We start from the raw sequence: 57671 nt of genomic DNA, 5'->3' as shown, positions 1-57671 counted from the left end.
AAGAAGAACAGCACCATCCATTTGCTCTCCGGGGGCGAAAAAGCCCTGACCGCATTGGCCCTGGTTTTTGCGATCTTCAAGTTGAACCCGGCGCCGTTCTGCATGCTCGATGAAGTGGACGCGCCATTGGATGACGCCAACGTTGGACGCTATGCACGACTGGTCAAGGAGATGTCGCAGACCGTGCAGTTCATCTATATCACCCACAACAAGATCGCCATGGAAATGGCCGAACAACTGATGGGGGTGACGATGCACGAACCGGGATGCTCGCGTCTGGTGGCGGTGGATGTCGAGGAGGCCATGGCGATGGTGGACGCCTGAAACAGGAGTTTCAGGGGGGATTTTTTAGCGATGGGGTGCAAAATGCCATGCCGACTTGCTGGCCAATCGACATATTCGAGGGACCAGCGTGCCAGACGGTGTAAAGTTGCCTTTGGTCGTGCTAGTTTAATGTCAATTTTTCGTATACGTGGGTAAAACGCCTGTCAGAACATAGAGTTGGCGCCACGTTTTAAAGCGGTTTACAGAATGTAAGCCCCTTATTTTTCAGCATTTTTTATAGAGGCACGGGATTACATGGAAATCGGTCTGCGCGAGTGGCTGATCGTCATCGGCATTATTGTCATTGCCGGTATTCTTTTCGATGGCTGGCGCCGTATGCGCGGCGGCAAGGGAAAACTGAAATTCCGTCTCGACCGGAGCCTGTCCAACCTGCCTGACGAGGATACAAGCCCCGAGCTGTTGGGCCCGTCTCGCGTCCTGGATGCGCACAAGGAACCGCAACTGGACGAGCAAGACCTGCCGTCGGTGAGCATGCCCGCCCGCGAATCGGGCTCCAAGCGCGGCAAGCGTGGCCATGGCGAGCCTTCCCAGGGCGACATGAACCTAAGCCTCGACCTGGACGGCGGCCCGAGCTTCAGCAGCCGTGACGACGATTTCCCGGATGACACCAAGGCAGCGCCTGCGGTCAGCGACAAGGAACAGCCGCAAGCCGAAGAAGTGCTGGTGATCAGCGTGATCTGCCGCGACCCTGCCGGCTTCAAAGGCCCGGCGCTGCTGCAGAACATTCTCGAAAGCGGCCTGCGTTTCGGCGAAATGGACATCTTCCACCGCCACGAAAGCATGGCGGGCAATGGCGAAGTACTGTTCTCCATGGCCAACGCGGTCAAGCCTGGCGTCTTCGACCTGGACGACATCGACCACTTCAGCACCCCGGCCGTGAGCTTCTTCCTCGGTTTGCCAGGCCCGCGTCATCCCAAGCAGGCCTTCGACGTGATGGTGGCTGCGGCGCGTAAATTGTCGCAAGAGTTGAACGGCGAGTTGAAGGACGACCAGCGTAGCGTACTGACCGCCCAGACGATCGAGCACTACCGTCAGCGCATCGTTGAATTCGAACGTCGCGCACTGACCCAAAAACGTTGAAATTAGCGGGGTATGGCCACTCCCATACCCCGTAGGAGCCAGGCTTGCCGGCGAAGGCGATTTCAAATACGCCTTCGCCGGCAAGCCTGGCTCCTACAATAGTTCTGCATCGCATCGAAAATTGAGCAGCCTCGGCTGCTCTTTTGCTTTATGAGAGACCACCCATGACTGCCGCCCAAGACCGCATTCTAGAGCTACGTGCCGAGCTGGATCTGCACAACTATCGCTATCACGTACTGGACGAGCCGAGCATCCCGGACGCCGAGTACGACCGGTTGTTCAACGAGCTCAAGGCCCTCGAAGCGGCCCATCCCGACCTGGTTACCAGCGATTCGCCCACCCAGCGGGTCGGCAGCGCGGCACTGTCGGCGTTCACCCAGGTGCGCCACGAAGTGCCGATGCTCAGCCTGGGCAACGCCTTCGAAGAAACCGACATGCGCGAGTTCGACCGTCGGGTGACCGAAGGCCTGGACCTGCCGGCCGGTGATCTGTTCGGCGCGGGCGCGGGGGTGGAATACAGCTGCGAACCCAAGCTCGATGGCCTGGCGGTCAGCCTGCTCTATCAGGACGGCATGCTGGTGCGCGGGGCCACCCGTGGCGACGGCACCACCGGCGAAGACATCAGTGTCAACGTGCGCACCGTGCGCAACATCCCGCTCAAGCTGCACGGCACCGGCTGGCCGGCGACCCTGGAAGTGCGCGGCGAAGTGTTCATGTCCAAGGCCGGTTTCGAACGGCTCAACGCCACGCAACTGGAAGTTGGCGGCAAGACCTTCGCCAACCCGCGCAACGCCGCGGCAGGCAGCCTGCGCCAGCTGGATTCGAAGATCACCGCCAACCGTCCACTGGAATTCTGCTGCTACGGCATCGGCCAGGTGTCTGCGGACATCGCCGACACGCACATCGGCAATCTGCAGCAGCTCAAGGCCTGGGGCATGCCGATCAGCCACGAGCTGAAGCTGGCGAACGGCATTGATGAATGCCTGGATTACTACCGCGACATCGGCGAGCGCCGCAATGCCTTGCCCTATGAAATCGACGGCGTGGTGTTCAAGGTCAACAGCATCGCGTCCCAGCGTGAACTGGGCTTCCGCGCCCGCGAACCGCGCTGGGCCATCGCCCACAAATTCCCGGCCATGGAAGAACTCACCGAGTTGCTCGACGTGGAATTCCAGGTCGGTCGCACCGGCGCGGTGACGCCGGTGGCGCGCCTCAGGCCGGTCAAGGTGGCCGGGGTTACCGTGGCCAACGCGACGCTGCACAACATGGACGAAGTCGCGCGCCTGGGCCTGATGATCGGCGACACCGTGATCATCCGCCGCGCTGGCGACGTGATTCCGCAAGTGGTGCAAGTGGTTACCGAGCGTCGCCCGGAAGACGCCCGGCCGGTGCAGATCCCGCAGCAGTGTCCGGTGTGCGGCTCCCACGTCGAGCGCACGCAACTGGTCAAGCGCAGCAAGGGCCGCGAGACCGTCAGCGAGGGCGCGGTGTATCGCTGTGTCGGTCGCCTGGCCTGCGGCGCACAGCTCAAGCAGGCGATCATTCACTTCGTCTCCCGTCGAGCCATGGACATCGAAGGCCTGGGCGACAAGAGCGTAGAACAACTGGTCGATGAAGGGCTGGTGAGTTCGCCGGCCGATCTTTACGCCCTGAAGTTCGAAGACATCGTCGACCTCGAAGGCTTCGCTGAACTGTCGAGCAACAAGCTGCTCAGCGCCATCGCCGACAGCAAGAAGCCGGGCCTGGCACGCTTCATCTACGCCCTGGGGATTCCCGATGTCGGCGAAGAAACGGCCAAGGTGCTGGCGCGTTCCCTGGGTTCGCTGGAACGGGTCCAGCAGGCCCTGCCGCAAGTGCTGACCTACCTGCCGGACGTCGGCCTGGAAGTGGCCCACGAAATCCACAGCTTCTTCGAAGACGCGCACAACCAGCAGGTGATTACCGAGCTGCTCAACCACGGTTTGCAGATTCAGGACCAGGGCGAACTGGGCGCCGAGTTTGCCGCCAGCACCACCCTGGGCGGTTTCCTCGACAAGCTGCACATCCCTTCGGTAGGACCGGGCGGGGCACAGAAACTGGCCGACAAGTTCGGCTCGCTGCAAGCGGTGATCAGCGCCGACTGGCTGGACATGCGCCAGGCGCTGCCGGAGAAGCAGGCCACCTCGGTGCGCGAGTTTTTCGCCGTCGAGGCCAATCGCCAACTGGCTGAAGCCGCCGAAAAGCAACTGGCCGATTTCGGCATGCACTGGCTTAGCGAGAAGAAAGTCGTCGAAGGCCTCCCTTTGGCCGGCCAGACCTGGGTGCTCACCGGTTCGCTGGAACTGATGAGCCGCGATGTGGCCAAGGACAAACTCGAAAGCCTGGGCGCCAAGGTCGCCGGTTCCGTATCGGCCAAGACCCACTGCGTGGTCGCAGGACCGGGGGCGGGGTCGAAGTTGACCAAGGCCAATGAGCTGGGGTTGAAGGTGCTGGATGAAGAAGCGTTCGTCGAGTTTCTGAAAACCCACGGTATTGCGGTCTAATTGATCGTTCCCACGCTCTGCTTGGGAATGCAGCCCGGGACGCTCCGCGTCCCTTCCACAGCCGAACGCAGAGCGTGGGAACGATCTTCGCCGGAGAATGATCTAGTCTTGGCAAGCCCCAGGGAGAGATCGCTCATGTACCGCTTCTTCGAACAGCTCACCTCGCGCATCGCTGCCCCCTTCATCGGCGAAAGCTCGCGCAACAGCAAGATCTGGCCCTGTCGTTGCGGGCAGTCGCTGTTCTTTCGCAACAGCCAGTGCCTGGCCTGTTCGGCAGCCTTGGGTTACCAACCGCAGCAAAGTCGCTTGTCCTCCTTGCAACCGGGCGAACAACCCGACACCTGGCTGCTCGATGCAGATCTCGGCGCGGGCGTGTTCCGTCGCTGCGCCAACCTCGATTCCCCAGCCGCATGCAACTGGTTGCTGCCGGCCAATGACCACGATTCACTGTGCATCGCCTGTAGCCTGAACCGCACCATCCCCGACTTATCCATCGCCGAAAACCACGAGCGCTGGCGCAAGGTGGAAACCGCCAAGCGCCGGTTGATCGCGCAATTGGTCAGCCTCGGGTTGCAGGTGGTTCCGAAAACCCAGGACGAAGAAACCGGCCTGGCCTTCGATTTCATCGGCGTCGATCTCGAAGGCAAGGCACCCACCACCGGCCACGCCAACGGCCTGATCACCCTCGACATCAAGGAAGCCGACGACGCCCACCGCGAACAGGTGCGGGTGCAAATGCACGAACCCTATCGCACCTTGCTCGGGCATTTCCGTCACGAAGTCGGGCATTACTACTGGGATCGCCTGATTGCCAACAGCGATTGGCTGGAACCCTTTCGCGGCCTGTTCGGCGATGAACGCGCCAGCTACGCCGAGGCCCTGGAACGGCATTATCAACAAGGCGCACCGCTCGACTGGCAGCAGCACTACGTCAGCGCCTACGCCACCATGCACCCCTGGGAAGACTGGGCCGAAACCTGGGCTCACTACCTGCACATGATGGACGCCGTCGACACCGCGCTCGGGTTTGGCATGAGCGCACGGGAAATGGACCTCGACTATCAGCCCTTTCCCCCTAGCACCCTCTACGATCCGCAGCATCCCGGCGGCACCGCGTTCCTGTCATTCGTCAATGCGTGGATCGAACTGGCCGGCATGCTCAATGAACTGTCGCGCAGCATGGGCCAGCCGGATTTCTACCCCTTCGTGCTACCGCCAGCGGTGATCGCCAAGCTGCATTTCATCCACCTGGTGATCCAGCGCGAGGGCGGCAGGGCGGATGAGGTACTGGCGCAATAGTTGTACATGATGGCAATTCAGTTTCAGTTAAGTTGGTTCCGCTAAGGTGACCCCGTAGGCAACACATAAAAGAATACGGAGACACCCCATGAAATCCTTCACTGCCCTGTCCATCGCATCCCTCATCGGCCTGACCGCCAGCCTCGCCCATGCGCGCGACCTCGGCCCCGACGAAGCCCTGAGGCTGCGCGACGCTGGTACCATTGTGTCTTTCGAGAAGCTCAATGCCACCGCGTTAGCCAAGCACCCCGGTTCCACCGTCACCGAAACCGAACTGGAAGAAGAGTACGGCAAATACATCTACCAGGTTGAACTGCGCGATCCGCAGGGCACCGAGTGGGACCTGGAGTTGGACGCGGTCAACGGGAAGATTCTCAAGGATCATCAGGACACGTAATGACGCTGCAATCCTTTTCCCATCGACGCGTCAGCGGCCGCCTGGCGCTGGCGCTGCTGGTTTTTTGCTCGTTGGCGGTGGCCCGCGACCTTGACCAGGACGAGGCCCTGCGCCTGCGCCAACAGGGTGTGATCCTGCCGCTCGAGCAACTGTTGCAGCAGGCCCTTGATCGTTATCCGGGGGCCAAGCTGCTGGAAGCCGAGCTCGAAGAGAAGCACGACGTCTACATTTATGAAGTCGAATTGCTGACCCGCGAAGGCGTGGTTCGCGAACTGGACATCGACGCCACCACCGGCCGTTTACTCAAAGACAAGGAAGATTGACCGATGCGCTTGCTCCTGGTGGAAGACCACGTGCCCCTGGCCGACGAACTGGTGGCCGGCCTCAATCGCCAAGGGTATGCCGTGGACTGGCTGGCCGACGGTCGCGACGCGGTGTACCAGGGCAGCACCGAGCCCTACGACTTGATCATCCTCGACCTCGGCCTGCCGGGGGTTCCCGGGCTTGAGGTATTGACCCAGTGGCGCGCTGGAGGTCTCACGACGCCGGTGCTGATCCTCACCGCCCGCGGTTCCTGGGCCGAGCGCATCGAAGGCCTCAAGGCCGGCGCCGACGACTACCTGACCAAGCCGTTCCACCCCGAAGAACTGCACCTGCGCATCCAGGCGCTGTTGCGCCGCTCCCACGGCCAGGTCAATCAACCGACCCTGAAGGCGGGCGGACTGCAACTGGACGAAGGGCGCCAGTGCGTGACCCGCGACGGCGCCGACATCCAGCTCACGGCCGCCGAGTTTCGCCTGTTGCGTTACTTCATGCTGCACCCGGAACAGATCCTGTCCAAAAGCCACTTGGCCGAACACCTCTACGACGGCGAAACCGAGCGCGACTCGAATGTGCTGGAGGTCCACGTCAATCACCTGCGGCGCAAACTCGGGCGCAACGTGATCGAAACCCGTCGCGGTCAGGGTTACCTGCTCGGTGGACAAGCCCGGTGAAGTCGATCCAGCGCCGTTTGAGCCTGGGCCTGATCAGCGTGATGGTGATCGTCGGCCTGGTCCTGGCGCAAACCAGCCTGTGGCTGTTCGAAGTGGGATTGCAGCGCTACCTCGAAGCCGGGTTGCGCAATGACAGCGAAAACCTGTTGATAGCGCTGGTGCGCGGCCCCCAGGGCTTGCAGCTGGATGAGCGGCTGTTGTCGCCGGCGTATCAGCGGCCGTTTTCCGGCCACTATTTCCGCATCGATTTTGCCGACAGCCACTGGCGTTCCCGCTCGCTCTGGGACCAGGAACTGCCACGTCTCGAGCGCCCGGGCCTGGAGAGCAACCTGCAACTGGGTCCGGAAGGCCAGCAATTGCTGGTGCTACGTTCCGACTATCGGCGCCTGGGCCAGTCGATTTCCATCAGCGTGGCGCAGGACTATACCCCGGTGCGCGAGAGCTTCCAGCGCATGCAGCAGATCGGCCTCGGGCTGGGGCTGGCGGGCCTGCTGCTGATCCTGCTGCTGCAACGTCTCACCGTGCGACGCGCCTTGCGCCCGCTGGAAAAAGCCCGTGAGCAGATCGCGCAATTGCAACAGGGCCAGCGCTCACAACTCGACGATCAGGTGCCGATCGAACTGGAACCGCTGGTGACCCAGATCAACCACCTGCTGGCCCACACCGAAGACAGCCTCAAGCGTTCGCGCAATGCCTTGGGCAACCTCGGCCATGCCCTGAAAACCCCGTTGGCAGTGTTATTGAGCCTGGCCTCCAGCGAACAACTCGATGCGCACCCGCAACTGCGCCAGGTGCTCAAGGAGCAACTGGAACAGGTCCGCCTGCGACTCAATCGCGAACTCAACCGCGCCCGCCTGGCTGGCGACGCCTTGCCGGGGGCCTTGTTCGATTGTGATGCCGAACTGCCGGGATTGCTCGCCACCCTGAACATGATCCACGGCGAACACCTGCACCTCAGCTATGTCGCGCCCACCGGCCTGCAACTGCCCTGGGACCGCGAAGACCTGCTGGAACTGCTCGGCAACCTGTTGGACAACGCCTGCAAATGGGCGGACGCCGAAGTGCGCCTGAGCGTGGTCGAAACCGCCCAAGCCTTTGAGCTAAACGTGGAAGACGACGGCCCGGGGATTCCCCAGGACCAGCGCGACCAGGTGTTCAGCCGCGGCACGCGCCTCGATGAACAGACCGACGGACATGGCCTGGGCCTGGGCATCGTGCGCGATATCGTCGACACCTGGGGCGGGGTGCTGCAGCTGCGCGAAAGCGAGTGGGGCGGCCTGAAAGTCTCCATCGAACTGCCCAAACGCTGAAACAGCGGGGCGCTCAACGCCCCTCGAGCAACCCGGCCGCCTGATCCAGCAAGGCCAAAGGCTCCTTCGCCTTGTGGATATCCACCGACAGCAACTGGCGAAACTTGCGCGCCCCCGGAAACCCGGTGCCCAGCCCCAGCACATGCCGGGTGATATGGTGCATCGCCCCACCGGCGTCCAGGTGCGCGGCGATATATGGCCGCAACTGCGCCAACGCCTCGGCGCGCGTGATCACCGGCGCCGTGCTGCCAAACAACTGCTGATCCACCTCCGCCATCACGTAGGGGTTGTGATAAGCCTCACGCCCGAGCATCACCCCGTCGAACGTCTGCAAATGCTCATGACAGGCTTCCAGGCTCTTGATCCCGCCGTTGAGAATAATCTCCAACTCCGGAAAATCCGCCTTCAACCGCGCGGCCACGTCATACCGCAGCGGCGGAATATCGCGATTCTCCTTCGGCGACAACCCCTCCAGAATCGCAATCCGCGCATGCACGGTAAAACTGGTGCAACCGGCATCACGCACCGTACCGACGAAATCGCACAGCTCTTCATAACTGTCACGCCCGTTGATCCCGATCCGATGCTTCACCGTCACCGGAATCGACACCGCATCGCGCATCGCCTTCACACAATCGGCCACCAACTGCGGATGCCCCATCAGGCACGCCCCGATCATATTGTTCTGCACCCGGTCACTGGGGCAGCCCACATTCAGATTCACCTCATCGTACCCATGCTCCTGCGCCATCCGCGCACACGCCGCCAAGTCCAGCGGCACACTGCCGCCCAACTGCAACGCCAACGGATGCTCGGCTTCGTTATGCCGCAGAAACCGCTCGTGATCGCCGTTGAGCAGGGCGCCGGTGGTGACCATTTCGGTGTAGAGGAGGGCGTTCTTCGATAGCAGGCGCAGGAAGAAACGGCAGTGACGGTCGGTCCAATCCATCATTGGGGCGACGGAGAAACGGCGGGAGAGCGGGGCGGGTGTGGCGTTGGATACGGACATTGGGGATCTGGAATCGGTGAGGCTGGGAGGTGGGGGAGTTTATCAGGATTGGGGGTTGGGTGAGTCTTGTGCCTTCTACAGCTATCGGAAACGCCGCAATAAGTGATGTTTTCAACGGTTGTAGAGCGCGTGTTTAAAAACACTGGGTGTTACTTCGCACCGGCTACAACACCTTGCGTCGTTGCCTACAGCTGAGACAGAATCCGCCGGCTTGTGCGTCCAGGGCATGGGTTCTATCGTTTGCCGGTCACTGAAAAAACCAGTGATCGGGTTTGGTAGGCCCGTAGCATCGACGCCTGGCGTCACCTTTAACTGTCCAATCTTTGGGCGGTGTTTTTATGGTGGCCATGCGCAGGGCTCCTTCGGGAGCGCCGGTTACGATGCCCGGTCTACCAACCTTCGTATGGTCGCCACCCTTCGTTTGGTAGCGAGGCGGTGATGGCTCCTTTCTAAATAGCATCGGAGTTCCATCCATGTTCAAGGTCACACCCAACCCGCCGGACACCGATCCGGCATCCCCGTACGAAACCCTCGATTCAAAAAAACTCCACGAAGCCGCCGAACGCGCCCTCGACTATCACCTGAAGCCGGACGTCCCCATCATGGACACCCCCTGCACACCCAGCACCATGTTTATCGTCAACCCAGAGCTCGATACCGAAACCCTGCTGGCCCATGCTTGTGAGTCGCTGGCGTCGGCCAATGTCATGACCATGGATCTGGCGGATCATATGGAGGGGCCCAGGCGCAATTCCCTGTTAGGTATTGCGCAAGTCATTATGTTAGGTGAACTGGCGGTGAACCGGGCACTGGATCGACTCGAACCATCTGAGTAGCCACGATCCTTGGGGCGAGGGGGCTTGCCCCTTAGTTATAAAAGCACCATCGGTGTAGACGCTCATTCTTACGCCAATGGTGTTCTATCAAAAAATAAATCTTTCCCGTTATCCCGATATTTAAGTTCGCCAGGAGTTGGCAATATTGTAATCGTGTGTTGTGTCTCTGATGCGTTCTTGAAGTTCGTTAATATTATTTTCTAATGAGATGTGCAGTCCTGAATTTACCGGCGCAACTTCGTATAGACGTTCGGATAGCCGCAATCTAAGCGTTAACCCCTCCATATAAGTTCTGTGCGCAGTATCTAAAGAAGGGCGTCTTTCGCGGGCGGTAGAAAAAACTGATGTGGAATCAATGTTTGTTGAAGCTCGAGACGATGTTGGCGATAGAGAGTGCCTTGGAGTAGCTAAGCTAGAAATAGAGTCTGAATGAAGAGTATGTATGTTGAACTGCTCAACTGGTTGGCTAATCGGATGAACGCTGTATCTGCGGCCAATAATTGGCGGCGCAAGGGTGATTGCGATATCGGTAGTTCCCTCCCTGGTGACGGGGTTCAGTATTCTCAATTTATGGGTATATCGTGCGGTTGTGATTGGTTGAAATGATTTTGGGGTTTTGGTCGAGCGCTTGAGCAAACTTCCCATAAAGCTTGATGCATTGGTGATAAGGGGAAAGTGACCATTTTGGTCGTATAAATTAATCGGGTCTCCGAAGCAATATGCGTACGAATTCACTCCACCTTTTCCAAACGGACTTAAACTGTCTGGACTATTAAATCGCATCAATACCGAATTAAACGCCCGATACCCATTCCCCAATAAATAACACCCTGTCACCGGATCCGGCCGTTCGCCGGTAAAACCGAGCAAGCTGAGTAACCCACTTTCAACAGATCGGTGGCCATAGGGCGAATAAGTGATGGACTGCGGTGGATGATTGGCCTTGACCGTCTGCAACACCGAACGCTGCTGATCGGTGACCAGCAGCGTGATTTCACGCGCATCACCCTCACTTCGATGTTGCGCCAACAACTGGTCAGCCTGCTGGACAATCGAATAGCGCATCGCACCCTGTATCTCGGTGGCCAGCCTGCTTTTGCAGTAGAAGCGCTGGCGCTCGGGGGTATCTGGCAGAGCATGATTGATCAGGCGATCGAGGGGGTCGTAGTGGTAATGGCAGAGTACGGTTTCGCGCGGTGATGATGTCATGGGTGGTTACCCCCAAGTCCGAGATGCGGGAGGTCAGTATTGGCGCCATTGCAAAAGATGGGAACTAGCAGAACTGATAGGTGTGCTGCAAGAAAAGGGGACTAAGAAAAGAGAAAAGAGAAAAGAGAAAAGAGAGAAAAGGGGACAGAAAAGGGGGCAGGTTCTGAGAAATCCCCGATCTTTCTTACGACAAATCAAGAAGTTAAGAAGAGAAAAGAAGAGAAAAGGGGACAGATTTATTTTGAGAGAAGTGTAAAAAAGGGGACGGATTTATTATTTAAATGCAGGTGCGCAAAACATCTGTTCGTTTTTCGGTATCCTTTTTCGCTTGGGCATTGAGCGTCACTACGGGCTGCGACAGCGTCGCCTCGAGGCGCTGAGCGGCACCCCTCATGAAGTCATCACGTCAGCGGGCCGCCAGAGTGCCGTCATGGGGGGCGAAGGGCCTAGTCTAGAACAGGCTAGGCAGCAACGGCAGGACGGTCACGGCGTCACTGCCACCAAGCGGGAGTCACGGGTGCGCCGGTAGATCTTCTCAAGGTCGGCTGCCTCGACGGCATACAGCGCACTCACCGTTGTGATTCCATACAGGAAGCCTTCGGCGCGATGCAACGCCTGATCCAGGGCACTGCGGGTCTCGGCGCTCTCGATGATTTCCAGCAGCATCAGTGCCGCACTGTGTAGCGTCTCAGGCAGGCGCAACGCATCGAGCACGGTAGGCGCGGCCGGCGCTAGGGTCGCGGTCAGCGTGACCGGCGCCGGCGGGATGCCGCTGGTAAAGAAGTTGTCCATGGTAAAAATCTCCGTTTTCGCGAAATAGACGGGCTTCGCATCTAGCCGGTTAAGCCGATACTGGCTGACCACTTTAGCCTGTTCTGGCAATCAGGGGAAAAGGGGACTAGAGGAAAAGGGGACAGGTTTCTTTTGATTGTCCCCTTTTTCCCTTTCTGTGTTTAGGCGAACTGCTGGTGAGCGCGCTGCCACAGTTTGTGCACTTCATCGATCCAATTCAACGGTGGGCTGGCGCCAGCTCGGGCCGAGGAAAAACTTAACGTCCTGTCCTGGATTAGTTGACCACTACAACGCCTGCGAAACTCTAGCGTCGCTGAACGTCCTTACCACCGATTTGGCTTGTAAACTCGAAGGTTCACCGCGCAGTTCGGCGTTGTCGATTCAGCAGTTGGCGGTAGTTGGCGAGTTGTTGGTGAATCGGGCACTGGATAACGTAGATCCGCCCGGTAGTGTATGAGTGTACGGTCGGTAACCGGAAGTGAGTGGTGATAAACAGAAGGACGTCCCTGAGTGACGTCCTTTTTTGCTTGAGATACCACCGATCCTGAACCAACGCTGTCACTCATCAAGGTTTCATCATGAACGGCAGGTCGACGGCCTAGGATGAAGGCATCAGCTCAAACCGCTGCGCCTCCCCACAGGAATCAGAAAAATGATCTCAAGCACAGTCAAAATCGCGCTAATCGCCAGCGCTTTGCTGTTGAGCGCCTGTTCGGGGGGGAGCAGCCACAGCGGTTGTTCCGAAGACTGCCAGCCGTCTGCTGGCTTTACCCCAAGCCACAGCAACAACCCCACCAAACTGAATTTCCAGGGCAGCGCACTTGGCAGCAGCTTCAGCGAATACAGCTCAGGTTTACTACATGACGACTGATTCGTCGCAAATCTCAGAACGGCCTTCTTGATCCAACGAACAAGCCTCAACGCTGGGCAAACGTATCCGCGCGACTCCCCGACACCTTCCTGCAATGCACCAACGCATCCCGAATCATGAAGTTCACCAACGTCGGTGACACCCCCAACTCCTTGGCAATGTCCTTCTGCGGCACGCCATGCAAGCGGTACATCTCAAAGGCATAACGCGTGCGGCTTGGCAGTTCGGTCAGGGCGTCGGCGATGTTTTCAAGGGTGGAGAAGTTGATGTGCGAGGTTTCCGGGGAGGCGCCCTGGATGACCACGTTGAGGCCTTCTTCTTCAGGGCCGGAGTATTTCTGCTCCAGGGCCTGCTTGCGGTAGTGGTCGATCGCCAGGTTGCGCACGATCTGGAACAGGTAGCTGAGCTGCGCCTTGAACGAGGAGGTGATGTTCGGCGCCGATTGCAGGCGGAAGAACGCGTCTTGCACCACATCTTCAGCGCGCGAGCGGCAGCCGGTGATGCGGGCTGCAATCTTGACCAGTATCAGTCGATTGTCGACGAATGCCTGAAGTAGTGGCGAATCGCACCTGCTTGTGGACGCTTGTTCCGTCATTGGAGATCACCTTGCTGCCAATAGGTTAGTGGGACGACAAGAAGGCCGGGGCCGCCCTACACATCGAGCGACAAATTATGTTGAATGATAATGATTGTCAATTGAGAAAGAGAAGTAATGCTCCTTGAAGGTGCAGAGTGAGAACTGCGACACGCTGTCGCGCCACGGCCTGCTTGGTGCGCAAGGCTGTCGACTAATTATTTGCCAGGGTCATCCGTTCTCATTGGTGAATGGCTCCGGGCTGCAGCCCCGGACACCACAGCATTGCCAATGCCTTGCGCGGTCGGCGAAGACCGCGTCCTGCATGCCCCCGAATGGGGCGTGACGTTACGACACCGATTCCAATTGCAAGCCGAATTCAGGCAGGAAACCTCATGACCGACGCGTTCGAACTCCCCAGCACACTGGTCCAAGCCCTCCAGCGCCGCGCGGCCCTGACGCCGGATCGGGTGGCCTTGCGTTTTCTCGCCGAAACCCAGGACCAGGCTGTGGTGCTCAGTTATCGCGAGCTGGATCAGCGGGCGCGGACGATTGCCGGCGCGCTGCAGGCCGAGGCCGGTTTTGGCGAGCGCGCGGTGCTGCTGTTTCCCAGTGGCCCTGATTATGTCGCGGCGTTCTTCGGCTGCCTGTATGCCGGGGTGATCGCGGTGCCGGCCTATCCGCCGGAGTCGGCGCGTCGGCATCATCAGGAGCGGCTGCTGTCGATCATCGGCGATGCCGAGCCGCGCCTGTTGCTGACCAGTGCCAGCCTGCGCGATTCACTGCTGCAGATCGAGGGGGCGCCGCCGCTGTTGTGTGTCGACACCCTCGACCGCGCCCACGCCGAACGCTGGGTCGCGCCTGCCCTGGCAGACGATGACATCGCCTTCCTGCAATACACCTCTGGTTCCACTGCGTTGCCCAAGGGCGTACAGGTCAGCCACGGCAACCTGGTGGCCAACGAGTTGCTGATCCGTCATGGTTTCGGTATCGACCTGAACCCCGACGACGTGATTGTCAGCTGGCTGCCGCTGTACCACGACATGGGCCTGATCGGCGGCCTGTTGCAGCCGATTTTCAGCGGTGTGCCTTGCGTGTTGATGTCGCCGGCGTACTTCCTCGGTCGGCCGCTGCGCTGGCTCGAAGCGATCAGTGAATACGGCGGGACTATTAGTGGCGGGCCGGATTTTGCCTATCGCCTGTGCAGCGAACGGATCAGTGAGTCGGCCCTTGAGCGCCTCGACCTGAGCGGCTGGCGCGTGGCGTATTCCGGGTCGGAACCGATTCGCCTCGACACCCTGGAACGCTTCGCCGAGAAGTTCACCAGCTGCGGTTTCAGCGAAGAGAGTTTCATGGCCTCCTACGGTCTGGCGGAAGCCACGCTGTTCGTTGCCGGTACCCCGCGTGGCCAAGGCATCGGAAATCTGCGGGTGGACGATCAGGCCCTGGCGCAAAACCGTGCCGAGGCCGGCGAGGGCAGCGCGATCATGAACTGTGGCATCAGCCAGCCGGATCATGCGGTGTTGATCATGGACCCGGTGTCGCTCAGCGAACTGGCAGACAACGCGGTCGGTGAAGTCTGGGCCGCTGGGCCGAGTATCGCCCACGGCTACTGGCGTAACCCCGAGGCCTCGGCCAAGACCTTCGTCCAGCACGCAGATAAAAAATGGCTGCGCACCGGAGACCTGGGTTTCATGCGCGCCGGTGAACTGTTCATCACCGGGCGCCTGAAGGACATGCTGATCGTTCGCGGCCACAACCTGTATCCGCAGGACATCGAGCAGACCGTCGAGCGTGAAGTGGAGGTGGTGCGCAAGGGGCGCGTCGCGGCCTTTGCGGTGAATATCGACGGCCAGGAAGGCATTGGCATTGCCGCGGAGATCAGCCGCAGCGTGCAAAAAATCCTCCCGCCCGATGCCTTGATCAAGGCCATCCGCCAGGCCGTGGCCGAGGCGTATCAGCAAGCGCCGAGCGTGGTGGTGCTGCTCAATCCGGGCGCCTTGCCCAAGACCTCCAGCGGCAAGCTGCAACGCTCGGCGTGCCGCAATCGCCTGGCCGATGGCAGCCTCGACAGTTATGCGCTGTTCCCTTCGGCGGTCACAGAAAGCGCAGGCAATGGCGAGTCCGCCTCGGAGCTGCAAAGCCTGATCGGCCAGATCTGGTGCGAGCAATTGCAGGTCAAGCAGGTCGCTGCCGACGATCACTTCTTCCTGCTCGGCGGTAACTCCATCGCGGCCACGCAAGTGGTGGCGCGCCTGCGGGAAACACTCGGCTTGGAGCTGAACCTGCGCCTGCTGTTCGAAGCACCGACCCTTGGCGCCTTCGCCGACGCGGTGGCCCGGCAACAGCAGGACGGTGGTCTCGCCCAGGGCGCAATCACCTCTCTGGCGCGCAACGAAGCCATGCCGCAATCCCTGGCGCAGAATCGCCTGTGGATCACCTGGCAACTCGACCCGCAGAGCAGCGCCTACAACATTCCCGGTGCCTTGCGCCTGCGCGGTGAGCTGGACGAAGACGCTCTGCGCAGCAGTTTCCAGCAGTTGATCGAACGCCACGAATCCCTGCGTACGCGCTTCTTCGAGCGTGACGGGGTGGCGTTGCAGCAGGTGGATGCGGCCGCTGAATTCAATCTGCAACGCATCGACATCAGCGATCTGCCGGTGGCCGAGCGTGAAGCCCGGGCGCAGCAAATCCGCGAGGACGAAGCGCGCACTCAGTTCGACCTGGAGAAAGGTCCGTTGCTCTGGGTGACGCTGGTGCGCCTCGACGACGAAGATCACCAGTTGCTGGTGACGCTGCACCACATCATCGCCGACGGTTGGTCGATGAATGTGTTGATCGACGAGTTTTCCCGGCTGTACGCGGCGGCCGCGCAAGGACAACAGGCCACGCTCGCGCCATTGCCCACCCAGTACGCCGACTACGGCAGCTGGCAGCGCCAATGGCTGGCGCAAGGGGAGGGCGAGCGCCAACTGGCTTACTGGAAAGCGCAGTTGGGTGAGGAGCATCCAACCCTGGACCTGGCCTGCGACCACCCGCGCTCGGCGCAACAGTTGCACAGCGCCGCCCGCCACACCGTGCGTTTGGACGCGGCCTTGAGCGATGCCCTGCGCCAGACTGCCCAGGCCCATCAGGCCACGCCGTACATGCTGTTGCTCGCCGCGTTCCAGAGCCTGTTGCATCGCTACAGCGGTGCGCGCGATATCCGCATCGGCGTGCCCAATGCCAACCGTCCGCGCCTGGAAACCCAGGGCCTGATCGGCTTCTTCATCAACACCCAGGTGCTGCGTGCCGAGGTGGATTCGCGCTTGCCGTTCGTTGAGCTGCTGGCGCAAACCCGACAGGCCGCGTTGGGTGCACAGGCGCATCAGGACCTGCCGTTCGAGCAACTGTTAGAGGCGTTCCCGCATGCGCGTGAACAGGGCCTGTTCCAGGTCATGTTCAACCACCAGCAACGGGATCTCAGTGCCTTGAAACGCTTGCCGGGGCTGCTCGCCGAAGAGCTGCCGTGGCACAGTCGCGAGGCCAAGTTCGACCTGCAGTTGCACAGCGAAGAAGACCGCAACGGGCGCTTGAGCCTGTCCTTCGACTACGCCAGCGAGCTGTTCGATGCCGCGACCATCGAGCGTCTGGCCGAGCATTACAGCAACCTGTTGCGCACCATCAGTGAGCAACCGCACACCGCCATCGGCGACCTGCCATTGCTGACCGGGCCTGAGTCTGATCAGCAAGCGCAGTGGGCCGTTGCCCCGTGCCCGCCTGCCCGCCGCTGGATTCCGGAGCTGCTCAACGAACAGGCACGCCTGAGCCCGGAACGCACCGCGCTGCTGTGGGACGGCGGCAGCCTGGATTTCGCCGAGCTGCACACCCAGGCCAATCGCCTGGCCCATTATCTGCGCGACAAAGGCGTCGGCCCGGATGTGTGTGTGGCCATTGCCGCCGAGCGTTCACCGCAACTGCTGATCGGCCTGCTGGCGATCATCAAGGCCGGTGGCGCCTACGTGCCACTCGATCCGGATTACCCGGCCGAACGCCTGGCCTACATGCTCAGCGACAGCGGCGTCGAGTTGCTGCTGACGCAAACTCAATTGCTCGAGCGCTTGCCAGCGACCGACGGCGTCAGCGTGATCGCGATGGACGCCCTGCATCTGGAAAACTGGCCAAGCCACACGCCGGGCCTGCACCTGCACGGCGACAACCTGGCGTACGTGATCTACACCTCCGGCTCGACCGGGCAACCGAAAGGCGTCGGCAACACTCACGCGGCCCTCGCCGAACGCCTGCAATGGATGCAGGACACTTACCGCCTGAATGAAACCGATGTGCTGATGCAGAAGGCGCCGATCAGTTTCGACGTGTCGGTGTGGGAGTGCTTCTGGCCGCTGATCACCGGGGCCCGGCTGCTGCTTGCCGGGCCGGGTGAACACCGCGATCCGCATCGCATCGCGCAACTGGTCCAAGCCTACGGCGTGACCACGCTGCACTTCGTGCCGCCGCTGCTGGCGTTGTTCATCGACGAGCCGCTGAGCGCCGAATGCACCAGCCTGCGTCGGCTGTTCTCCGGTGGCGAAGCGCTGCCGTCCGAGCTGCGCAACCGCGTGCTGCAGCAACTGCCGGCCGTGCAGTTGCACAACCGCTACGGCCCGACCGAAACCGCGATCAACGTGACCCATTGGCACTGCTCCCGTGCCGATGGCGAGCGCTCGCCGATTGGCCGGCCGCTGGGCAACGTGATCTGCCGCGTACTCGACAGTGATCTGAATCCCGTACCGGCCAGTGTGCCGGGCGAACTGTGCATCAGCGGCATCGGCTTGGCCCGTGGTTATCTGGGTCGCCCGGGCCTGACCGCCGAGCGTTTTGTGGTCGATCCCTTGGGCGAGCAGGGCGCGCGCCTGTACCGCACCGGTGACCGTGCGCGCTGGTCCACCGATGGCGTGATCGAATACCTCGGACGTCTCGATCAGCAGGTCAAGTTGCGCGGCTTTCGCGTCGAGCCGGAAGAAATCGAAGCGCGGCTGTTGGCGCAAGTCGGTGTCGCCCAAGCCGTGGTGCTGGTGCGAGAAACGTCGGCCGGTGGCCAGTTGATCGGCTACTACACCGCCGATTCCACTGAATCTGCAGAAACCCAAACCACCCGCCTGAAAAGCGCACTGGCGGCGGAACTGCCGGAATACATGGTCCCGGCACAGTTGATGCGCCTGGACCAGATGCCCCTCAGCCCGAGTGGCAAACTCGACCGCCGTGCCTTGCCGGAGCCGCAGTGGCAGGTTCGCGAACACGTCGAGCCGGTTACGGAGCTGGAACAACAGATCGCCGGCATCTGGCGTGCCGTGCTTGGCCTGGGGCAAGTCGGCCTGCGCGACGATTTCTTCGCCCTCGGCGGCCATTCGCTGCTGGCCACGCAAATCATTTCCCGCACGCGCCAGGCCTGCGACGTCGAGTTGCCGCTGCGCGCGCTGTTCGAAAACAGCGAGCTTGGCGCCTTTGCCGAACAGGTGCGCCTGATCCTGGCCAGCGGCCGTACCAACGAACAGCCGCCGATCGCCAAGGTCGACCGCAGCCAAGCGGTGCCGCTGTCCTATTCCCAGCAGCGCATGTGGTTCCTCTGGCAGATGGAGCCGGACAGCCCGGCCTACAACGTCGGCGGCATGGCGCGCTTGCGCGGGGTGCTGGATGTCGGGCGATTCGAGGCCGCGTTGCATGCCTTGATCATGCGTCACGAAACTCTGCGCACCACCTTTCCGAGCGTCGATGGCGTCGCGCGCCAGCGGGTGCATGCCTCAACTTCAGTGCGCATGGACTGCAAGGACTTCACCGCGCTGGATGCCGATGGCCGCGAGTGGCAAGTGCAGCAACTGGCCGACGATGAAGCGCACAAACCCTTCGATCTGGAAACCGGTCCGCTGCTGCGCGCCTGCCTGGTCAAGACCGCCGAGCAGGAACATTACCTGGTGCTGACCCTGCACCACATCGTCACCGAAGGCTGGGCGATGGACATCTTTGCCCGGGAACTCAGTGCGCTCTACGAGGCCTTCGTCGAGGATCGTGAATCACCGCTGGCACCGTTGCCGGTGCAGTACCTGGATTACAGCGTCTGGCAGCGCCAATGGCTGGAGTCCGGTGAGCGCCAGCGCCAGCTCGACTACTGGACGGCGCAACTGGGCCGTGAGCATCCGCTGCTGGAATTGCCGGCCGACCGTCCGCGCCCACCGGTGCAAAGCCACCAGGGCGAGTTGTACCGTTTCGACCTCAGCGATGAGCTGGCGGCACGGGTGCGTGCCTTCAATGCGCAAAACGGCCTGACCCTGTTCATGACCATGACCGCCGCCCTGGCCACGCTGCTGTATCGCTATAGCGGCCAGACTGACCTGCGCATCGGCGCGCCGGTGGCCAACCGGATTCGCCCGGAAAGCGAAGGGCTGATCGGTGCGTTCCTCAACACCCAGGTGCTGCGTTGCCAGCTCGATGGGCAGATGTCCGTCGGCGAGTTGTTCGAGCAGGTTCGCCACACCGTGATCGAGGGCCAGTCCCATCAGGACCTGCCGTTCGATCATCTGGTCGAAGCCTTGCAGCCACCGCGCAGCGCCGCCTACAACCCATTGTTCCAGGTGATGTGCAACGTGCAGCGCTGGGAGTTCCAGCAGAGCCGCACCCTGGCCGGCATGACCGTGCAATACCTGGCCAACGATGCCCGCGCGACCAAGTTCGACCTCAACCTGGAAGTCACCGACCTCGACCATCGCCTCGGTTGCTGCCTGACCTACAGCACCGATCTGTTCGACGAGCCGCGCATTGCGCGCATGGCCGCCCATTGGCGCAACCTGCTGGAGGCGCTGATTACCGATCCGCAGCAGCGCCTCAGTGAGTTGCCGTTGCTCGAGGCCGGTGAACAGCAACAGCTGCTCGACAGCCTTGGCGTCGAGCCGGGCGAGCATCGACTCGACCAGTGCATCCATCAGCTGTTCAGCGAACAGGCCCTGGCGCGCCCCGATGCGCCGGCCCTGACCTTCGCCGGGCAAACCCTGAGCTACGCCGAACTCGACAGCCGCGCCAATCGCCTGGCCTGGATGCTGCGCGAGCGTGGCGTCGGCCCGCAGGTGCGGGTGGGCCTGGCGCTGGAGCGGTCGCTGGAGATGGTCGTCGGCCTGCTGGCGATCCTCAAGGCCGGTGGCGCCTACGTGCCGCTGGACCCGGAATACCCGCTGGATCGCCTGCACTACATGATCGAAGACAGCGGCGTCGGTCTGCTGCTCAGTGACGCGGCGATGTTCCAGGCCCTTGGCGATTTGCCCGTGGGCGTCGGCCGCTGGTGCCTGGAGGAAGACACGGCGGCGCTTGCCAATTATCCAGTGTCCGAACTGCCATCCATCAGCCTGCCACAACATCAGGCCTACCTGATCTACACCTCGGGTTCCACCGGTAAACCGAAAGGCGTGGTGGTGTCCCACGGCGAAATCGCCATGCATTGCCGCGCGGTGATCGAGCGTTTCGGCATGCGCCCGGACGACTGCGAGTTGCACTTCTATTCGATCAACTTCGACGCCGCCACCGAGCGTCTATTAGTGCCGCTATTGAGCGGTGCCCAAGTTGTGCTGCGCGCCCAGGGCCAATGGGACGCGCAAGAGATCTGCGAACTGATCCGTCGCCACCACATCAACATCCTCGGTTTCACCCCGAGCTATGGCAGCCAGTTGGCGCAGTGGCTGGCAACGCAGAACGCAACCCTGCCGGTGCGCATGATCATCACCGGCGGCGAGGCGCTGACCGGTGAACACCTGGCGCGGATTCGTGCGGCGTTCAATCCGAACCTGTTCTTCAATGCCTACGGCCCGACGGAAACCGTAGTCATGCCTCTGGCCAGCCTGGCCCCCGAGGTGTTGGAAGAAGGCGCAGGCAGCGTGCCGATCGGCAGTGTGATCGGAGACCGCGTGGCGTACATTCTCGATGCCGACCTGGCGTTGGTGCCGCAGGGCGCGACCGGCGAGTTGTACGTCGGAGGTGCCGGCCTGGCCCAGGGTTATCACCAGCGTGCGGGCATGACCGCTGAGCGCTTTGTCGCCGATCCGTTTGCCGGCAACGGCGGGCGTATCTACCGCACTGGCGACCTGGTGCGCCAGCGCGCCGATGGTCTGGTGGAATACCTCGGGCGAATTGACCATCAAGTGAAAATTCGTGGTTTCCGCATCGAGCTGGGCGAGATCGAAACCCGTTTGCTGGAACATGAATCGGTGCGTGAAGCGGTGGTGTTGGCGCTCGATGCACCGAGCGGCAAGCAACTGGTCGGCTATCTGGTCACCGACGTTGCCGAACAGGGCCCGTCGCAACAAACCGCCCTGCGTGAATCACTCAAGTCGCACCTCAAGTCCCAGCTGCCGGATTACATGGTGCCCACGCACCTGATCCTGCTGGCCAGCATGCCGCTGACCGCCAACGGCAAGCTCGACCGCCGCGCACTGCCGGCGCCAGACCCGGAGCTGAACCGCCAGCACTATGTGGCACCCAGCAACGCGCTGGAGCTGACGTTGGCGCAGATCTGGTGCGAAGTGCTGAACGTCGAACAGGTCGGGCTCAACGATAACTTCTTCGAGCTCGGTGGCGACTCGATCCTGTCGATTCAGGTGGTCAGCCGCGCGCGCCAGCAGGGCATTCACTTCAGCCCCCGCGACCTGTTCCAGCATCAGACCGTACAGACTCTCGCCGCCGTGGCGACCCGCACCGAGCAGGTCACTGCCGAGCAAGGTTTGCTCAGCGGCGAGTCGCGCCTGACGCCGATCCAGCACTGGTTCTTCGACACCGCCATTCCCCAGCGCCAACACTGGAACCAGGCGTTGCTGTTGCAACCGAGCGAGGCCCTGGAACCCCATCGCCTGGAGCAAGCGTTGCTGGCGGTGATTGAACAGCACGATGCGTTGCGCTTGCGCTTCAACCAGGTGGGCGGTCAATGGCACGCGCAGCACCAGGCGCTTTCCGACATGCCGGTACTGTGGCAAGTCCGTGTCGCGTCCATGGACAAATGCGCCGCCCTGTTCGCCGACGCCCAGCGCAGCCTCGATCTCGAAGAGGGACCGTTGCTGCGGGTGTTGCTGGTCGATGGTCCCCAGGGTCAGCAACGCTTGTTCATCGCGATTCACCACCTGGTGATCGACGGCGTTTCATGGCGCGTGCTGCTGGACGATCTGCAAAACGTCTATCGCCAACTCGATGCGCAACAGCCGGTGAAACTGCCGGCCAAGACCAGCGCCTTCAAGGACTGGGCCGCACGCTTGCAGGCCTATGCCGGCAGCGAATCCCTGCGTGAAGAACTGGGTTGGTGGCAGGCGCAATTGGCCGGGCCGAGCGCCGAATTGCCCTGCGATCGACCGGAAGGTGGTCGTCAGCAGCGGCATGCGCAAACCGTCAGCGTGCGCCTCGACAGCGAGCGCACCCGGCAATTGCTGCAACAGGCGCCGAGTGCTTATCGCACCCAGGTCAATGACCTGTTGCTGACCGCGTTGGCCCGTGTGCTGTGCCGTTGGAGCGGTCACGAGTCGGCACTGATCCAACTCGAAGGCCATGGCCGCGAGGCGCTGTTCGACGACATCGACCTGACCCGCACCGTCGGCTGGTTCACCAGCGCCTACCCGCTGCGCCTGACGCCCTCGAACATCGAGGAGGCGGCCGGGCAGGGCGCATCGATCAAGGCGATCAAGGAGCAACTGCGCGCCGTGCCGCACAAAGGCCTGGGATATGGCGTGCTGCGTTATCTGGCGGATGAGCCGAGCCGCCAGCGCATGGCCGAGCTGCCGGCAGCGCCGATCACTTTCAACTACCTGGGGCAGTTCGACCAGAGCTTTGCGGCCGATGCGCTATTCCATCCATTGGATGAAGCCATTGGCGCGGCGCACGATGCGCAGGCACCGCTGCCGAATGAATTGAGCGTCGACAGTCAGGTCTACGGCGGCGAACTGGTGCTGCGCTGGACCTTCAGCGCCGAACGGTATGAGCCTCAGACCATCAGCGAGCTGGCAGATGCCTACCTGGGTGAATTGCGCAGCCTGATCGAGCACTGCCTGCGCGATGACGCGGGCGGCCTGACACCGTCGGACTTCCCGCTGGCGAAACTGAACCAGGCGCAACTGGATGCGCTACCGATTGCCGCGGCGCAGATCGAAGACGTCTACCCGCTGACGCCGATGCAGGAAGGCATGCTGCTGCACACCCTGCTGGAACCCGGCACGGGCCTGTACTACATGCAGGATCGCTACCGCATCAACAGCGAGCTCGATGCGCAGCGTTTCGCCCAGGCCTGGCAAGCGGTGATCGCCCGTCACGAAGCCTTGCGCGCCTCGTTCTGCTGGAACGTCGGCGAAGACATGCTGCAGGTCATCCACAAGCCGGGCAGCACGCCGATCGAGTACCTGGACTGGAGCGAGATCGCCGCCGCCGAACAGGAGCCGAAGCTGCAGGCCTTGCTCAAGTCCGAGCGCGAGGCGGGGTTCGATCTGCTCAACCAGGCACCGTTCCACCTGCGCTTGATCCGGGTGGGCGCCGCACGTTACTGGTTCATGATGAGCAACCACCACATCCTGATCGATGCCTGGTGCCGCTCGCTGCTGATGAACGACTTCTTCGAGATCTACACCGCCCTCGGCGAAGGCCGGGAAGCGCAGTTGGCCTTGCCGCCGCGTTACCGCGACTACATCGCCTGGCTGCAACACCAGAGCCTGGCCGAAGCGCGGCAATGGTGGAAAACCAATCTGCAAGGCTTTGAGCGGACCACGCCGATCCCGAGCGACCGGCCGTTCCTGCGCGAACATGCCGGCGACAGCGGCGGCATGATCGTCGGCGACCGCTACACCCGCCTCGATGCCCATGACGGTGCGCGGCTGCGTGAACTGGCCCAGGCGCATCAGCTGACCATCAACACCTTTGCCCAAGCGGCTTGGGCGTTGGTATTGCGCCGGTTGAGTGGTGATCGCGACGTGCTGTTCGGGGTCACGGTGGCCGGACGTCCGGTCGAGATGCCAGAGATGCAACGCACCGTCGGCCTGTTCATCAACAGCATCGCGCTGCGGGTGAAAATGCCTGACGACGATCAGCGTTGCAGCGTGCGCGAATGGCTGGGCGGTTTGCTCGACAGCAACATGCAGCTGCGTGAGTACGAGTACCTGCCGCTGGTGAGCATCCAGGAAAACAGCGAACTGCCCAAGGGCCAGCCGCTGTTCGACAGCCTGTTCGTGTTTGAAAACGCCCCGGTGGAAGTCTCGGTGCTGGACCGTGCGCAAAGCCTGAAGGCGACCTCGGATTCGGGCCGCACCCACACAAACTTCCCGCTGACGGCGGTGTGTTATCCAGGTGATGACCTGGGCTTGCACCTGTCCTATGACCAGCGTTATTTCGATGAGTCCACCGTCGAGCGCATGCTCGGCGAGTTCAAGCGCCTGCTGCTGGCGTTGGTCGAAGGCTTCCATGGCGACATGGCAGACCTGCCGCTGCTGGGTGCGCAAGAGCAGGACTTCCTGATCCACGGCTGCAACCAGAGCGAGCACGTTTACCCCCTGGAGCAGAGCTACGTTGCCTTGTTTGAAGCGCAAGTGGCGGCGCATCCGCAGCGGATTGCCGCCAGTTGCCTGGATCAGCACTACAGCTACCTGGAATTGAACCAGCGCAGTAACCGCCTCGGCCATGCGCTGATTGCCGCTGGCGTCGGGCTGGATCAACCGGTGGCGCTGCTGGCCGAACGCAGCCTCGATTTGCTCGGCATGATCATCGGCAGCTTCAAGGCGGGGGCGGGTTATCTGCCGCTGGACCCGGGGCTGCCGAGCCAGCGCCTGAGTCGCATCATCGACTTGAGTCGCACGCCGTTGCTGCTGTGCACCCGCGCCTGTCACGCACAAGCGCTGACGTTGCTGGATGAGTTCGGTTGCGCCAGTCGCCCGCGGTTGCTGGTGTGGGAAGACGTGCAGGCGAGCGATATATCGGTGGCCAACCCGGACATCCACAGCGGGCCGGACAACCTGGCCTACGTGATCTACACCTCCGGCTCCACCGGTTTGCCCAAGGGTGTGATGGTCGAACAGCGCGGCATGCTCAATAACCAGTTGAGCAAGGTGCCATACCTGAGCCTGAGCGAAGCAGACGTGATTGCCCAGACCGCTTCGCAAAGCTTCGATATTTCGGTCTGGCAGTTCCTCGCCGCGCCGCTGTTCGGCGCGCGGGTGGACATCGTGCCGAACACCATCGCTCATGACCCGCAAGGTTTGCTTGCCCACGTCCAAAGCCAGGGCATCACCGTGCTGGAAAGCGTGCCGTCGTTGATCCAGGGCATGCTCGCCCAGGAACGCATGAGCCTCGATGGCCTGCGCTGGATGTTGCCGACGGGGGAGGCGATGCCGCCGGAACTGGCGCACCAATGGCTGTTGCGCTACCCGCAGATCGGGCTGGTGAATGCCTATGGCCCGGCGGAATGCTCGGATGACGTGGCGTTCTTCCGCGTCGACATGGCCTCCACCCGCGGCAGCTATCTGCCCATCGGTACGCCGACCGACAACAACCGCCTCTACCTGCTCGACGGCGCGCTGGAGCTGGTGCCGCTGGGTGCAGTGGGCGAGTTGTGCGTCGCTGGCACCGGGGTCGGGCGCGGCTACGTCAGCGATCCGCTGCGCACGGCCCAGGTGTTTGTGCCGAACCCGTTCGGTGCACCGGGCGATCGCCTGTATCGCACCGGCGACCTGGCCCGCCGTCGCAGTGACGGCGTGCTGGAATACGTCGGGCGTATCGACCATCAGGTGAAGATTCGCGGCTACCGCATCGAACTGGGTGAAATCGAAGCGCGTCTGCATGAACAATCGGAGGTCCGCGACGCGGCGGTCGGTGTGCAGGAAGGGGCCAATGGCAAGCACCTGGTGGGCTATCTGGTGGCGGCGGATTCAACACTGAATCCGGCTGAACGCCTGGAGCGCATCAAGCAACGCCTGCGCGCCGAACTGCCGGAATACATGGTGCCGCTGCATTGGCTGTGGCTCGACAAGCTGCCGCTCAACGCCAACGGCAAACTGGATCGCAAGGCCCTGCCGGCGCTGGAGATCGGCCAGCTGCAAAGCCAGGACTACCAGGCGCCGCGCAACGACCTGGAGCGGACGTTGGCGGACATCTGGGCCGAGGTGCTGAAGGTCGAGAAAGTCGGCGTCCGCGACAACTTCTTCGAGCTGGGCGGGCATTCGCTGCTGGCCACGCAGATCGCCTCGCGGGTGCAGAAAACCCTGCAGCGCGATGTGCCGCTGCGGGCGATGTTCGAATGCAGCACGGTGGAGGAACTGGCCGGGTACATCGATGGGTTGGCGGCCAGCGACATCACCGAGGAGAAGGTGGATCGGTTGAATGACTTGATGGCGGAGCTGGAGGGGCTTTGATTCCCTAGTGTCTGTACCGGCCCCAATCGCTGGCAAGCCAGCTCCCACAAGGTTTTGCGGTGTTCACACATTGTGTGTTCACCAACGAACCTGTGGGAGCGGGCTTGCCCGCGATGAGGGCGGTACAGGCGCATACAATTGTGTGATTGACCGCAAACCGTCAGCCGCTCAACCTTCTGGCTCCTTTTTTCAAACGGAGCTACTCCGATGCCTTTCGTAACCATCGACGGCCAACCCCTCCACTACATCGATCAAGGCACCGGCCCGGCGGTCCTGCTGGCCGGCAGCTACCTGTGGGACCAGGCCATGTGGGCGCCGCAGATTGCCGCGTTGTCTCAACAATATCGGGTGATCGCCCTGGACCTCTGGGGCCATGGTGAATCCGGACCGCTGCCTGCCAACACAACCTCGCTAAATGACATCGCACGACAGGCCTTGGCCCTGCTCGATCATCTGGACATCGATTGCGTGACCCTGGTCGGCCTGTCGGTGGGTGGCATGTGGGGTGTGCGTCTGGCGCTGTCGGCACCACAACGGCTCAACGGTCTGGTGCTGATGGACACCTACGTCGGTGTCGAGCCGGAAGCGACTCGGCAATACTACTTTTCGCTGTTCAAGATGATTGAAGAATCCGGCGTCATTTCCGAGCAATTGCTGGATATCGTGGTGCCGATCTTCTTCCGTCCAGGCATCGATCCGCAGTCGGCGCTGTACCAGGAGTTTCGCGCCAAGCTCGCCGCGTTGCCGCCTGAGCGGTTGCGTGAAAGCATCGTGCCGATGGGGCGGATCACCTTTGGCCGGGATGATCTGTTGCCGTGTCTGGGCGAGTTGGATGCCGCAACCACGTTGTTGATGTGTGGCGATCAGGACAAGCCACGTCCGCCCAGCGAAACGATGGAAATGGCCGGGTTGATTGGATGCCCGTATGTGCTGGTGCCGGAGGCGGGGCATATTTCCAATCTGGAGAATCCGGGGTTTGTGACCGAGGCGCTGCTCGAGTTTTTAGCCCAGAGAACTCGGGAGACCGCGTAATCGTTCTTCGCGGGCAAGCCTCGCTCCTACAGGAGCACGCGATACCCCTGTAGGAGCGAGGCTTGCCCGCGAAGGCGTCAGTAGGTTCACTAAAGTGTCATCGGAAAGCTATTTCGGCCCAAGAATCTTCACCAGCTTGTCCGGCGCCGGCGCCCCTTGCTGTTGCTGCAACTCGCCCTTGTCATCCATGTAGAAGATCGCCGGAGTGGCTTGCAGCTCCAGGTCTTCCATCAGTTTCATATTCGCCGCGAGTTTCGCCTGGATCGCCGGCGGCACGTCCTTCAAGGCCTTGAGCGAGCTGCTTTTGCCCGCGGCTTCGTGGTCGTACAGGGCCTTTTGCGGATCCTTGGCGGCGAGCAGCGCCGCGGATTTGCCCGGGCTGTCCTCACGAATGATCCCGACCATGATGTGCCGCAACTGTACCTTGCCGGCCTTGACCCATGGCCGCGCCTGTTCCCAGAACATGCTGCAGTAAGGGCAGTTCGGATCGCTGAACATGTAGACGATCCGTGGTGCATCCTTCTTGCCGTCGGCTATCCAGTTGCTTGTTTCCATCTTGGCCCAGACTTCCTTGGACATTGGCGCGTACACCAGTTTCTGCAACGGCGCGCTGCTCAGGTCATTGCCTTCGGCGTCGTACAGATTGCCCAGCAAAACGTGCTTGCCATCAGGCGTCAGGTACAGCGCCATGCCGCGGTTCTGGTATTGCGCCGCGTAGCCGCGCAAGCCATCGGGGGCGTCGAATTGACCGACGATTTTCGCGCCCTTGGCTTCGATCTTCTTGATCGCCTCGGGCAGCTCTTCGGCCTGCACCGATGGCAGGTGCAGCAGGGCGGCACCCAGGCTCAGGGTCAGCAGGTGGCGGAGGCGGGGCATGGCAGTTTCCTTGAAGAAGTGGCAGGTACGGAATCGAAGTTTTCCAGGGCGCGAGCCAGGCTGGCTTGCGACAGCTCGCCCAGATGACTGCCCAACAGGCGACCGTCGGGGCTATAGAACAGCGTAGTTGGCAATGCCATGGAGCCGACGGCCTGGCCCAGGCGACCGCCTCCGTCGAACAGCACGTTGGACAGGCTCAGGCCCTGGGTTTCCAGGAACGTGCTGACGCTTTGCATGCTTTCGGCCTGATTGACGAACAGGAAGGTCAGGTCGGGGCGCTGTTGCTGGGCGTGTTCCAGCACCGGCATTTCCCGGCGGCAGGGCGGGCACCAGGTGGCCCAGAGATTGATCACCAGCGGGCCGCCCTTGTAGTCCGCCAATTGCACGGTTTCACCGGCGGAATTACGCAGGCTGATGTCCGGCAGGCGCGTGCCCTGTTCAAAAATGCTCAGCGAGAAGGTCGCCAGCAACCAGAACGCCAGGCCGCTGGCGACGCCGAAGCCCAGTGGACGGCGCAGGCCCGGGCGACGCCAGCCACGGTAAAGCGTGGCGAGCACCAGCGCGATGACCCCAGGCCAGGCGAGGAAACCGCCGTCGCGCAGGTCGATGACCTGCCAGGGATCACTGCGATAGTGCGTCCAGTAAACGGCGACGAAGCCGATCCGCGCCGCGAGCATGCCGATCAGGAACAGGCCGAACAGCACCGACTCGGGGTTCTCGCCACCGCGCTTGGCCACTCGCCAGCCGACGAACGTCGCCAGCACCAAGGCACTGATCAGCAGCAGATGGTTAAGCGCGATGGCAAAGGTGCCGAGGGTAAAAGTCAGCATTAACGGGCGTCTCGGGTGGTGGTCCAGCGTTGCAGGAAAGTGTCGGCATCGACCTCGCCGGTGATGCGCTGGCTGCGTCGCTCGATGCCGTCGGTGCCTATCCATAGAAGGCTCGGTGGGCCTGGCACCTTGTAACGGCCGAGCAGTTCGCGGCTGGCGGCATTGTCGGCGGTGACATCCAGTCGGAGCAAGCGCACGTCACTCAAGGCTTGCAGTACCTTAGCCTTGCCGAACACCTGTTTTTCCATGACCTTGCACGACACACACCAGTCGGCATAGTAGTCCAGCAGCACCCACTGGCCCTGCGCTTGCGCCGCGTCGAGTTCCCGTTGCAGGGCCGCCGGGTCCTTGATCGTGGTGAAGGCGTCGTGGCCGCTTTGCACGGCGGCGACGGCCGAGCTGGAAGCGCGAAAGACCTGCAACGGCTTGAACAGATCATCACTGCCCCCCGCCGCGCCGATCAGCAACAGGCTGCCCCACAAACCCAGCAGGAGCGAGGTGGCCCCGAACAGGTGAGCGATGCGGCCAAAACCGTCCGACTGCTTCCACGCGCTATAAGCCGCGACCACCAGCAACGCACCGCACAAGCCAACCCACAGCGATTCATCCAGCACCGGGCGCAGCATCAGCAACGCCGTGGCGAGGAACAGGAAGCCGAAGATGCCCTTGAGCAAGTTCATCCAGGCGCCAGGTTTGGGCAGGAAGCGATTGCCGACCGTCACCAGCAACAACAACGGCACACCGATGCCGATGCCCATGGCAAACAGAATCAAGCCACCGTGTAGCGCGTTGCCGCTCTGCGCGATATAGAGCAGCGCGCCGGCCAGGGGCGCGGTCATGCACGGGCCGACCAGCAGACCGGACAACGCGCCCAGCGCACCGGCGCCGACCAGGCTGCCACCACGCTGATTGCGTGAAACGTTTTCCAGCCGGTCACGCACGGCTATTGGCAGTTGCAGCTCGAAGAAGCCGAACATCGGCAATGCCAGCAGCACGAAAATCGCTGCGAAACTGCCCAGCAACCAAGGGTTTTGCAACCAGGCTTGCAGGTTCGCCCCGAGGGAGGCCGCCAACACGCCCATCGCCGCATACACCAACGCCATGCTCACCACATAACTGCTGGCCAGGGCCACGCCGCGCCTCGGCGTAGCGCCGCTGCCGACGATCAACCCGGCCAGAATGGGCAACATCGGCAGCGAACACGGGGTGAACGCCAACAGCAGGCCCAGCCCGAAGAACACCAACAGGCTCCAACCCAATGCGCGTTGCTGCAAATTACTGGCCAGGGCCTGGTCCGGCGCTTCGCCTGCCGCGCCAGCCAGGGATTTACCGCCCAGATCCACGACCTGGGTTTGTGGCGGATAACACAATCCGGCATCGGCACAGCCCTGGAAGCCGACCTTGATCTGGCCGGTCGCGCCTGCCGGGATCTTCAGCTCAAGGCCTTGGCGATAAACCTGCTGTTCGCCGAAGAATTCATCGCTGTGGGATTCACCCTCGGGCAGTGCGGGATGCTGGTCGACAGGCAAGCCGTCGAACTTCAAGCGTTTCTGATACAGGTAATAGCCATCGGCAATCTGCCAGAACAACTGGGTTTCGCCGGACTCAAGGCGTTCAGAAGTGAAAACGAACGCTTTGTCGACGGGGAGAAAATCGGGTTTTGTCTCGAACGGATTGCTGCCAGCCTGGGTCAGGCCGGAAAACAGCAGGGCGACGAGTAGAAACAGCTGGCGCATGGAAAAGCCTTATCCTTTAGCAAGTGAGCTGCACAATGGGTGGCGGCGATTAACCGATGATTAACCCTGGCCGCCTTGTGGCTGGGGCACTTGCGGCATAATGTCCGCTTAATCGGTCACCGGCCTAATAGCGTTATTTACACGAGACTTTCCATGCACGTACTGGTTTGCGAAGACGATGAGTTGATTGCCAGCGGCATCGTTGCCGGCCTGACAGCCCAGGGCCTGACCGTGGAGCACGTTGCCACTGCGTCGGCGGCGCGGGCGATGCTCAAGGTGGCCGAATTCGACGTCATGGTGCTCGACCTCGGTTTGCCGGATGAAGATGGGCTGAAGTTGTTGCAGCAGTTGCGCCATCATGGCCTGGAGATTCCGGTGCTGATCCTCACCGCCCGGGATTCGGTGACTGACCGTGTCGACGGCCTGCAAGCGGGCGCTGATGATTACCTGCTCAAGCCATTCGACCTGCGCGAACTCGCTGCGCGTCTGCACACGTTATTGCGGCGGGTGGCGGGGCGCAGCGTCAACCTGATCGAGCACGGTGCCCTGACTTACGACCCGAGCAGCCGCGAAACCACGCTTGGCGGCCAGCCGGTGGACCTGTCGCGCCGCGAGCAATCGCTGTTGCAGGCGCTGCTGCATAACCGTGGCCGGGTGCTGTCGACCGAGCAGTTGAAAGACAGCGTCTATGGATTCAACGATGAACTGGAAAGCAACGCCCTGAACGTCCATATCCATCACCTGCGGCGCAAGCTCGGCAACGGCATTGTCGAAACAGTGCGCGGCTTGGGTTATCGCCTGGGACCGGCTGATGGCGCAGAGGAACTGAAAAAGTGATGAGCCTGCGTTTGCGCCTGAGCCTGACGCTCGGTGGCGCTTTTGCCCTGATCTGGGCGCTGGCCGCAGCCTGGATGCTCAGCGACCTGCGCAACCAGATGATGTTTTCCCTCGACCAGCGCCTGGTGGCCTCGGCGCGCATGGTCGCCGGGCTCATGGAGCAATTGCCGCCGTTGCCGAGCAAGGGCGAGGGCACCCATTTCAGTGCCGAGCAACTGAACATTCCCGGCGGCATGGCGTGCCAGGTCAGTTCGTTGCGCGGTGAAATCCTCGCCCGCAGCCACAGTGATCCGGGGCAAACCCTGGAAGCCGAGAAAATGGGCTTCCACGACCAGATCATCGACGGCGCGCCGTGGCGCAGTTTCACCCTGGCCCGTGGCGACCTGCGGATCACCACTGCTGACCGGCAGATCGAACGCGAGGCGCTGAACATGTCGATCCTGCTGGCCGCATCGGTACCGGTGGGCGTGGCGCTGCTCGGTTGCCTGTGTCTGCTCTGGCTCGGCATCGGCCAGGGCCTGGCGCCGCTCAACCGCATGCGCGACGCCTTGATGCGTCGCAGCCCCGACTCGCTCGAACCGTTGCAGGTCCAGCCGTTGCCCAGCGAGCTGCAACCCCTGCTCGACACGCAGAACCAGTTGTTCCAGCGCATCGGCAAGACCATCGAACGCGAACGTCGGCTGACCGGTGACGCGGCCCATGAATTGCGCAGCCCGCTGACCGCGATCAAGACTCACCTGCAGGTGGCACGCATGACCGAAGGCGCGGCCCGGGATCAATCCCTGGCCCGGGCCGAAGAGGGCGCCGACCGCTTGCATCGCACCCTCGAGCAACTGCTGTTGCTGGCGCGGGTCGAGGGCAGCCTGTCGTTTGACGATGGCGTGCAGTGCAGCGCCGAGCAGGTGGCGAAACTGGCGATCCAGGACACGGCCGGTGGTGATCGCCAGCGCATCAGGCTCCAGCTGCCGACCAGGGTTTCCCACGCCCCGGTGAAAATGCCCTCGGTGCTGTCGATTGCCGCACTGCGCAACCTCCTGGACAACGCCTTGCGCCATACACCCGGCGATGGGCCGGTGGAGTTGAGCCTGCAAACCACCGGTAACCGCGTGCAGTTCGTGGTGCGCGACCACGGCCCGGGCATTGCCGATGACGACCTGCAACACCTGACCCAACGCTTCTGGCGTAACGGCCAGAGCAACGGCTGCGGCCTCGGCCTGGCGATTGTCCAGGCGATCGTGCAGCGGTGTGGTTGTACCCTGCGTTTCGACAGTCGGCCGGATGGCTTGCGGGTGGAGCTGACGATGCCGTTGCAACCGGTGTAACGAACAACCTAAAACCTGTGAGATCCCTGGCGCACATCAAATGTAACTCCTGTCGATTGGCCGCCGGGATCCCGCAGGACTATCGTTGCTCTTACTCAATGGATTGAGGGGAGCGCACCATGGAAGCATCCGTACACACCTGCAAGGCAACCCCGGCCGACGCCGGCATCATCAGTCGCATCATCGAGCGCTCCATCCGGGTCGGTTGCGTGCAAGACCACCGCAACAACCTGCGAACCGTGGCCAACTGGACCCACAACAAGACCACCGATCACATTCTTCCCTGGTTCACCGACCGGCGGTTGTACTTGAACATCGGATTGTTGCAAGACAAACCAGTGGGTGTCGCCATGGCCGCCAGCAGCGGCAAGGTGGCGTTCTGTTACGTACTGCCGGAATGGTTTCGTCGCGGGGTCGGGCAAGCACTGGTGCGTGATCTTGAAGGCTGGTTGATCGAACAGGGGCTGCGCCATTCACGACTCAACAGCACCCGCACCGGCGAAGCCTTTTACCGGCGCCTGGGTTATCAGGCGTATGCCCAGGCGTTCGCGGTAGCGGGCCTGTATGCCATCCCCATGCACAAAGCGTTGCCTGAGGTCTAAATCCTCGGACTCCTGATGCGTTTCCACAACAGGAAAACCTTATTGAGGGGTCGAGAAATGTCAGTCGCTACCAGGCTTGTGCAAGACCAGTCGGCCCGGATCACTCCGGTGCCGGCCGAGACGCTTTATCAGTTCAACGAATCGCCGTTGCTGGCGCGTCAAAGCCAGCAGGAGTCCAACGCCCGCAGTTACCCGCGGCGAATTCCCCTGGCACTCAAGCGCGCCAAGGGCCTGTATGTCGAAGACGTCGAAGGCCGCACGTTCATCGATTGCCTGGCCGGCGCCGGCACACTCGCCCTGGGGCACAACCACCCGGTGGTGATCGAAGCGATCCAGCGCGTGCTGAGCGACGAACTGCCGCTGCACACCCTGGACCTGACCACGCCGGTCAAGGATCAGTTCGTCCAGGACCTGTTTGGCTTGTTACCGACAGCCTTGGCTGCGCAAGCGAAGATCCAGTTTTGCGGGCCCACCGGCACCGATGCGGTGGAAGCCGCGCTGAAATTGGTGCGTACGGCCACCGGCCGCAGCACCGTGCTGTCGTTCCAGGGTGGCTACCACGGCATGAGCCAGGGTGCGCTGAGTTTGATGGGCAGCCTGGGGCCGAAAAAGCCTTTGGGCGCCTTGCTCAGCAACGGCGTGCAGTTCATGCCGTACCCTTACGATTACCGTTGCCCGTTCGGCCTGGGTGGTGCGCAGGGGGTGAAGGCCAACCTCAACTACCTGGAAAACCTGTTGAACGACCCCGAGGCCGGCGTGCAACTGCCGGCGGCCGTGATCGTTGAAGTGGTGCAGGGAGAGGGCGGGGTGATCCCGGCCGATCTCGACTGGTTGCGCGGCTTGCGCCGGATCACCGAAAAAGCCGGCGTGGCATTGATCGTCGACGAAATTCAGAGCGGCTTTGCCCGCACCGGCAAGATGTTCGCCTTCGAGCACGCCGGGATCATTCCGGACGTGGTGGTGATGTCCAAGGCCATCGGCGGCAGCCTGCCATTGGCCGTGGTGGTCTATCGCGACTGGCTCGACACTTGGCTGCCGGGCGCCCATGCCGGGACTTTTCGCGGCAATCAGATGGCGATGGCCGCCGGGTCTGCCGTGATGCGTTACCTGGTCGAACACAAGGTTTGCGAGCATGCCGCCGCCATGGGCGAACGCCTGGGCGAGCACCTGCGCATCCTGCAGCGCGATTACCCGCAGCTGGGTGATATTCGTGGTCGAGGCCTGATGCTCGGTGTGGAACTGGTCGATCCGGCCGGCGTGCCGGATGCCCTGGGTCATCCGCCGGCGTTTGTGCAGCTGGCGCCGCTGGTGCAGCGCGAATGCCTCAAGCGCGGCTTGATCCTTGAACTGGGCGGCCGCCAGGGTGCCGTGGTGCGCTTCCTGCCACCGCTGGTAATCACCACCGCGGAAATCGACCGGGTGGCCGAGATTTTCGGCAGGGCCTTGGCCGCTGCCACCGCCAGCCTCTAAATTTCCCGAGCCCTGGAACGTTCCTTCTACATAGCGGCTGCACACAGCGTGCAGCCCACCCTACAGCGATGGAGAGACAGCATGACGTCAGTATTCGACCGCGAGGACATCCTCTTTCAGGTCGTGGTCAATCACGAAGAGCAATACTCGATCTGGCCCGACTACAAAGCCGTGCCCGAGGGCTGGCGTACCGTGGGCAAAAGCGGGCTGAAAAAGGAATGCCTGGCCTATATCGAAGAGACCTGGACCGATATGCGTCCGCTGAGTCTGCGCCAGAAGATGGACGAGCAGGCGGCTGTGGCGCACTGAGTCAGCACCGGCAAACGAAAAACCCGCTGAACCGGTCAGGTCAGCGGGCTTTTTCATTCCTGTATTCGTCGGTAGATCTCTCACACCGCTTTATCGTTCTTCGCCTGTAGGAGCCAGCGGTGCGGCGATCCGACTTGCCGGCGAAGAACGATAACGCGGGTGTACAGATACACCGCGGTGTCTGGTTCGCCGGCAAGCCTGGCTCCTACGGGTACAGGCGAGCCAAGCGCTGCGGTATCTGGCGCTACGCGCCAGAGCTCAACCCCTTGATCAAAAGATCCACATCCCCTTCCAGCTCGGCCACCGGATCGGCGGCATCGACACTCAGCACCACCAACCGACTCCCGGCCTCGGCAATCACCGCTTTCACCGCGTCTGAGGGCTGCCGATGGTGCAACACCACCGCCACGTCATTTTCCTTGAGTGTCACCGCCAATGTCTTCAACGCCTCCGGCGTCCATTCGGCATCCGGCCGCGCATCCTGCCCAACCAACTCCAGATTGAGCCCGCCGATCAGGTAGCCAAAGTGATCGCTAAGGCTCACCACGCTGAGGTTGTCCGCAGCGGCCAGGCGCGCTTCGCTGTCGGCGCTGAGTTTGAGCAAGCGCTGTTTCAGTGCCGCCAAGTTCGCCTCGATCGCAGGCTTGGCCGTGGGGGCCAGGCGTACCAGGTCCGCGGCCATCACGTCGGCCATGCGTCCCATGTTGTTGCTGGCCAGCCAGGGCTGGCTGTTCAAGCCATCGACCTTGCTCCCCGGCTGCACCGCGATGCCGGGCAGGGCGCCATCCACCGGACGGGCGGCGTCGACTTCGATGATGCGGATGTTGCTGCGCCGGGAGATCGGGTACAGCGGATCGTCCGGCCACAGCGAGCGCACGCCGATCACCGCATCGGCGCCGTTCGCCAGCTTGGCCAGCGCCGGTGCGCCACGGCCGGTGAAGTAGGCAGTCTGGCGGCTGCCGGGCAGGTTGGCTGGCGCCGCGCGCTCAAGGCTGACATCGGTGCCTTTGAGCAGCACTTCGCCCAGGCCGTAGGTGATTGGCAGTGAAGCCAGCACCCGCAGCGGTTTGCCGCCGTCAGCGCCGAAGGTTGTAGTGGCCAGCCCGCACAGGGCGAGGGCCAGGGTCAGTTGTCGCAGAGAAAATGACATTTATCCAAGGTTCCCTTTGAGGCTGGGGACGACGCCGCGCGCGATGGCGGCCAGGGCGAAGGCGATGCCGGCCACCAGGATGATCGCGGCACCGGACGGGATCGGCAGGTCAAATACGATCGGCGCGAGAATCCCGCACAGCGTACTCACCGTGGCGATCAGCACCGAGCACCAGAAGAAGCCCTTCAGTGACTGGCTGAGCAGACGCGCCGCCGCGGCCGGTATCACCAGCAGCGCACCGACGAGGATGGCGCCGATGACTTTCACGGCGGCGACGGTGATCAGCGTCACCAGGATCACGAACAGGTAATCCAGGGACTTCACCGCCACCCCGCGCACCGCCGCCAATTGCGGGTTGAAGCTGGCGAGCATGATGCGGTTGTACAGCGGCAAGGCCAGGGCCATGACCAGCGAACCGACGATGGCCAGTACCAGCAGGTCATTGCCGTTGACCGTCAGCACCGAGCCGAACAGTACGTTTTCCAGGATGTGCACGTTGATCTTGCCCGCCAGGATCAGCAGCAGGCTGGCGCCCAGCGCCAACGACACCGACAGGAACACTCCGATCAAGGTATCCGGCGCCAGGCCCGTGCGGTTGCGCAGGTAGTTGAGCAAGATGCCGAACAGCAGGCAGTAGCCGAACAGGCTGCCGTAGGGACCGGTATAGGGTTCGCCCAGCAGGATGCCGATGGCCACGCCGGTCAGCGCCGCGTGGCCCACCGCTTCGGAGAAAAACGCGAAGCGCTTGACCACCACCAGGGTGCCCAGGCCGCCCAGCACCGGGCCGATCAACAGGCCGGCGAGCAAGGCATTGACCACAAATCCATAGGCCAGCGCCTCAGGCAGATAACCCGACGAGGCCCAGCCCTGGACCATCAATCGAAAAGCTTCGTAACTCATCAGGCTAGGCTCCGTGGATGGGTCGAGAACAAGGTCAGCAGGCGATCGGGGGTCAGCGCCTGTTGCGGCGTGGCGTCGAACAGCACGCGGCGGTTGAGCCCGGTGACGTGATCGGCCAGGCGTCCAACCGCTTCCAGATCGTGCTCGATCCACAGCACGGTGATGCCCGCCGCGCGCCAGTCGCCTAGCAAGCGTTCGAACACCCGGATGCCGGCTTCATCGAGGGCCGACATCGGTTCGTCGAGCACCAGCAGTTGTGGTGCCGGAATCAGCCCTTGCGCCAACAGTACCCGCTGGCGTTCGCCACCCGACAGCGCCCCCATGCGCCGCTTGCGCTTGTCCTGCATGCCGACCCGTTCCAGCGCCTCGCCAATCGCCTTCGTGTAGTGCTTGCTCAAGCCGAGGAACGCCGGGCGCCGCTGGCACATCGCAGCCATGAAATCGTCGACGGTCATTGGCAGGCCGCGATCGAATTCCAGTGCCTGGGGCACGTAGCCGATCGTCCCCGGTTCGCCCGGCCATTGCAGGCTCAAGCGGCCCTGGTGCGGCATCTGCCCGAGCAGGGTCTTGATCAGCGAACTTTTGCCGCCACCGTTAGGGCCGACCAGCGCATGCACGCTGCCGGGCCGAACCTGGAAAGTGACGTTGTCGAGGATCGTCGTGCGACCGAGGGTCAGGCTGACGTCGGCGAAATCCAGGGTCGGCCCCGAAACCTGTGGGAGTGAGCCTGCTCGCGATTGCGGTGCGTCATTCGATGATAATGTCGCCTGGCTGGACGCCTTCGCGAGCAGGCTCGCTCCCACAGGGGATTGTGCATCGGCCAGGATGGTTTCTTTCGATGTCATGCCCCGGACTCCTGAATCGCCCGCACCACGGTGTTGAGGTTGCCGGTCATTTCCTTTTCGTACTTGTCGGCGGTGTATTCGCCGTAGGAGATATGCGACAGCGGGTACAGCTTCACCCCGGATTCGCGCTGGATGGTGTCGACATAGGTGGAGGGGAAATCCATCTCCGAGAAGATGACTTTCACGTCCAGCTCACGCAATTGGTCGATGGTCTTTTTCAGCTGGCTGGGGCTGGGTTCGATGCCGTGGGCCGGCTCGACCACCGCCGTCACTTCCAGGCCGAATTCGCGCAGCAGGTAGTCGTAGGCGGCGTGAACCGTGGCCACGCGCAGTTCGGCGTTGGGCGCCGCGGTCAATTTGGCCAGGGCGTCGGCGCGCATCTTGCGCAAGCGCTTGCCGTAGGCACGGGCGTTGTCGGTGTAGGTCTTGGCATTGGCCGGGTCGAGTTTTCCCAGTTCGCGGGCGATGTTGTTGACCTGGGCGATCGAGGCGCTGATCGACAGGAACGTGTGTGGGTTGACCACTTTGCCCGCGCCCCGGGCGGCGACGCCGGTGGCGGCCAGCAGCGGCACGTTTTCGTTGGCCTCGATCACCGGCACGTTCGGCGTTTCGCTGGCGGCGATCATGCGGTCGGCGAAGTCGTCATGGCCGACGCCGTTGAGCACGATCACGTCGAGCCCGCTGATGCGCTTGATGTCCTCGGCCCGCGGCTCGTAGGCGTGGGGGTTGAAGCCGGCGGGAATCAGCGGCACCACTTCGGCCTTGTCGCCGACAATGTTGGCCACGTAGCTGTAATACGGGTGCAGGGTGATGCCGATGCGCAGGCGCTTGGCCTCATCGGCACTGGCCAGGGGTGTCAGCAGGCAGGCCAGCAGGCCGACCAGTGACAGGCGCAGGAAAGAACGTAGCGATGAAATAGGCATGGGAAAGCGGTCTTCTCTCGGAGGAAGGCGAGGGTTCAGTGCCGGTGCTGGCGGGTCACGCCGGCATCGAATTGCGCGACGACCTGCTGCCAGCCGGCGCCTTCGAGCGTGGCGTCGCTGAGGTCGACAGGGGCCTTGAGGTCGGTGGCGCGGTTGAGCCAGATGTCCGGGGCGTCGGCGTCTGCACTCAGGCGCATCAGGAACGAGCCGGCCACGGTGACGTTCTGGCTCTGCCCGAAGTACGCCCTGGCGTCGAGCAACTGCCAGGCATGGCCGCCGCGGCTGACCGAGCTGGCGTCCTGGGCAAAGGGGGCAAAGCCTTCATCGGCGAGGGTTTCAGGTGTCGGCAGGCTCTGTTGTTCCTGGCGCAGCAAGTGAATCTCATCCAGCGTCACGCGTAAATCGGCGTAGATGCCTTGTTCGGAAGCGCTCAGATCGCGGCGGGCATCCAGTTGATGACTGTTGACGCTGCTCACTGGCTGCGACTCGCCGCGCCAGGCGACCACCGAACCTGCCACCGCCAGGATCATCAGGCACAACAGCAAGACATAGAGGGTTTCATGGCCGGCGCCGGCCGGGCGGACGATGTGCGTGGTGGGCGTACTCATGGGCTTTCGATGTCCGCCTGGTCGATCTCGACCACATGGCCGGGGCCTGCGTCGAACAGCACATAGAACTCAGCCCCGGGCTTCTTGAAGGTCAAGGTCGAATCGGCCCCGAGCTTGCCCGGCACCAGGATGGTTTCGTCGTAGCCGATCACGTCCAGGGTCACGCCCGGAGCACCGCTGCCGTCGGAAAAACCGCCTGTGCACTGGATCTGCTCGGCGTCGATGGCCTTGCATTCGCACATCGGGTTGTGGGCCAGTGCGCTGGCGCTGAAGCCGGCACAGAGCACCAGCAACGCGGCGCGCAAATGGCGAATAGGTTTGATCATGGTTTGCCTCCTTGGGTGGATAGCCAGGCGAGGGTGGCGGGGGAGGCCTGGCTCAGAGGAATGGATGCCTGGTGCATGGAACCGTCCCAACCTTCCATGGTGATCCACAGTTCGGCGTCGGCCTTGGTTTTTGTCGGCACCGGCAGCATGGCGCCCATGCGGTAGGGCGTGCCGAAGAAAATCACCCCGGCGGCGCGCAGGCTGCGTGGCTTGCCGATGCGCAGGTAGGTCGCCTTGACCTGCTCGCGGCAGCTGTCGCACAGCGCGGCGTTGAAGCTTTTCATGTAGCCGGCCGGGCCGTCGGGCCGTGGTGCTTCGTTACGAAGTTCGGCCAGGCGCAGGCTCCAGGGCCCGACCTGCACTTCGCCGATCTCCCGCTCGCCCAGGCCCGTGTCACCGCGAAACAGCGCGGCATCGGCGAAGTACTTGGGCATGAAACCCAGCGGCACCAGCAACAGCAGAACGTTGATGTGGAAACGCCATTTGTGCCAGAAGCGGCTCAGCGTCGAACGGGGTGCTTGAGTGGCGACCTGGCTCATTGGCTGACCTCCGTGGTTTCAGCGCTACTGGCCGTGGCAAGCTCGTTGCGTGGGCGTTTGGTGCTGCGCTTGAGCGCGTTGGCCGTGGCCAGGGCGGTGCGCTTGGTCCAGATCAACAGGCCGCTGAGCACCATCATGCTCAGCAGCAGGCCGAAGAAGCACCAGATCAGCTTGATCCAGATCCCGCCGAAATCACCGGTGTGCAGCGGACGCATGGATTCGGTCACGAACTCCAGGCCCGAGCGGTCCGACAGCAGGCGCGTGGCGGCGACTTCACCGGTGTACGGGTTGATGTCGGCGGTCTGGAACATCAGCGGGTACCAGCTGCGCCCGCCTACCGACAGGTAGCTGTAGGCGTTGGCCGGCATACTGACAAAGCTCTCGTCGAGCCCCGGAATACGCTCTTTGGCCTCGCGGATTGCCGCTTCCAGGCTGATCATCGGTGCCGGCGCGCCATCGGTGGTGAGCGGCACGCTTTCCCGCGGGACCACGGCCGCCACCGGCGCGGTGGAGATGGAAATCTGGTTATCGAACATGAACGCTTCGATCAGGAACCAGGTGCTGGTGACGGAAATCACCGCGATGAACCAGATCGACCAGATGCCGCTGAGGCGGTGGAAGTCGCCCCAAAAAATCCGTGCGCCATGGCGAATGCGCAGGGTTGGCCGGAAAAAGCCTTTCCAGAAGCGCTTGTACACCACGAGACCCGTCACCAGGGAGGCCAGCATCGGCAGGCTGAGGAACGATACCAGGTACCAGCCCCAGCTGTAGCCGTTGGTGAACGGCACCAGCCACCAGCCATGCAGGGCACGGGTGAACGCCTGGAAGTTGAATTGCGGAGCGGGGCCCTGGATGGCACCGGTGTATGGGTTGACGTACACCGTCAACTCTCGCCCGTCGGGGTAGTTGACGCGCACGTCCAGGGCGAAATGCGCTTCGTCGGGGCGGCTGATGCTGTCGACGATGATGTCGGGCTCGGCTTGCTTGATCGCGGCGACGATCTGGTCGTAATTGAGCCGTGGCGCGTCATCCGCAGGTTGGCTGGCGCGCATTTGCGGATTAGCCAGCCAGACGATTTCCTGGCTGACCACTGCCAGCGTGCCGGTCACACAGACGATCAACACGAAAAACCAGATCGGCAGTGCCAGCCAGCTGTGGACCAGGAACCAGATTTTTGAACGGGATTTCTTCGACATGATTAAGGCGTCTTATATCGATGAAAGGCCTCTGCTACGGGCTTCGCAGCGATGAGGTCAATGGACGGTCCGGTCGCGGTTTTTCCTACGCGAAAGGACTGCATCTATATAGGACGAATGAGCACCCGAAATCCCGAAGGGTGATATGAAAGAAAATGTTTCGTGTTTCGCCAGACCATCGTCGGAACGCCACCCGGCGTTCCGACGACGAGGCCGCGCAGGCCTCGCAGATTTCACCCTTGCTGGAACATCTCCTTCGCCCGCTGCTCGATCTGCTCCTGGGTCAGGTCCTCTTTACGCGTGGCCATGAACCACAGATGCCCATAGGGATCCCTCAAGGTCCCGGAACGGTCGCCGTAAAATTGATCCTTGACCTCTGAAACCACGATGCCGCCAGCATCGATGGCCTGTTTGTAGGACTTGTCCACATCGGTCACGTACAGATGCAGGCCCACCGACGGCGAGTTGTCTGGATTGCTCAACGGCCCTTGATCGCACGGAGTGCCGAGCATGATCGGGCAATCGCCAATGCGCAGTTCGGCGTGGCCGATGCCACCGTCGGGCATGCTCAGGCGCATGACTTCGATGGCGCCGAAGGCTTTTTTGTAGAAGTCGATGGCTTCGGCGGCTTTTTGAATGCCCAGGTACGGGGTGATGCTGTGATAACCCTCTGGAATCGGTTTAACGCTCATGATGTTCTCCCTTTTTTTGTTGCGGATTGAAGATCGCTCTCCAGCCGAACAATTGTAGGAGTTGCCGAAGGCTGCGATCTGTTGTTTTGATCTTCAGCATGTTTCAAGTTTCCAAAAAGATTTCAGCCTGCGGCACGTTCTACAGAGTTCATCGGCACTGTTCAGCCATCAACAGTGAAGCAACAGATTGCTTGCCTTCGTGATGTAAAACCCCTCGAAAATGCCCTGAAACCCCTTCAAACACTGACTCGCGCCGTCAGGCACAGAAGCTGCAATGACCTTCGATAAACACCTGTATCGAGAGTCTTGTATGTCCCAATCTGCCGTTTATCCGATCAACCCGCCGGCCGCCCACCGGATCGTCGACGAAGCCCAAGCGCTGCAGGTGGCCGAGCAGGTCGCCGCGATCCTGCTGGAGCAGGATGCCGAGCGCGACCGCACACGCCAGGTGCCCGCCGAGATCGTCGACCTGTATTCCAACAGTGGCCTGTGGGGCATCACCGTGCCCAGGGAGTTCGGCGGTGCGCAGGTGTCCAGTGCGGTACTGGCGCAAGTCATTGCGATCATTTCGGCAGCCGATCCGTCCCTGGGACAGATCCCGCAAAACCACTATTGCCTGCTCGAAGACATTCGCCTGCAAGGCACCCCGCAGCAGCAGGCGCATTTCTTTGGCCTGGCTTTGCAAGGCCACCGGTTCGCCAATGCCTTGTCGGAAACCGGCGGCAAAAACGTGCAAGACATCCAGGCAACCATCCGTCGTTACGGCGACGGTCATGTGATCAATGGACGCAAGGGTTACTGCACCGGGTCGCTGTATGCCCACTGGCTGGCGGTGCTGGCGCTGGATGAAGAACAGAAGGGTCAGCTGGCTTTCGTCGAACGCGGCACGAAAGGGCTGGTGATTGTCGACGACTGGGACAGCATCGGTCAGCGCACTACCTCCAGCGGCACCGTCTTGGCCGAGGATCTGCACGTCGCGGCGTTCAACCTGTTTCCGACGTACCGCTCCTACGAATGCCCGACCTTGGCCGGCCCGTTCGCCCAGTTGACCACCGCTGCCATCGATGCCGGCATCGCCCGTGCGGCCCTGCGCGACACCATCGCGTTCGTCCGGCACTCCGCCCGGCCATGGATTGACGCCGGCGTGGAAAAAGCCAGCGAAGACCCGCTGACCATCATTCAGGTCGGGGGGCTGGAGATTCGCCTGGAAGCCGCCGAAGCCTTGCTGGAACGGGCTGGTCGTGCACTGGATGCGGCGCGTCCGGCACCCGATGAAGACAACGTTGCCCGTGCGTCCCTGGCCGTTGCCAAGGCCAAGGTGCTGACCACTGAAATCGCCATTGAAGCCACCAACAAACTGTTCGAGCTCGGTGGCACCCGTTCGACCCTGAAAAAACACAAATTCGATCGGCACTGGCGCAACGCCCGGGTCCACACCCTGCACGACCCGGTGCGCTGGAAGTACCACGTGGTCGGCAACTGGTTGCTCAATGGCGTGAAACCGCCACGTCATGACTGGTCGTGACCATGGCCGAATTGTTCAAGAACATTTATTGGGCCGATATCGGCCAGGCCTGCCTCGACACCTTGAGCATGCTCGGCGCGGCACTGGGTTTTACCGTGCTGTTGGGTTTGCCGCTGGGGGTGCTGCTGTTCCTCACCGGCAAGCGCCAATTGCATGAAGCGGTCGGTGTCTACCGGGTGCTGTCGGTGATCGTGAACATGCTGCGTTCGCTGCCGTTCATCATTCTGCTGATTGTGCTGATCCCACTGACGACCCTGTTGGTGGGCACTTCGCTGGGCGTGCCGGGGACCATTCCACCGTTGGTGGTCGGTTGCACGCCGTTCTTCGCGCGGTTGGTGGAAACCGCGTTGCGCGAAGTCGATCGCGGGGTGGTGGAGGCGACCCAGGCCATGGGCGCCAACACCTGGCAAATCATTCGCTACACCTTGTTGCCGGAAGCCCGGGGAGGGCTGCTGGCAGCGGTCACGGTCACCGCGATCGTGCTGGTCGATTACACGGCGATGGCCGGGGTGATCGGCGGTGGCGGCCTGGGCGACCTGGCCATCCGCTACGGCTACCAGCGGTTCCAGACCGATGTGATGGTGGTCACCGTGGTGCTGTTGCTGATCCTGGTCCAGGCCCTGCAAATGAGCGGCGACCGACTGGTGGCACGTTACAGCCACCGCTGACGATTCAAATCAAAAAAACCGGCCCCACGTCCGCCCTACGACGGCCATTTAAATCTGCCTTGGAGCACCGCATGAAAAAGACCCTGGCCATACTGGCTGCCCTGATCTCGTTGAGCGCCCACGCCAACGAAAAACTCACCGTCGGCGCCACCCCGGTGCCGCACGCGGAAATCCTCGAATTCGTCAAACCGACACTGGCCAAGGAAGGCGTGGACCTGGACATCAAGGTGTTCACCGATTTCATCCAGCCCAACCAGCAGCTGGCGCTGAAGAATCTCGACGCCAACTATTACCAGTACCGGCCGTTTCTCGATGACTACAACAAGACCCGTCACACCGACCTGGTGCCGGTGGTGGGCGTGCACATCGAGCCGTTCGGCGCATATTCGACCAAAATCAAAAACATCGCCGAGCTCAAGGACGGCGCCACCGTTTCGATCCCCAACGACCCGGTCAACACCGGTCGCGCCCTGGTGCTCTTGCACGAAGCGGGTCTGATCAAGCTCAAGGACCCGAGCAACACCCTGGCGACCCAACGGGACATCGTCGAAAACCCCAAGCACCTGAAAATCCGTGAACTGGAGGGCGCACTGCTGGCGCGTTCGGTGAGTCAGGTCGACCTGGCGTTCGTTTTCGCCAACTACGCCCTGGAGGCCGGGATCGATACCAACAGTGCCTTGATCGTGGAGAAGGGCAAGAGCCTCTACATCGAGTTCCTGGTGGCACGGCCGGACAATATCAACGACCCGGGCCTGCAGAAACTGGCCAAGGCGTTGAACTCCGATGAGGTGCGGCAGTTCATCCTGACCCGCTACAAAGGCCAGATCGCGCCGGGGTTCTAAATCTTCGTCGTCTGGCAATACGTCTTCGCGAGCAAGCCCGCTCCCACATTTCGACCGAGTTCTTCAGGTGGAACCTAGTCGAATGTGGGAGCGGGCTTGCTCGCGAAGGCCACAGGCAACTGATCCGCGCCCATCAGGCAAAGACCGTGACCTTCGGCTCGTTCCAGGTGCTGCACAGCCTGGAACGCAGCCACGACCACGGGTTGCACTGCAATCTGGTGGGTTAGATCGACAGCTGCATCAAGCGCTCGCCCTGAATGTTTTCCGTGGGCCGGCGTTTGTTCACCGCCAGTTCACCGATCTTTATCAGGCGCGTGCGGGTCACGTTACGGCTCAGCCCCAGCAGGGCGGCGGTGTGCACCTGGTTGTAGTGGCTGAAACGGTAGGCGGCGCGCATCAAGGCGTCTTCGACTTTCTCATGCAGCGCGCCGGCCTGTTGTTCGAAGAGCTTCTGGAAGGCCCGGTCGAGCAGGGCTTCGGCGCTGTCGTCGACCTGGGTGTGGTAGTCGTCCTGACGCTCGATGCGCATGTTCGACAGGCGCAGGTCATCGCGTTCGATCACGCCGTTGCGGCAAATCAACAGGGTGTGGTGAATCACGTTTTCCAGTTCGCGGATATTGCCCGGCCAACTGTAGCTGCGCAGTTTCAGTTCGGCCTCTTTGCTGATGGTGATGGTGCCGTAGCCAAGGCGCTGGCTGTAGGCGTTGATGAAGTGACGCGTCAGCGGCAGGATGTCGCCCGGGCGATCGCGCAGCGGGCTCAGGTCCAGGCTGACGACGTCGAGCCGGTAATACAGGTCTTCGCGAAAGTGCCCGGCGTTGATGGCTTTTTCCAGTTGCACGTTGGTGGCCGCGAGTACGCGCACATCGATGGGAATGCTCTTGCGCGAACCCAGGCGCACCACTTCGCGCTCCTGCAACACGCGCAACAATTTGACCTGGATCGCCATCGGCAAATCGCCGATTTCGTCGAGGAACAAGGTGCCCCCGTTGGCTTCCTCGAACCAGCCGGCCTTGGCGCTCAGGGCGCCGGTGAACGCACCTTTTTCATGGCCGAACAATTCGGCTTCGACCAGGGATTCGGAGAACGCACCGCAGTTCACCGCCACGAATGGCCGGTTGCGCCGGGCGCTGAGGTTGTGGATATGTCGCGCCACCAACTCTTTGCCGGTGCCGGTTTCGCCAATGATCAGCACGCTGGCGTCACTGGGGGCGACTTGTTGCAGATGCGCCAGCAAGGCCTGGGACTTCGGGTCTTCGAAGACCTGTGCCGTGGCGCGGATCGACGTGGCCAGAGCGGGCGAGGGCGGTAAGGTCAGCAGTTGCATGGGGCACGCTCCTTGATGGGCAAGCTATGAATAGAAAGTCGGAATCGGCAGGGCCTGGTTCAGCGCCCAGTCACCCAGTTCCTGGAGTTTGTAATCCACCGGGTCGTGCAGGGTTTGCGTGCGCAGGTTGCGCCAATGGCGGTCCAGGCGCAGCGAGGCATGGGTCGAACGCGCGCCGGTCACTTCGAACAAGCGGCTGCACAGTTCCAGGCCATTGCGCGTCGCCGCGACCTTGGCCGTGGCGATGGCGGTGGCGAGATGCCCGCGTTCTTCGGCACTCAGGTTCGGACCTTTGGCCCAGGCCTTGTCGAGCAAGTTGGCGGCACGTTCCACCAGCAACCGCACGCCTTCGAGGGCCACCCAGAACTCGCCGTAGTGACCGAGCACATAAGGGTCCTGGCGCACATCCTGAGTGGTGGATTTATGCCACGGCCGGGTTTCGGTGAGGGTGTATTGCCGCGCCTCTTCAAAGGCGCCTTCGGCGATGCCGAGGAACATGTGAGTGAAGGTCAACTGGGCGATCAGCGGGCGCAGGCAGGCGAACGGCGTACTCAACGGCCCCGGATCAAGCAGCAGTTCCGACTCTTCGACCCGCACCCGTTCAAAGGTTGCGCTGCCGCTGTCGGTCTGGCGCTGACCGATGTTGTTCCAGTCGTTGTGCAGGCTGATGCCGCTGCGACCGCTGGGAATGGCGGCGATCAACAGCTTGCCGCCGGCGTTTTCGTCCACCGCCGAGGCGATCAGCATTTCTGAATCGCTGGCGCCGGAGCAAAAACTCTTCTTGCCGGAAAACTCACGCCAGCCGCCAAGGTTTTTCACCACGGTGCGGGTGTCGAGCGGGTTGAGGGCATTGCCCCAGAACCAGTTCTTGCGTGCGGTTTGTTCAAACCACGGCTGCCATTGCTCGGGCCGGGCGAACAGGCGCACGGTGGCGAGCATCAGGTGATGGAAACCGAAAACATGGGCAATCGAACTGTCGACCTTGGCGAACTCGCGCACGATGGCCAGGGTTTCACTCCAGTGGGCGCCGAGGCCGCCGAACTGGGTGGGAATACTTAACGCGAGCAGGCCGCTGTGGCGCAGGGCATCACGCTCGGCCTTGGGCGTACCGCCGCGCTCGTCGCGCTCGACGGCGGTCAAGGCAAACTCGGCGGCCAATTGGCGGGCGGTCTGCAACGGGGATATCAGGGCGCTTTGCGGTTTGGCGGTCACGCTGTTTTCCTTTTGAAATCGACACGGCCCTGTAGGAGCGAGGCTTGCCCGCGAAGAACGATAACGCGGTGCATCTGATGCACCGAGTCGTATGGTTCGCCGGCAAGTCGGAACGCCGCACCGCTGGCTCCTACAGAGGTCGCGTCAGGCTTTGGCTGGCAACACGTCATTGGCGATCATTTCGCCAAACGGCCCGGTGAGGTTGGTGACGCCGCGACCGGCCAGGCTGGCATACGGCTCGGACAACAGCGGGAACACCAGTTCGGCAAAGCGATAAGCCTCCTCAAGGTGCGGATAGCCGGAGAAGATGAAACTCTCGATGCCCAGGTCCGCGTACTCCTTGATCCGCGCCGCCACCTGCTGCGGATCGCCCACCAGCGCCGTCCCGGCACCGCCGCGCACCAGCCCGACACCGGCCCACAGGTTGGGCGAGATCTCCAGGTTGTCACGACGCCCGTCATGCAGGGCGGCCATGCGCCGCTGACCTTCCGAGTCGAAGCGCGAGAAAGACTTCTGTGCGGCGGCGATGGTCTCGTCGCTGATGTGTTCGATCAATTTGTCAGCGGCTTTCCAGGCTTCTTCGGCGGTTTCACGCACGATCACATGCAATCGAATCCCGAACTTCACCGTACGTCCATTGCGTGCAGCACGTTCACGGACATCGGCGAGTTTTTGCGCCACGGCCGCCGGAGGTTCGCCCCAGGTCAGGTAGACATCGACCTGTTCGGCGGCCAGGTCATGGGCAGCATCGGACGAACCGCCGAAGTACAGCGGCGGATAGGGTTTCTGCACCGGCGGATACAGAGCCTTGGCGTTCTGTACCCGCAGGTGTTTACCTTCGAAATCCACCGATTCGCCTTGCAGTACGCGACGCCAGATCTTCAGGAATTCGTCAGTGACTTCGTAGCGCTCGCTGTGATCGAGGAAACTGCCGTCGCCACGGTTTTCATCCGGGTCGCCGCCGGTCACCACATTGATCAGTAAACGGCCACCGGACAGTCGATCCAGGGTGGCGGCCATGCGCGCCGAAACTGTTGGCGAAATGATCCCCGGCCGGATCGCCACCAGGTACCGCAAGCGTTCGGTCAGCGGCACCAGCGCCGAAGCGATGACCCACGAGTCTTCGCAGGAGCGCCCGGTCGGGATCAATACACCGTGGTAACCGAGGCTGTCCGCCGCCTGGGCCACCTGTTTCAGATAATTCAGCGTTACCGGGCGTGCGCCCTGGGTGGTGCCCAGGTAGTGACCGTCGCCGTGGGTCGGCAGGAACCAGAAAACATCCATGAACAAATCCTTAAGCGATTTTCAGCAGATTGTTGGGGTGCACGCCGAACAGCGGCGCGGCGCGTTCTGCAGCCAGGCGAATGCGGGCCTTCAAGGGCTCACTGGTGATTTGGTAATTGGAGAAATCGGCTTCGGTGGCATACACGCCAATCGGCAAGGTCAAGGCCTGGAAGAAACTGAACAGAGGCCGCAGTTGATGATCGAGCACCAGCGCGTGACGTTCGCTGCCTCCGGTGGCGGCCAGCAGTACTGGCGTGTTGATCAGCGCATTCAGGTCAATCAGATCGAACAGGTGCTTGAGCAGGCCCGGGTAGGAACCGCGATAAACGGGCGCGGCGACGATCAACAAGTCGGCGTTTTCGATCGCTTGCAGTTCGGCTTCGATATCCGCCGCCAGTTCCTGGCGAGACAGCGCCGCGCCCAGTGGCCGGGCAATGTCACCCAGTTCGATGAGCTTGCTGTCGATCGGCAGTTGCTCGGCCAACTGCGCCAACAGCGCCTGGGTCAGCACCAGGGTGCGCGACGGACGCCAGGTACCACCGGAGAGGGCAACGACTTTCAATGGACGCGACATGAACAGTTCCTTTTTAAACAGTTGCTCGGCGAGCAGTGAGTAGTCACCCAGTTGAGCAAGAGCTGTACCAATCCCTTGAGGCCCAGGATTACCGGGCTTTCAGCGCCCTGAGCGGGCCGCGCTGTTGATTTTCAGGGGCTGTTTGTTGAATGACTGTTGCCTGGCAAACAGTTGCTTGGGCAACAGTGGATGCAATTGTTATAAAGGTTGTCTGTTATTCCTCAAAATACAATAAAACGATATTTATAGATCATTAAGAAATATAAAGGTGCTGCAACGGCCGCATTAGAAAAACCCGATAGCCACTATCGAGAGCGTTGATTTCTGCTCGGACAAAGGCGCGAGTAGCCTGTGTTCATTGCCCCGAACACGATGCCAGGACGCCGAAAATGAAACCTCTAATCGCCACTTTCTTGCTGCTCGCGGTCTCTGTACTTGCCGGATGTGCCAGCCATGTTTCCCCGGAATTGCGTCCCTACACCGCTGAAGAAACCCGCGAACTGGCGCTGGAAGCACTGAATCGTCGAGGCCTGTCCTTCGATGAATACCACGCGAAAAAAGCCGAACTGCTCGGCGAGCCACGGAAAACTTTTGGCTTCGACAAGCAGGGCGAAATGAACGCCGAGCGAGCTGTACAGCTGCACGGTCGTCAGAGCTGAGCTAAAACTGTACCGCTTGAACTTTCGCCCAACTGTCCATGGGTTTCACGGAGCGTTCGCGATAGGGTCTATACCTGACTGACCCCGATGGACTGTCGCCCATGACTCTCTCACTCGATCTGCTGCTGGGCTTTGCCCTGTTCGCCCTCGTCACCTCGATCACACCCGGTCCGAACAACACCATGTTGCTGGCATCCGGGGTGAACTTCGGCTTCCATCGAACCATCCCCCATATGCTGGGTATCACCTGCGGATTCTTCGTGCTGGTCGTGGCGGTGGGGTTCGGGCTGGGCGCGGTGTTCCAGGCGTATCCTGTGCTCTACACCGTGCTGCGCTACGTCGGTGCGGCGTACTTGCTGTACCTGGCGTGGAAAATCGCCCATTCCGGGCCCGTTTCGGACAGCGGCAAAGGCGAGGCCAAGCCGATCAGCTACCTGGGCGCCGCGGCGTTCCAGTGGGTCAATCCCAAGGCCTGGATCATGGCCATCGGTGCCATCAGCACCTACACACCGATGCAGGGCTATTTCACCAATGTGATTGTGATTGCCGCGGTGTTTGCCCTGATCAACCTGCCGAGCGTCGGTGTGTGGGCCGCTTGCGGCACGCTGTTGCGCAATGTTCTAAAAGACCGGCGCTGGTTGCGCCTGTTCAACTGGGGCATGGCCGCGCTGCTGGTGGCGTCGCTGTATCCGATATTGCTCGAGAGCTTTAGCTGACGCATTGCTTCAACCGCTTACCCGATGCCTGTTAAGCTGGCTTTTCAGGAGCGTTCCTACGCACTTTTAAATGAAGTTGTTCTTCTTTAACGGCATCCAATCAGGTATTGGTAACCTTCTGGAAACCGAACGCAGCTCATAAGGCTGCGTTTCGCCGTTTGCAGTCATGAGCTTCCTGATCCCGGAACACGCTCTGCGAGTCCTTTATGAATAAACGTCCGCTGTATTTCGACTACGCCGCCACCACGCCGGTGGATGAGCGGGTCATCAAGATCATGGTCGAATGCCTGGGCTTCGACGGTAACTTCGGCAACCCGGCCTCCAGCTCCCACGCCTTTGGCCAGCAGGCCCGGCAATCGGTAGAGCAGGCGCGGCGCCAGGTCGCCGAACTGGTCGGTGCCACGCCTGAACAGATCGTCTGGACCTCCGGTGCCACCGAATCCAACAACCTGGCCCTCAAGGGTGTGGCCCAGGCACGCGGCGTCGCCGGTGGCCACCTCATCACCAGCCAGATCGAACACAAGGCCATCCTCGATACCGCCAGGCAGTTGCAGGACAGCGGCGTAGCGGTGACGTACCTGGTGCCGGACGCCGATGGCCTGATCACCGCGCAAGCGGTCAGCGAAGCCATGCGCGAGGACACCTTCCTGGTGTCGCTGATGCTGGTCAACAATGAACTGGGCACGGTCAACGACATCCCGGCCATCGGCCAAGTGGTGCGTGAGCGCAATGCGTTGTTTCATGTCGACGCGGCGCAAGGCGCGGGCAAGGTTGCGATCGACCTGGCGCAGTGGCCGGTGGACCTGATGTCCTTCTCGGCACACAAGCTCTATGGTCCCAAAGGCATTGGCGCGCTGTATGTTGGCCCGCGTGCGCAGCAGCGCCTGCTGGCGCAGATCCACGGCGGCGGTCACGAAGGCGGCCTGCGTTCCGGTACCCTGGCGACCCACCAGATTGCCGCGATGGGCGCGGCCTTTGCCTTGGCGGCGGCCTCGTTCGATGAAGAAAAAGCCTTGATCGTGCACCTGCGCGAGCGCCTGCTTGATCAAGTGCTGAACATTCCTGGCGTGCGGCTCAATGGCAGCCCCACTCAACGCATCCCGCATACATTGAGCCTGACCTTCAGTGAAGGCGAGTTCAATTCGGCGGCATTGCTCGCCTCGATGGCTTTTTCCGCGACCTCGGCCTGTAATTCTGCAAGCAATGCGCCATCCCATGTGCTGCTGGCCCTGGGGCATGATGCCCGTACGGCGAGTCGCACCATTCGCTTGAGCCTGGGGCGTTTCACCACCGAACAGGATATCGATCAAGCGGTACAGCTGATTAAAACCGCCTGCGCCAGTGCTCCGGCATTCTGGCAATAGGGCAACAAAGTGCCGACTTCGATCGGCACCGAACAATAATGACGAGTGGTTAGCAGGAGTCACGATGAATACGCAGTTTACGATCACCGGGTCAGTGCCCCAGCGCCTGGCGCAAACCCGCGAGCTGATGAGCCGGGAAGGTATCCATGCCTTGCTGGTGCCGTCGGCCGATCCCCACCTGTCCGAATACCTGCCGGGTTACTGGCAAGGGCGTCAATGGTTGTCGGGTTTCCACGGTTCGGTCGGCACCTTGATCGTTACCGCGGATTTCGCCGGTGTTTGGGCTGACAGCCGTTACTGGGAGCAAGCGAGCAAGGAACTCAAGGGCAGTGGCATCGAGTTGGTCAAGCTGCAACCCGGCCAACCCGGACCGCTGGACTGGTTGGCCGAGCAAACCCCGCAGGGTGGTGTGGTCGCGGTCGATGGCGCGGTGATGGCGGTGGCTTCCGCACGCACGCTGGGCGGCAAGCTTGAGGAGCGGGGCGCACGCCTGCGCACCGACATCGACCTGTTGAGCGAAGTCTGGAGCAACCGCCCAAGCCTGCCGAACGAACCGATCTATCAGCACCTGCCGCCACAAGCCACCGTCAGCCGTGGCGAAAAACTCGCCAAACTGCGCGAAACCCTGCAGGCACGGGGTGCCGACTGGCATTTCATCGCCACCCTGGATGACATCGCCTGGCTGTTCAACCTGCGCGGCGGCGATGTGTCGTTCAACCCGGTGTTCGTTTCTTTCGCCTTGATCAGCCAGCAACAGGCAACCCTGTTCGTCGCGCTGAGCAAGGTCGATGCGCAGTTGCGTGCGGTCCTGGAACAGGACGGCGTGACCCTGCGCGATTACAGCGAAGTGGCCGACGCCCTGCGCGCGGTGCCGACGGGCACTAGCCTGCTGGTCGATCCGGCGCGGGTAACGGCAGGTTTGCTGGATAACCTCGACAGCGGTGTCAAACTGCTCGAAGGCCTGAATCCGACCACCCTTGCCAAGTCGCAGAAGAGCCTGGCTGACGCCGAATACATCCGCCAGGCCATGGAGCAGGACGGTGCAGCGCTGTGCGAATTCTTCACCTGGCTCGAATCGGCCTGGGGCCAAGAGCGTATTACCGAACTGACTATCGACGAAAAACTGACCGCAGCGCGTGAACGTCGGCCGGGCTATGTGTCGCTGAGCTTCAACACCATTGCCGCCTTCAACGCCAACGGCGCCATGCCCCATTACCACGCCACCGAAGAAGAGCACGCGGTGATCGAAGGTGACGGCTTGTTGCTGATCGATTCCGGTGGCCAGTACCTGGGCGGCACCACCGACATCACACGGATGGTGCCGGTCGGCACGCCGACCAGCGAGCAGAAACGCGATTGCACCCGCGTGCTCAAGGGCGTGATTGCCCTGTCCCGTGCGCAATTCCCCAAAGGTATCCTGTCGCCACTGCTTGACGCCATCGCCCGGGCGCCGATCTGGGCCGAAAGCGTCGATTATGGTCACGGTACCGGTCACGGCGTCGGCTACTTCCTCAACGTTCACGAAGGTCCCCAGGTCATTGCCTACCAGGCCGCGCCCGCGCCGCAAACCGCCATGCTGCCAGGCATGATCACCTCGATCGAGCCAGGCACTTACCGTCCAGGCCGTTGGGGTGTGCGCATCGAGAACCTGGCGATGAACCGCGAGGCAGGCAGCAGCGAATTCGGCGAATTCCTCAAGTTCGAAACCCTGACCCTGTGCCCGATCGACACGCGCTGCCTGGAAACCTCGCTGCTGAGCGAAGAGGAAAAGCAGTGGTTGAACGCTTACCATGCCGAAGTGCGCGAGCGTTTAAGCCCGTTGCTCGACGGCGCTGCACTGGAGTGGTTGAACACTCGCACTGCGGCTATTTGACGGATGTAGCCGGGCGCTGTCTCCAGCGCCCGGTTCACGTAGTCGATCGGGTCCTCGGGTTTTTAACCCAGGGCTTCGATGACAAAGTCCAGTCGATCCTGGCCGAAGTACAGCTGATCGCCGACAAACATGCTCGGTGCACCGAATACGCCGCGTTGCACGGCTTTTTCGGTGGTTTCCTTGAGCTCGTTTTTGACATCCTCGTCGACGGTCAGGGCCAGGATTTCTTCCGGGTCGAAACTGTTTTCCCTCAGTACTGCCCCGACAGTGGCCGGATCATTAAGGTTGCGACCTTCGATCCAAAGCGCCTTGAACAGGCAATCGATGAATGCGGCAAAGCGCTCAGGGTGACGCATCTGCATGCCTGTCACGGCACGCATGAGCAGCAGTGTGTTGATCGGGAAGTGCGGGTTGATTTTCAGTGGCACACCGTAGCGTTTGGCATACCGATCCAGGTCTATGAACATGTAGCGGCCCTTGGCAGGGATAGTCGCCGGGGAAGCGTTGCCGGTGGCTTTGAACACCCCGCCGAGCAGGATTGGCACGTAGATCAGCTGGCTGTCGGTCTGCTCACAGATCTTCGGTAGCTGGGTGTACGCCAGGTAGGTGGCGGGACTGCCCAGGTCGAAATAGAACTCCACGGTTTTGCTCATGGTCGATGCACTCTTCTTGTTGTCGTAAGGAAGGATTACCAGCGTTCGCTCCAGGGGCGCAGGTCCAGCTCGAAGGTCCAGGCGTCGCGCGGCTGGCTGTGCAGGTACCAATAGTTCTCGGCGATGTGCTCGGGGTTGAGAATGCCGTCCTGGTCCTTGGTTGCGTACTTCTCGGGGAAGCTGTCACGAATGAAATCGGTGTCGATGGCGCCGTCGACCACGACGTGGGCGACGTGAATATTCATCGGCCCCAGTTCCCGAGCCATGCTTTGCGCCAGCGCACGGATCCCGTGCTTGGCCCCGGCGAACGCGGCAAAGCCTGCAGCACCGCGTAAGCCGGCAGTGGCGCCGGTGAACAAGATAGTGCCCCGTTGCCGCTTGGCCATGCGCTTGGCCACTTCCCTGCCATTGAGAAAGCCTGAGAAACAGGCCATTTCCCAGATCTTGAAGTACTTGCGGGCCGTCTCTTCGAGAATGCTGCAGGGCACGTTGGCGCCAATGTTGAACACGAACGCTTCGATCGGGCCGATGTCGCTTTCGATTTGCTCGACCAGTGCAACCACATCGTCTTCTTTGCGGGCATCGCAGGCGAAGCCGTGGGCTTCACCGCCGCTGGCCCTGATGGTATCGACCAGAGGCTGGAGCTTGTCCGCGCTGCGACGGGTCACGCAGGCCACGAATCCCTCCTGTGCAAACCGCTTGGCAATGGCGCCACCCGTGGCATCTCCCGCACCGACAACCAGTACGACCTTTTTGTTATTCATTGCCTGGACCCCTTTAGTAAACGATCGTTAACTAAACGAACGTTATGCTACGATTTGGCAGGCGTCAAGATGATCGAACTTGAGGGAAGGGCAATGCGTTATTCAGCCAGTCACAAACTGGAAACCCGAGAGAAACTGCTGCAAAGCAGCGCGGTGTCGGCCAAGCAATCCGGTTTTTCCACGGTGGGGGTCGACGGTTTGATGAAAGCCATCGGCTTGAGTGGTGGCGCGTTCTACAGTCACTTCGCGTCGAAGGATGAGTTGTTCGCGTCCATTGTCGAGCGCGAGTTGCGGCAAAGCCTGGAACGCTTGGGGGCTGATCAGGATCGCGACAAATTCGAGCGTTGCCTCAAGCTCTACTTGAGCATGTCCCACGTCGAGCACCCGGAAACCGGTTGTGCATTACCGGCGTTGGGCGCCGAGATTGCTCGCTCCGATCCGCTGATTCGACAGCAGGCCGAGCACTGGATCTGCCAGCTTCAGGAGAGTTGGGCGCGGGTGCTGGAGAGCGACAGCCTGGCCTGGGCGATTCTGTCGCAATGCATCGGAGCCTTGGTGGTGGCGCGAATGCTGGTCACGCCGGATCTGCAGCGCAGGGTGCTGAAGTCCAGCCATGAGGAGATAGGCCGCCAGCTGTCAGGCCCGCGGGCCTGACAATGGCTTCAGATCATTTGCAGATGACGATCATGCTGCGGCTGGTATAGCCCGCGGGGTTGAGTCCGAACGGATAATCACCTGGCTCTTCCACGGCATCGCCGGATTTGGCGATGACCTTGTAGTTCTTTGGGGCGCACGAGTTGGCGGCGCTGGCGTAGCACTGGTCCCATGAGGACGACAGCCCCGAACAGTTGATATGGATGCCTTTCCTGCCGTGTTTGGTCTGGGATTTGGAGGTCGCCGCGCAGCCCGCAACGGCAAGAACGGCGATCAGTATCAAAATTCGTTTCATTGCTATCCTTGTAGCGTTCCCGGATCTGTCGCCCGGTCTGCAGTATTCGCTTGCGCATGAAGCGTTTTGAAGTCCCTGTCCTGAAAAAGTCCATTTCTGACACTGGGTTGCGGGCCTAAACATGGCCTAATTGAGCGGCAAATACCAGAGCCTGTGCAAAACCGGTCGTCAATCGGCTGCAACGGCGGGCTTGGCGGCACTGCCCATGGTCATGGTGGCACCCACGGAAGCCAGGATGATGCACAGGATGGCCATCCATTGTGACAAAGACAGGAACTCTTGCAGGAACAACAAACCGGACAAGGCGCCCACCGCGGGTTCGATGCTCATCAGTGTGCCGAAGGTCTTGGCCGGCATGCGCGTGAGGGCGACCATTTCCAGTGTGTAGGGGAGGGCCGTGGACAGTACGGCGACACCGATGGCGATCGGAATCAAGGA

The 57671-nt window shown here is 61.8% G+C and carries 49 protein-coding genes and 2 pseudogenes (2 of these 51 only partly in view); 27 read left to right on the top strand and 24 right to left on the bottom strand.

Annotated elements, in window-relative coordinates; translation table 11 throughout:
* The 8 genes from smc to OH720_RS23630 form a co-directional block, all read left to right on the top strand.
* A protein-coding gene (gene smc / locus OH720_RS23665; RefSeq protein WP_272603124.1) for a chromosome segregation protein SMC crosses the window boundary here: on the top strand, nt 1-324 show its 3' portion. It extends 3165 nt beyond the left edge of the window; 324 of the gene's 3489 nt are visible here — the last part of the coding sequence; its start codon lies beyond the left edge, outside the window; its stop codon occupies nt 322-324.
* A gap of 255 nt (nt 325-579) precedes the next feature.
* Entirely contained in the window at nt 580-1425 is an 846-nt protein-coding gene (gene zipA, locus OH720_RS23660; protein ID WP_272603123.1) for a cell division protein ZipA, read from the top strand.
* Between the two features lie 164 nt (nt 1426-1589).
* On the top strand, nt 1590-3947 hold the full coding sequence (ligA, locus tag OH720_RS23655) for an NAD-dependent DNA ligase LigA (protein ID WP_272603122.1): 2358 nt from the start codon (nt 1590-1592) through the stop codon (nt 3945-3947).
* 135 nt (nt 3948-4082) lie between these two features.
* Nucleotides 4083-5246, top strand: a complete 1164-nt coding sequence (locus tag OH720_RS23650) for a zinc-binding metallopeptidase family protein (protein ID WP_272603121.1) — start codon at nt 4083-4085, stop codon at nt 5244-5246.
* 88 nt (nt 5247-5334) lie between these two features.
* A complete protein-coding gene (locus OH720_RS23645) occupies nt 5335-5643 on the top strand; it encodes a PepSY domain-containing protein (protein WP_272603120.1) in 309 nt (102 codons plus the stop codon).
* Nucleotides 5643-5966, top strand: a complete 324-nt coding sequence (locus OH720_RS23640) for a PepSY domain-containing protein (RefSeq protein ID WP_272603119.1) — start codon at nt 5643-5645, stop codon at nt 5964-5966. The genes OH720_RS23645 and OH720_RS23640 overlap by 1 nt, the downstream gene beginning before the upstream one ends.
* Before the next feature lie 3 nt (nt 5967-5969).
* Nucleotides 5970-6638, top strand: a complete 669-nt coding sequence (locus tag OH720_RS23635; protein WP_272603118.1) for a response regulator transcription factor — start codon at nt 5970-5972, stop codon at nt 6636-6638.
* Nucleotides 6635-7948, top strand: coding sequence for a sensor histidine kinase (locus tag OH720_RS23630; RefSeq protein ID WP_272603117.1), 1314 nt, complete (start codon nt 6635-6637; stop codon nt 7946-7948). The genes OH720_RS23635 and OH720_RS23630 overlap by 4 nt, the downstream gene beginning before the upstream one ends.
* Nucleotides 7949-7961: 13 nt before the next feature.
* On the opposite strand, the gene dusA is transcribed toward OH720_RS23630, so the two are convergent.
* Nucleotides 7962-8957 (bottom strand): tRNA dihydrouridine(20/20a) synthase DusA, encoded by a 996-nt coding sequence (dusA, locus tag OH720_RS23625; RefSeq protein WP_272603116.1) that lies wholly within the window; start codon nt 8955-8957, stop codon nt 7962-7964.
* A 473-nt stretch (nt 8958-9430) separates the two neighbouring features.
* Between dusA and OH720_RS23620 the strand changes: the two genes are divergently transcribed.
* Nucleotides 9431-9793: a DUF6124 family protein gene (locus OH720_RS23620; protein WP_272603115.1), complete on the top strand. Its 363-nt coding sequence runs from the start codon at nt 9431-9433 to the stop codon at nt 9791-9793.
* A 120-nt stretch (nt 9794-9913) separates the two neighbouring features.
* Here OH720_RS23620 and OH720_RS23615 read toward each other — a convergent pair whose 3' ends face one another.
* On the bottom strand, nt 9914-11002 hold the full coding sequence (locus OH720_RS23615; protein ID WP_272603114.1) for an RHS repeat-associated core domain-containing protein: 1089 nt from the start codon (nt 11000-11002) through the stop codon (nt 9914-9916).
* A gap of 483 nt (nt 11003-11485) precedes the next feature.
* Entirely contained in the window at nt 11486-11794 is a 309-nt protein-coding gene (locus OH720_RS23610; RefSeq protein WP_272603113.1) for a hypothetical protein, read from the bottom strand.
* Nucleotides 11795-12083: 289 nt separating this feature from the next.
* On the opposite strand from OH720_RS23610, the pseudogene OH720_RS23605 reads away from it, so the two are divergent.
* Together OH720_RS23605 and OH720_RS23600 are read left to right on the top strand one after the other, a co-directional pair.
* Nucleotides 12084-12251 (top strand): annotated as a pseudogene (locus OH720_RS23605) (DUF6124 family protein); the annotation flags it as partial.
* A 195-nt stretch (nt 12252-12446) separates the two neighbouring features.
* On the top strand, nt 12447-12665 hold the full coding sequence (locus OH720_RS23600; protein ID WP_272603112.1) for a hypothetical protein: 219 nt from the start codon (nt 12447-12449) through the stop codon (nt 12663-12665).
* A gap of 46 nt (nt 12666-12711) precedes the next feature.
* Here OH720_RS23600 and OH720_RS23595 read toward each other — a convergent pair whose 3' ends face one another.
* Nucleotides 12712-13260 (bottom strand): RNA polymerase factor sigma-70, encoded by a 549-nt coding sequence (locus OH720_RS23595; protein WP_188265168.1) that lies wholly within the window; start codon nt 13258-13260, stop codon nt 12712-12714.
* Nucleotides 13261-13634: 374 nt separating this feature from the next.
* On the opposite strand from OH720_RS23595, the gene OH720_RS23590 reads away from it, so the two are divergent.
* Both OH720_RS23590 and OH720_RS23585 read left to right on the top strand, forming a co-directional pair.
* On the top strand, nt 13635-26630 hold the full coding sequence (locus tag OH720_RS23590; protein ID WP_272603111.1) for a non-ribosomal peptide synthetase: 12996 nt from the start codon (nt 13635-13637) through the stop codon (nt 26628-26630).
* A 207-nt stretch (nt 26631-26837) separates the two neighbouring features.
* Nucleotides 26838-27662, top strand: coding sequence for an alpha/beta fold hydrolase (locus tag OH720_RS23585; protein WP_272603110.1), 825 nt, complete (start codon nt 26838-26840; stop codon nt 27660-27662).
* A 108-nt stretch (nt 27663-27770) separates the two neighbouring features.
* Here OH720_RS23585 and dsbG read toward each other — a convergent pair whose 3' ends face one another.
* The 3 genes from dsbG to dsbD are packed head-to-tail and all read right to left on the bottom strand — an operon-like array spanning nt 27771 to nt 31104.
* Nucleotides 27771-28538, bottom strand: a complete 768-nt coding sequence (gene dsbG, locus OH720_RS23580; RefSeq protein WP_272603109.1) for a thiol:disulfide interchange protein DsbG — start codon at nt 28536-28538, stop codon at nt 27771-27773.
* Entirely contained in the window at nt 28514-29368 is an 855-nt protein-coding gene (locus OH720_RS23575) for a TlpA disulfide reductase family protein (RefSeq protein WP_272603108.1), read from the bottom strand. Before OH720_RS23575 ends, dsbG begins: the two co-directional genes overlap by 25 nt.
* Nucleotides 29368-31104 carry a protein-disulfide reductase DsbD gene (dsbD, locus tag OH720_RS23570; protein WP_272603107.1) on the bottom strand — a complete coding sequence of 579 codons (1737 nt, stop codon included), beginning with the start codon at nt 31102-31104 and terminating at the stop codon, nt 29368-29370. The genes OH720_RS23575 and dsbD overlap by 1 nt, the downstream gene beginning before the upstream one ends.
* A gap of 153 nt (nt 31105-31257) precedes the next feature.
* On the opposite strand from dsbD, the gene OH720_RS23565 reads away from it, so the two are divergent.
* The 5 genes from OH720_RS23565 (at nt 31258) to OH720_RS23545 (ending at nt 35644) form a co-directional block, all read left to right on the top strand.
* The gene (locus OH720_RS23565; protein ID WP_272603106.1) at nt 31258-31941 is read left to right on the top strand and encodes a response regulator; all 684 of its coding nucleotides are present in this window, start codon (nt 31258-31260) and stop codon (nt 31939-31941) included.
* A complete protein-coding gene (locus OH720_RS23560; RefSeq protein ID WP_272603105.1) occupies nt 31938-33263 on the top strand; it encodes an ATP-binding protein in 1326 nt (441 codons plus the stop codon). The genes OH720_RS23565 and OH720_RS23560 overlap by 4 nt, the downstream gene beginning before the upstream one ends.
* A 119-nt stretch (nt 33264-33382) precedes the next feature.
* Nucleotides 33383-33865 (top strand): GNAT family N-acetyltransferase, encoded by a 483-nt coding sequence (locus OH720_RS23555; protein ID WP_272603104.1) that lies wholly within the window; start codon nt 33383-33385, stop codon nt 33863-33865.
* A gap of 57 nt (nt 33866-33922) precedes the next feature.
* Nucleotides 33923-35335 (top strand): aspartate aminotransferase family protein, encoded by a 1413-nt coding sequence (locus OH720_RS23550; RefSeq protein ID WP_272603103.1) that lies wholly within the window; start codon nt 33923-33925, stop codon nt 35333-35335.
* A gap of 81 nt (nt 35336-35416) precedes the next feature.
* Nucleotides 35417-35644 (top strand): MbtH family protein, encoded by a 228-nt coding sequence (locus OH720_RS23545; RefSeq protein WP_128608950.1) that lies wholly within the window; start codon nt 35417-35419, stop codon nt 35642-35644.
* Between the two features lie 244 nt (nt 35645-35888).
* On the opposite strand, the gene OH720_RS23540 is transcribed toward OH720_RS23545, so the two are convergent.
* From OH720_RS23540 to OH720_RS23500, 9 genes are all read right to left on the bottom strand, one after another.
* Nucleotides 35889-36794: a metal ABC transporter substrate-binding protein gene (locus OH720_RS23540; protein ID WP_272603102.1), complete on the bottom strand. Its 906-nt coding sequence runs from the start codon at nt 36792-36794 to the stop codon at nt 35889-35891.
* A complete protein-coding gene (locus OH720_RS23535) occupies nt 36795-37694 on the bottom strand; it encodes a metal ABC transporter permease (RefSeq protein ID WP_033041974.1) in 900 nt (299 codons plus the stop codon).
* The gene (locus OH720_RS23530) at nt 37694-38539 is read right to left on the bottom strand and encodes a metal ABC transporter ATP-binding protein (protein ID WP_272603101.1); all 846 of its coding nucleotides are present in this window, start codon (nt 38537-38539) and stop codon (nt 37694-37696) included. Before OH720_RS23530 ends, OH720_RS23535 begins: the two co-directional genes overlap by 1 nt.
* Entirely contained in the window at nt 38536-39462 is a 927-nt protein-coding gene (locus tag OH720_RS23525; protein WP_272603100.1) for a metal ABC transporter substrate-binding protein, read from the bottom strand. The genes OH720_RS23530 and OH720_RS23525 overlap by 4 nt, the downstream gene beginning before the upstream one ends.
* A gap of 35 nt (nt 39463-39497) precedes the next feature.
* Entirely contained in the window at nt 39498-40070 is a 573-nt protein-coding gene (locus OH720_RS23520) for a DUF6162 family protein (RefSeq protein ID WP_272603099.1), read from the bottom strand.
* Complete coding sequence (locus OH720_RS23515) at nt 40067-40396, bottom strand: hypothetical protein (RefSeq protein WP_272603098.1); 330 nt, start codon at nt 40394-40396, stop codon at nt 40067-40069. Before OH720_RS23515 ends, OH720_RS23520 begins: the two co-directional genes overlap by 4 nt.
* Nucleotides 40393-40935 (bottom strand): hypothetical protein, encoded by a 543-nt coding sequence (locus tag OH720_RS23510; RefSeq protein ID WP_008056482.1) that lies wholly within the window; start codon nt 40933-40935, stop codon nt 40393-40395. The genes OH720_RS23515 and OH720_RS23510 overlap by 4 nt, the downstream gene beginning before the upstream one ends.
* Nucleotides 40932-42131 carry a PepSY-associated TM helix domain-containing protein gene (locus tag OH720_RS23505; RefSeq protein ID WP_272603097.1) on the bottom strand — a complete coding sequence of 400 codons (1200 nt, stop codon included), beginning with the start codon at nt 42129-42131 and terminating at the stop codon, nt 40932-40934. The genes OH720_RS23510 and OH720_RS23505 overlap by 4 nt, the downstream gene beginning before the upstream one ends.
* Nucleotides 42132-42364: 233 nt before the next feature.
* Complete coding sequence (locus tag OH720_RS23500; protein WP_272603096.1) at nt 42365-42823, bottom strand: VOC family protein; 459 nt, start codon at nt 42821-42823, stop codon at nt 42365-42367.
* Nucleotides 42824-43133: 310 nt separating this feature from the next.
* Between OH720_RS23500 and OH720_RS23495 the strand changes: the two genes are divergently transcribed.
* From OH720_RS23495 to OH720_RS23480, 4 genes and pseudogenes are all read left to right on the top strand, one after another.
* Entirely contained in the window at nt 43134-44348 is a 1215-nt protein-coding gene (locus OH720_RS23495) for an SfnB family sulfur acquisition oxidoreductase (RefSeq protein ID WP_272603095.1), read from the top strand.
* 2 nt (nt 44349-44350) lie between these two features.
* The gene (locus tag OH720_RS23490) at nt 44351-45016 is read left to right on the top strand and encodes a methionine ABC transporter permease (RefSeq protein WP_008056489.1); all 666 of its coding nucleotides are present in this window, start codon (nt 44351-44353) and stop codon (nt 45014-45016) included.
* Nucleotides 45017-45087: 71 nt separating this feature from the next.
* Nucleotides 45088-45858 (top strand): MetQ/NlpA family ABC transporter substrate-binding protein, encoded by a 771-nt coding sequence (locus OH720_RS23485; protein WP_180202499.1) that lies wholly within the window; start codon nt 45088-45090, stop codon nt 45856-45858.
* A 113-nt stretch (nt 45859-45971) separates the two neighbouring features.
* Nucleotides 45972-46085: pseudogene (locus tag OH720_RS23480) on the top strand (antibiotic biosynthesis monooxygenase); the annotation flags it as partial.
* Here OH720_RS23480 and OH720_RS23475 read toward each other — a convergent pair.
* The 4 genes from OH720_RS23475 to msuE form a co-directional block, all read right to left on the bottom strand.
* Entirely contained in the window at nt 46082-47185 is a 1104-nt protein-coding gene (locus OH720_RS23475; RefSeq protein ID WP_272603094.1) for a sigma-54 interaction domain-containing protein, read from the bottom strand. The pseudogene OH720_RS23480 and the gene OH720_RS23475 overlap by 4 nt on opposite strands.
* Nucleotides 47186-47209: 24 nt before the next feature.
* Nucleotides 47210-48397 carry an acyl-CoA dehydrogenase family protein gene (locus OH720_RS23470; RefSeq protein ID WP_272603093.1) on the bottom strand — a complete coding sequence of 396 codons (1188 nt, stop codon included), beginning with the start codon at nt 48395-48397 and terminating at the stop codon, nt 47210-47212.
* A 144-nt stretch (nt 48398-48541) separates the two neighbouring features.
* Complete coding sequence (gene ssuD / locus OH720_RS23465) at nt 48542-49681, bottom strand: FMNH2-dependent alkanesulfonate monooxygenase (RefSeq protein ID WP_272603092.1); 1140 nt, start codon at nt 49679-49681, stop codon at nt 48542-48544.
* 10 nt (nt 49682-49691) lie between these two features.
* Nucleotides 49692-50255 carry an FMN reductase gene (gene msuE, locus OH720_RS23460; RefSeq protein ID WP_180202494.1) on the bottom strand — a complete coding sequence of 188 codons (564 nt, stop codon included), beginning with the start codon at nt 50253-50255 and terminating at the stop codon, nt 49692-49694.
* Between the two features lie 389 nt (nt 50256-50644).
* Here msuE and OH720_RS23455 point away from each other — a divergent pair, with 389 nt between their 5' ends.
* The 4 genes from OH720_RS23455 to OH720_RS23440 all read left to right on the top strand — a co-directional run bounded on the left by OH720_RS23455 (nt 50645) and on the right by OH720_RS23440 (nt 54867).
* Complete coding sequence (locus tag OH720_RS23455; protein WP_020795972.1) at nt 50645-50914, top strand: hypothetical protein; 270 nt, start codon at nt 50645-50647, stop codon at nt 50912-50914.
* Between the two features lie 101 nt (nt 50915-51015).
* Nucleotides 51016-51630, top strand: a complete 615-nt coding sequence (locus OH720_RS23450) for a LysE family translocator (protein ID WP_008056508.1) — start codon at nt 51016-51018, stop codon at nt 51628-51630.
* A gap of 206 nt (nt 51631-51836) precedes the next feature.
* Entirely contained in the window at nt 51837-52994 is a 1158-nt protein-coding gene (locus tag OH720_RS23445) for an aminotransferase class V-fold PLP-dependent enzyme (protein WP_272603091.1), read from the top strand.
* Nucleotides 52995-53058: 64 nt separating this feature from the next.
* Nucleotides 53059-54867: an aminopeptidase P family protein gene (locus tag OH720_RS23440; RefSeq protein ID WP_272603090.1), complete on the top strand. Its 1809-nt coding sequence runs from the start codon at nt 53059-53061 to the stop codon at nt 54865-54867.
* Nucleotides 54868-54929: 62 nt separating this feature from the next.
* Here OH720_RS23440 and OH720_RS23435 read toward each other — a convergent pair whose 3' ends face one another.
* Nucleotides 54930-55520 (bottom strand): 2-hydroxychromene-2-carboxylate isomerase, encoded by a 591-nt coding sequence (locus OH720_RS23435; RefSeq protein ID WP_272603089.1) that lies wholly within the window; start codon nt 55518-55520, stop codon nt 54930-54932.
* A gap of 35 nt (nt 55521-55555) precedes the next feature.
* Complete coding sequence (locus OH720_RS23430; protein ID WP_272603088.1) at nt 55556-56284, bottom strand: SDR family oxidoreductase; 729 nt, start codon at nt 56282-56284, stop codon at nt 55556-55558.
* Nucleotides 56285-56377: 93 nt separating this feature from the next.
* Here OH720_RS23430 and OH720_RS23425 point away from each other — a divergent pair, with 93 nt between their 5' ends.
* On the top strand, nt 56378-56938 hold the full coding sequence (locus tag OH720_RS23425) for a TetR/AcrR family transcriptional regulator (protein ID WP_272603087.1): 561 nt from the start codon (nt 56378-56380) through the stop codon (nt 56936-56938).
* A gap of 13 nt (nt 56939-56951) precedes the next feature.
* Here OH720_RS23425 and OH720_RS23420 read toward each other — a convergent pair whose 3' ends face one another.
* Entirely contained in the window at nt 56952-57233 is a 282-nt protein-coding gene (locus OH720_RS23420; protein WP_008056521.1) for a hypothetical protein, read from the bottom strand.
* Between the two features lie 168 nt (nt 57234-57401).
* Nucleotides 57402-57671 carry the 3' end of a threonine/homoserine exporter RhtA gene (rhtA, locus tag OH720_RS23415; protein WP_272603086.1) on the bottom strand. 618 nt of this gene lie beyond the right edge of the window, so only the last 270 of its 888 coding nucleotides appear in the window; its start codon lies beyond the right edge, outside the window — the gene reads right to left on this strand; it ends in the stop codon at nt 57402-57404.

The organism is Pseudomonas sp. WJP1, assembly GCF_028471945.1.
Lineage (GTDB): Bacteria > Pseudomonadota > Gammaproteobacteria > Pseudomonadales > Pseudomonadaceae > Aquipseudomonas.
The sequence above is the reverse complement of the archived record's forward strand: the minus strand, read 5'-3'. Positions and strand labels throughout refer to the sequence as shown.

Excerpts from the sequence above, each read along its gene's own strand:
- zipA (WP_272603123.1), top strand. The coding sequence starts at position 580 with ATGGAAATCGGTCTGCGCGAGTGGCTGATCGTCATCGGCATTATTGTC.
- ligA (WP_272603122.1), top strand. The coding sequence starts at position 1,590 with ATGACTGCCGCCCAAGACCGCATTCTAGAGCTACGTGCCGAGCTGGAT.
- OH720_RS23650 (WP_272603121.1), top strand. The coding sequence starts at position 4,083 with ATGTACCGCTTCTTCGAACAGCTCACCTCGCGCATCGCTGCCCCCTTC.
- OH720_RS23645 (WP_272603120.1), top strand. The coding sequence starts at position 5,335 with ATGAAATCCTTCACTGCCCTGTCCATCGCATCCCTCATCGGCCTGACC.
- OH720_RS23640 (WP_272603119.1), top strand. The coding sequence starts at position 5,643 with ATGACGCTGCAATCCTTTTCCCATCGACGCGTCAGCGGCCGCCTGGCG.
- OH720_RS23635 (WP_272603118.1), top strand. The coding sequence starts at position 5,970 with ATGCGCTTGCTCCTGGTGGAAGACCACGTGCCCCTGGCCGACGAACTG.
- dusA (WP_272603116.1), bottom strand. The coding sequence starts at position 8,957 with ATGTCCGTATCCAACGCCACACCCGCCCCGCTCTCCCGCCGTTTCTCC.
- OH720_RS23620 (WP_272603115.1), top strand. The coding sequence starts at position 9,431 with ATGTTCAAGGTCACACCCAACCCGCCGGACACCGATCCGGCATCCCCG.
- OH720_RS23615 (WP_272603114.1), bottom strand. The coding sequence starts at position 11,002 with ATGACATCATCACCGCGCGAAACCGTACTCTGCCATTACCACTACGAC.
- OH720_RS23610 (WP_272603113.1), bottom strand. The coding sequence starts at position 11,794 with ATGGACAACTTCTTTACCAGCGGCATCCCGCCGGCGCCGGTCACGCTG.
- OH720_RS23600 (WP_272603112.1), top strand. The coding sequence starts at position 12,447 with ATGATCTCAAGCACAGTCAAAATCGCGCTAATCGCCAGCGCTTTGCTG.
- OH720_RS23595 (WP_188265168.1), bottom strand. The coding sequence starts at position 13,260 with ATGACGGAACAAGCGTCCACAAGCAGGTGCGATTCGCCACTACTTCAG.
- OH720_RS23590 (WP_272603111.1), top strand. The coding sequence starts at position 13,635 with ATGACCGACGCGTTCGAACTCCCCAGCACACTGGTCCAAGCCCTCCAG.
- OH720_RS23585 (WP_272603110.1), top strand. The coding sequence starts at position 26,838 with ATGCCTTTCGTAACCATCGACGGCCAACCCCTCCACTACATCGATCAA.
- dsbG (WP_272603109.1), bottom strand. The coding sequence starts at position 28,538 with ATGCCCCGCCTCCGCCACCTGCTGACCCTGAGCCTGGGTGCCGCCCTG.
- OH720_RS23575 (WP_272603108.1), bottom strand. The coding sequence starts at position 29,368 with ATGCTGACTTTTACCCTCGGCACCTTTGCCATCGCGCTTAACCATCTG.
- dsbD (WP_272603107.1), bottom strand. The coding sequence starts at position 31,104 with ATGCGCCAGCTGTTTCTACTCGTCGCCCTGCTGTTTTCCGGCCTGACC.
- OH720_RS23565 (WP_272603106.1), top strand. The coding sequence starts at position 31,258 with ATGCACGTACTGGTTTGCGAAGACGATGAGTTGATTGCCAGCGGCATC.
- OH720_RS23555 (WP_272603104.1), top strand. The coding sequence starts at position 33,383 with ATGGAAGCATCCGTACACACCTGCAAGGCAACCCCGGCCGACGCCGGC.
- OH720_RS23550 (WP_272603103.1), top strand. The coding sequence starts at position 33,923 with ATGTCAGTCGCTACCAGGCTTGTGCAAGACCAGTCGGCCCGGATCACT.
- OH720_RS23545 (WP_128608950.1), top strand. The coding sequence starts at position 35,417 with ATGACGTCAGTATTCGACCGCGAGGACATCCTCTTTCAGGTCGTGGTC.
- OH720_RS23540 (WP_272603102.1), bottom strand. The coding sequence starts at position 36,794 with ATGTCATTTTCTCTGCGACAACTGACCCTGGCCCTCGCCCTGTGCGGG.
- OH720_RS23535 (WP_033041974.1), bottom strand. The coding sequence starts at position 37,694 with ATGAGTTACGAAGCTTTTCGATTGATGGTCCAGGGCTGGGCCTCGTCG.
- OH720_RS23530 (WP_272603101.1), bottom strand. The coding sequence starts at position 38,539 with ATGACATCGAAAGAAACCATCCTGGCCGATGCACAATCCCCTGTGGGA.
- OH720_RS23525 (WP_272603100.1), bottom strand. The coding sequence starts at position 39,462 with ATGCCTATTTCATCGCTACGTTCTTTCCTGCGCCTGTCACTGGTCGGC.
- OH720_RS23520 (WP_272603099.1), bottom strand. The coding sequence starts at position 40,070 with ATGAGTACGCCCACCACGCACATCGTCCGCCCGGCCGGCGCCGGCCAT.
- OH720_RS23515 (WP_272603098.1), bottom strand. The coding sequence starts at position 40,396 with ATGATCAAACCTATTCGCCATTTGCGCGCCGCGTTGCTGGTGCTCTGT.
- OH720_RS23510 (WP_008056482.1), bottom strand. The coding sequence starts at position 40,935 with ATGAGCCAGGTCGCCACTCAAGCACCCCGTTCGACGCTGAGCCGCTTC.
- OH720_RS23505 (WP_272603097.1), bottom strand. The coding sequence starts at position 42,131 with ATGTCGAAGAAATCCCGTTCAAAAATCTGGTTCCTGGTCCACAGCTGG.
- OH720_RS23500 (WP_272603096.1), bottom strand. The coding sequence starts at position 42,823 with ATGAGCGTTAAACCGATTCCAGAGGGTTATCACAGCATCACCCCGTAC.
- OH720_RS23495 (WP_272603095.1), top strand. The coding sequence starts at position 43,134 with ATGTCCCAATCTGCCGTTTATCCGATCAACCCGCCGGCCGCCCACCGG.
- OH720_RS23490 (WP_008056489.1), top strand. The coding sequence starts at position 44,351 with ATGGCCGAATTGTTCAAGAACATTTATTGGGCCGATATCGGCCAGGCC.
- OH720_RS23485 (WP_180202499.1), top strand. The coding sequence starts at position 45,088 with ATGAAAAAGACCCTGGCCATACTGGCTGCCCTGATCTCGTTGAGCGCC.
- OH720_RS23475 (WP_272603094.1), bottom strand. The coding sequence starts at position 47,185 with ATGCAACTGCTGACCTTACCGCCCTCGCCCGCTCTGGCCACGTCGATC.
- ssuD (WP_272603092.1), bottom strand. The coding sequence starts at position 49,681 with ATGGATGTTTTCTGGTTCCTGCCGACCCACGGCGACGGTCACTACCTG.
- msuE (WP_180202494.1), bottom strand. The coding sequence starts at position 50,255 with ATGTCGCGTCCATTGAAAGTCGTTGCCCTCTCCGGTGGTACCTGGCGT.
- OH720_RS23455 (WP_020795972.1), top strand. The coding sequence starts at position 50,645 with ATGAAACCTCTAATCGCCACTTTCTTGCTGCTCGCGGTCTCTGTACTT.
- OH720_RS23450 (WP_008056508.1), top strand. The coding sequence starts at position 51,016 with ATGACTCTCTCACTCGATCTGCTGCTGGGCTTTGCCCTGTTCGCCCTC.
- OH720_RS23445 (WP_272603091.1), top strand. The coding sequence starts at position 51,837 with ATGAATAAACGTCCGCTGTATTTCGACTACGCCGCCACCACGCCGGTG.
- OH720_RS23440 (WP_272603090.1), top strand. The coding sequence starts at position 53,059 with ATGAATACGCAGTTTACGATCACCGGGTCAGTGCCCCAGCGCCTGGCG.
- OH720_RS23435 (WP_272603089.1), bottom strand. The coding sequence starts at position 55,520 with ATGAGCAAAACCGTGGAGTTCTATTTCGACCTGGGCAGTCCCGCCACC.
- OH720_RS23430 (WP_272603088.1), bottom strand. The coding sequence starts at position 56,284 with ATGAATAACAAAAAGGTCGTACTGGTTGTCGGTGCGGGAGATGCCACG.
- OH720_RS23425 (WP_272603087.1), top strand. The coding sequence starts at position 56,378 with ATGCGTTATTCAGCCAGTCACAAACTGGAAACCCGAGAGAAACTGCTG.
- OH720_RS23420 (WP_008056521.1), bottom strand. The coding sequence starts at position 57,233 with ATGAAACGAATTTTGATACTGATCGCCGTTCTTGCCGTTGCGGGCTGC.